We start from the raw sequence: 57,671 nt of genomic DNA, 5'->3' as shown, positions 1-57,671 counted from the left end.
TGCGGGATCAACTTCCAGCACGAGTCCCCGGTCCTCGATCCGAAGTTCAACCACATCATGCCCGTCGTCGCCGCAATGGGCGCGGGCGTCTCGATCGTCGATTTCGACGGGGACGATCTGCTCGATCTGTACGTGGTCAACAGCAAGGAGGGGAAGTCGAACCACCTGTACCGCAACCGCGGCGACGGAACGTTCGAGGACGTGGCCGGCGCGATGGGCGTGGCCGATCTGAACCGCGCCGGTACCGGGGCGTGCATGGGCGCGATCTGGGCGGACATGGACAACGACGGCTACCCGGACCTGTTCGTCTACAAGTGGGGCAAGCCCGAACTGTTCCGTAACAAGCAGGGTAAGGGGTTCGAGCGCGTCACCGACCGGGCCGGGCTACCGCGGTGGGTGAACGCGAACTCCGCGTGCTGGCTCGATTACGACCGGGACGGGTTACCGGACCTGTTCATCGCCGGGTACTGGCCCGAGAACGTCGACTTGTGGAACCTGGAAACGACCAAGGTGATGCCCGAATCGTTCGAGTACGCCAAAAACGGCGGGCGGAAGTACCTGCTGCGGAACCGCGGGGGCGGCACGTTCGAGGACGTGACGGAGAAGGTCGGCATCAAGAGCACCCGTTGGACGCTCGGCGTGGTCGCGGCCGATTTGTGCGGCACGGGGTACCCGGACCTCGTGCTCGCGAACGACTACGGCGTCTCCGAGTTCTTCGCCAACAAGGGCGGGGAGCGGTTCGAGGAAGTCGGCGAGGAAACGGGCATCGGGTTGTCCCCGAAGAGCGGGATGAACGCGAGCCTGGGAGACGTGCTCAACAAGGGCCAGCTCGCGGTCTACATCTCCAACATCACCGAGGCCGGGAATCTCGTTCAGGGTAACAACTTGTGGGTACCGGCGGGGAAGACACCCAACGGACGCCCCCGTTACCTCAATCAAGCCGGGTCGCTAAACGTCGAGCTGGGCGGCTGGAGTTGGGGCGCCAAGTTCGGCGACCTGAACAACGACGGTCGGCTCGATCTGTACTTGACCAACGGTTACATCTCATCGGCGAAGGGGAAAAGCTACTGGTACGATTACGGCAAAATCGCGGGCGGTCTGAAGGGGCTGATCCGTGAGGCCCAGTACTGGCCCCCGATCGGGGATCAGAGTCTCAGCGGGTACCAACAGAAGTGTTTGTGGATCAATCGCGGTGGCAGTTTCACGGACGTGGGCACCGCGGTCGGGGTCACGGACACGTTCGACGGCCGGGCCGTTGCACTGGGGGACTTGTTCAACCGCGGGGTCGTGGACGTCGCCGTCGCTAACCAAAGCGGTCCGCTCCTGCTTTACAAGAACACCGTCGCCCCCGGTCGCGACTGGGTCCAGTTCGCGCTCACGGGCGGCGCCCGCCCGGGGCGCGAAAAAGGGTGGAGCAACCGGAGCGCGATTGGCGCCCAGGTAAGATTGTCGTGGCGCCAGGGTACCGGGCCGCTCCAGGAACAACTTCAGGTCATTACCGCGGGCGACGGCTACGCCTCGCAGAACATGTTCCGCCTGCACTTCGGCCTCGGGACAGACGCCAAGATCGAAAAAGCCGACATCATCTGGCCCTCGGGCCGCACCCAGACGATTCATTCTCCGAAGTCCGGCATTACCCATCGCGTCGAGGAATCTGGACCATGACCCCCTCTCCCGCCCCGATCGGTCCCCTTCCGCGCGCGTCGGATCAGTCCTGGTCCGGCACAGTGTGGCGCCTCCCCGCGACCGCGGCCCTGGTCGGCGTGTTCTACGTCGCGCGCGGGGCACTGTTGGGTCAAAGCGCGGTAGCCGTCGACCCGGCGACCACCCGAGTAGCCGCGATCACGCTCCTGCTCGTCTCGCTGCTCGCCCTCTGGTGGCGGGTCGTGGCCCGCGACCCGCGTCTGCACGCGCCGATTCTGATTACGGCCATTCTCGCGCTGAGCGACGCCTCGTTCGGGCTCCTGGAGAACCACCCGGCCCCGCCGTGGCTCGTGTCACTGACGAACGGGATGGTGCTGGAATACTCACCGACGTTCGTAACGATGACCGTCACGGTGCTGTGCGAGCTGGTCATCGGCCGGTTCATGTGGGGCAAGTGGCCGAACCTCGCGAGCGCGTACATCTCCGGCATCAGCGCCGGCATCCTGGTGAAGTCGTCGCTCCTGTGGCCGTTCATCATGTGCGGGCTGATCTCGATCACCTCGAAGTACGTCCTGCGCCTGCACAACCGCCACCTGTGGAACCCCACGAACTTCGGGATGACGACGATGCTGTTCCTGGCACCGGAGCACGTCGCCAGTCTCAGCGTGCAGGCCGGGAACAACGGGTGGGCCGTGGCCACGATCTGGATCTTGGGCGGCCTCATCATGTACAACCTCGGCCGGTTCCACATGCCGTTCGCGTTCGTGCTCGCGTTCGTGCCGCTCGCGTTCCTGCGGAGCGGGGTCACCGGGCACCCGTGGCAGGCGGAACTCGCACCGATCACCAGCCCGATGTTCCAGCTCTACATCTTCTTCATGATTACCGACCCGAAGACGACCGTTCGGGGGCGGTGGAACCAGATCGCCTTCGTGATCGTCGTGGCCGCGGCCGAGACGTTCTGCCGGCTGGTGTTCAAGGACGTCCACTCGCTCTACCACGCGCTGTTCTTCGTCGGCCCGGCGGCCAATCTGGTGGAAATCTACTCCGACCGCGCCCGGAAGCGGCGCGCTACACGAGCGACCGCACTTCCGATGGAAGAAGCGCCCGAACCGGTGCCGGCTGGCGAGCCGGCGGTCCTGACGAAGACGTGATCGCAGCAAAAAGAGCTACGCGCCCGGGATGAGCGGTTCCTCGATTCCGCCGGTGAGGTGGAGCAGTTCGAGGAGCCGGGCGCGGTGTTCGAGGAACCGGCGGTCGTTGCGCTGCCGCGGGCGCGGGAGGTCGACGTCCAGAATGCGGTCGATCCGCCCCGGGCGCGGGGTCATGACCGCGATCCGGTCGCTGAGGTACAAGGCCTCGTCGATGTCGTGGGTCACGAGGAGCATCGTCGTCCCGCGCGCCTGCCACATCCGCAGAATTTCGTCCTGCATGCGCATCCGGGTGAACTGATCGAGCGCGCCGAGCGGTTCGTCGAGCAACAGCACCCGGGGATGATTAATCAGTGCCCGGGCCAGCGCCGCCCGTTGCGCCATCCCGCCAGACAATTGGTGCGGGTAGGCGTTCGCGAACCCTTCCAGCCCGACCAGCCGCAGGTATTCGTCCACCTCGTGCCGCTTGCTGCGAAGCACCCCGCGGGCCACGAGCCCGGATTCGATGTTCCGCCGAATCGTCAGCCAGGGGAACAGACTCGGGTCTTGGAAAACGACCCCGCGCTCCGCACTCGGCCCGGTAATCAACGTCGAGCCGACCCACAATTCGCCCTCGGTCGGCAGATCCAACCCCGCGACCAGGCGCAGGAGCGTGGACTTCCCGCACCCGCTCGGCCCGACCAGCGACACCAGTTCCCCGGCCCCGACGTCGAGCGCCACCCGGTCGAGCGCGACCACGCGGGTGCCCTCGGTGGTGGCGAACGTCTTACCCACCGCACGCGCGCGGAGGGCCGCCCCCTCCCCCGCCCCGACCGCGTCACTCACCACTTGATGACCCCCTTTTGCCACTTCAGAACCCGGTCGCGTGCTTGAAACAGGAGCGTCATCAGGGTGGAGAAGAACACCGCGCTGAGAACCAGCGCGCCGTACATCTTCGCGTACTCCATGTACCCCTTCTGCCAGCTCAGGTACCACCCCAGCCCGGCCGGGACACCGGCAGTTTCGGCGACGATGAGCGTCAGGAACGAGGCCCCCAGCCCCATGAATAGGCCGATGAAGATGTTCGGCATCGCGGCGGGAAGCGCGACGCGGAAGATCAGGTAGAACCGACCGGCCCCGAGCGTCCGCGCGACGTCGAGGTACGACAGGCGCACGTTGGCGATGCCCGACGACGTGAGGATGGTCATCGGGAACCAGACCGCGAACCCGATCAGCGCGACCGCGCAGGTGAACGAGTCCTTCCAGATGGTCATCACGAGCGGGATGAGCGCGGTGGCGGGAATGGGGCCGATGAACTTGAGCGCGGGCATAGCCCAGTACCGCACGCGCGGGAACCAGCCCACGGCGATGCCCGTGACCAGCCCCGCGGTGGCCCCGACTGCGTACCCGGTGAGGAGCAACTGGAGCGAGTGCCACGCGCTCTCGATCAGGATCGTGCGGTCCTCGATCATCCCCCCGAGCACCTCGTTCGGGCCGGGAAAGAACGGCTGATGGAGCCAGTTCAGCTTCGTCGTTACGAGTTCCCACACGGTCGCGACGCCGACCGCGCCGGCCACGAGCGGCGCGTTGTGGCGCACCATTCCCCGCAGCGCCGGGACCGCGACTTGCGCAAGCGCGACGAGCACGGCCGCGAGCGCGACCAGGACCAGAGCCACGGGATACGGCTGGCGCCACGCCGGTAGCGAATCCAACCACGTGAGTGGCGCGAGCTGTTCGGCGGGAAGGAACCGGTGAACCGCTAGCGCCGCGGTAGCAACGAGAACCGGGGAAAGAACCTGGAGTGTCGGGCTAATAGTACCGGTGCCGGGTCGGGGAACAACCGGCACGGCAACACCCGCCTGGGGGTCGGCGAGGTTCGAGGCCATCAAGCTATCTCCGCACAAAAAGCAGGATGAGACCGATCACTCGATGCAGCAGCGGGTGCAGCAGAGACAGTTTCCCTTGCCGCCATCGAACAGAGCCGCGAACAGATCGGGCCGGAGGCGCGCGGGGCGGGCGCCATCGATGCGCTCGACGGCTTGGGCGGTGACCCACTCGTCGGTAACCCCGTCGAGATCGGCCCACGCCCGCTTCGCCAGTGCCGCCGGGTCCGTGGACGCACTGAGCAGCTTGGCCTTCTTCATGTCCTCGGCCGCCTGCTCAACGCTCCGCTTGCCCTTCGCCACGCCCGGGACGTACTTCAGTTGCATCAGCGCCTGGGTGTTAATATCCACTTTGGCCGTGATGTACTTCTTCTCGACCCCCAGTTCGGCCGCGGCCTTCGGGTTCTCCTGCACCCACTTCGCGCCCTTCAGAATCGCCTTAGTAACCTTCGCTGCTGCCGCCGGGTACTTGCGCGAGAAATCCCCGTTCACCACCACCGCACAACAGTATTCGTCGGCGTAGGGCTGGTCCTTCGCTTGGTCGGCGATGGTCCGGACGACCTTGTTCCCTTCCAGAATCGTGCCGATCGGGTCGGACGTGGCGATCGCGTCGAGTTCGCCCTGTTGGAGCCGCGCCCCGAGTTGGACCGGGTCCATCGCGACCCAGGTGACTTCCTTCGCTTCGACCGTGGGATCGATTCCGACGGCCGCGAGGGTGCGGCTGGCGAACATGGCCGGCGGGCTGCCGATGTTCGACGGCACCCCGATCCGCTTCCCCTTCAGTTCCGCGACGCTCTTGATCGGCGAATTCGGGGGCACCTGGACCCGCAAGCAGCCGGTGTGGACGCCCGCGGTGATCTTGAAGTCGCTCCCCTTCTCGACGCCCTTGAGGATGTACATCACGAGCGTGTGGTTCGCGTGGAACTGCCCGCTGGCGAGTCCCTCGCGCAACCCGTCCCAGTCCGTCCGGACGACCTCGACGTCGACGCCCTGTTCGGCGAACATCCCCTTTTCCTGGGCGACGAAGATCGGCGCCTCGCAAGTCAACCCGAGGTACGCGACCTTGATCTTCCCGGGGTCGTCACCGGTCTGGCCGCTCTTACCGCACCCGACCGGAAGGAGAGCGAGAGCGACCGCCCCGAACAGCCCCGCGACAACGAACCGGGTGCGCGGTCGGCGGCGCGCTGACGTACTGGTCATCTGAAAGCCTCGTGTGGGCGGCCGTTGAGTTCTCGTACCATGATACCGCCCGCCGGCACGGTTCCGGCGGGCGAGAGCGGAATCACTTCTTGAGGATCTTTTCCTGGTTCGCCAGGATCGTTTCCTGGTTCGCCAACATCTTGTCGAGTTTCGCTTGATTGGCCAGGATCACCGCTTGATTGGCCTCGATTTTCGCCTGGTTGGTCAGGATCTGCTGCTGGTTCCCTAGAATCGTTCGTTGGTTCGCGAGCACTTCGTCGTTCGCCATTGCCAATCTCCTGGTGAATATGCTCTCCCGGCGGATCGGCCCGCGAACACCGCGGACCTCACCCGATCCGGGATCGGAGCCAGTACCCAACTCAGACCGTTTACGTGACCTGCGTCGCGCCGGTTCAGATTTAAATTCTCACCGCGAGCGGGAGTGCGGGCCGGTCCGCGCCGATATCGCACTCGAACGTTACTTACTCGGGGCCTCGGCCTTCGTGTCGGCCTTCGGCGCCTTCACAGGGGCGGATTCGGTGAGGCTCATCACGAGCGCCTGTTCCATTTCACCCGGTTTGAAGCCGAACGGCCCGCGCCCGCTCTTGTACGCGACCTTCCCCTTCGCGTCGATCACGTAGAGGCGCGCCGGCATCCCGCTATAGGCGTTACCGACCGGGTCGCTGATCTCGTCCACGAACACGGGCAGCCCCGGGTTGAGCTTCTTACGGAACTGGGCGCACACTTCTGCCCGCTCCGCGGTGGTCGTCGGCTGCTTCACGGCGACGCCGAACCGGGTGTTCGATTCCATCTTCCACCCGTCCGTCGGGTGAGCTTCGCGCACATAGACCATGATGAACGTGGCCTTGTCTTTGTACCGCTCGAAGAGCGCGTCCACGTCCGGGTAAAGGGCACGGAACGGCCCGCAGGTGAAGTTCCCGAACACCAACACGACCGGGCGCTTGCCGGTCTCCTTCGAGAGCTGCACCGTCTCCTTGCCGTCCACCGACTTGAGCGTGAAGTCCGGCGCTGTGACTCCGACCTTGGGGCCTTCTTGAATGGACCCGATCTCGCCCGCGTACAACCCCTTCACCAGCACCGGGATTGTCGGGCCGTCCCCCGGGGAGAACCCGGCCGGTCCACGCGGGATCATCGCACGGCGGAAATCGTCGGCGGTGAAGTGGTCCTTCCCGCCCGCCAGTCGCTTGAACACCTCATCCAGTTCCTCGCGAGTGAGGCGCCCGTCGCCGGACATATCAAACCGGCGGAACATGCGCGTGAGCATGTTAGCCTGTTGCACAAAGGGACTGCGGTCCGACCAGTCGAGGTCGGAGAGCGTGATCTTCCCGTCGCCGTCACGGTCGAGGGTGTCAAACAGCGCGGCCGACCCGCGGAACTTTTCGCGCGGCACCGCGGTCACCTTCGGATCGAGTTGGTTGTACTCGACCAACCACTTCCAGGTGTACCGCGACTCGGACGGACCGAACCAGCCGTCGGTGCCGTTCAACTGCGATCCCTTGAGGATCGCGACCAGCATCCGCACCGCTTCGGGCTGCGGCGCACCCGCGAAATGCTTCTCAACGAGTTCGACCGCGGCTGCGGCCTCCTTGGGGTCGCTGAGTTTTTCCGGGTCGAGCTTCGGCAGCACCACCGGTTTCGGCGCGTCCGCGGCCGGCCCCGGTGCAATGAGCAGCGCGGCCAGAACCGGCGCTGCGAAGAATCGAGTCCGCATGGGATGAACCTCCGGGTGATCGAGACGAACGGGCGCGGTCATTCCATCGCGCGGAACACCGTCAGTTTGGGATCGGTGCCGACGACGTAGGTAACGGTCTTGGTCGCAGTGCGCCCCTGCGCGTCGCGAACAGTGATTTGGACCTGAACGCGGAGGTTCGCGTCCTCGGGAGTTCCGTCACCCAAGAGCTTGTACTCCATGAGCTTCGCCCCGGCCATCCAGTCGAAATCCTGGGCGACGATCGGCGGATTCTCGTTCCCGAGAGACTCGATCTTCTGCCCCGCTTTCCAGGCATCGAGCGTGGTCCGAAGGGCAGCAAGCGCCTTGTCCGGTTCCACCGGTGCGGCCCGGCGCGGCCCGTCCGAACACCCGACCGTGGTCAGGCACAGCATAACGGTTCCCACGAAACGGGTCAGTTTAGAAGTCACCGAGCACCTCCCCAGTCGCCCGCGTGCCGAGCCCGCGCCACGTTTGAAGATCGATGCTGTCGCGAACGAACCGCACCCCACCGTCGCCCAAAAGCACGTTCACCCCGCCGGTGTGCCGGCTGCTCGGGGGCATGGTCGATTTGCCGACCACGAAGAACCCGCACGAGCGGCCGTTGGGAGGAGAAATGTGCTGGTAGCGGTGCTGATGGTGCATCCACGGTGCCCCCATGAACAGAGGGAACTGATTGGCGAGGTTCGCCGTGTCCACACCCAAGCACGTGGTGTGGGCCACGTCCGCGTTCGCCGGATCGCTGGGATTGAAGAACACGTCTTCGATCGGGCTGACGATCCCGTTGCTGCCGTCGGCCAGCAGCCGCTCGCTGAAGAACGCGGTGTTACTCGTTCCGTCGGTGATGTCCCCGAACCCGACGGCCGTATTCACGTAAAACACGCCGTTGTACAGTGCGGGATTGGGGATCACAAAAAACGGCATGGTGCCCGTGTTGGCCATATAGTTCGTCGCGGCCCCGGACGCGGGAATCGGGTTGTCGCGGTCCGACGGGCAGCGGAACCCGCCGATCGTCGTGTTGCGCGCGGTGGTATTCGCCGCGTCCGTCGGCGGTACGCGGAAGTCGATTAACTTGTACACATTGTCCTGCTCCATTTGCGGCAGGATCTGGGTCAGTGCAGAGAACTGCGAGCCGGACGTTGTAGTCGGTGGCAACCCGCCGCTCGGGAACTTGTTGTTGGAATCGTGGAAATTGTGTAGTGCCAACCCGATCTGCTTGAGGTTGTTCTGGCACTTCATCCGCGCAGCCGCCTCACGCACCTTCTGCACGGCCGGGAGTAACAATCCGATCAAAATCGCAATAATAGCCATAACAACGAGGAGTTCAATCAGCGTAAAGCCCGCGGAGCGGGAAGATGAACGATACATGATGAGGGCTCGGTCTTGGGAAGAATGCAAACACCGGTACCGCGAACGCGCCCAAAAGCGGGCGCACTAAATTGGCAGTGGCTCGGCACCAATAAAGGTGCCACCAACGGCTGTCAAAACGGCCACACGATTCGAGCCGGTACCAGCGTGAGCCGGTGCCAGCGCGCAATGTGGGCGTAATTGACAGGATCAGCCGAGTCGCGGAGGGTGAAAGACCGAGGGGACCCGAAGGATCGGGCGCGGAGATGACGAATCACGTTCAAAGAGCGGCTTCGTTTCACTGCCACCGGGCACGGTGAAACGTGGGATTTGGTCCTTGATCTGCGTTGGCACAGACGAAACGGGAGGGACCGGGAACGAATCTCGTAGAGGAGCGCCCGAGCAATTCGGCCCCTGACAGGGGCACGGCGCCGACTCGGAACGATCGGCCAATTGAGACCGCGGCGCGTCCGCGTTCGATTCGATGAGCGGCAAGAATCCCCCCGACGAATGCCCGCCACACCGAGCTTCTGCCCGGTTAGGAGACAAGCAGGCAACCGCGACGAGCGCGATGGCCCACCCGCAACGGCGGATGAGGGAGGGAGAGAGCATCGGATCCGCGTGTGAAATCTGAACGTCCCAAACTTACACAAGCGTCCCATCAGAAGCAACAGAAATCACCGCGCCGCGAGACGGCGTGCTACACGTTACGATCTTGGACCGGCAGATCAATCAGAGCGGTCAGTGCGGCTCGGGTCCGGCTCTCGAGCACGAATGCCAGCCCGACACCGGCCAACCCCGCCACACTCATCGCTGCGACTGCGGGCGGATTCGATGCCCCGCGCGAGGCAAAGAGGGCAACGGCGATCAGCGGCACGGCCGTCGCCGCGGCCCGGAAGTACCCGAGCGTGCGATCGACCCGCCGTAAGTTTTCACGGTCTTGTTGTTTAAGTCCGTTCTTGCCGAGGAGCGATGGGAACAGCACTGTCACGGACAGGTACGTCACCAGAAAGTACGGGTACACCGATGCCATCAATCCGCAAACGATAAGCGAAAACAGAAAATGGACATACGCCCCCTCGCCTTGCGGCGGCGGGCCAGCCAGCACGTGCAAGATGATCGGCCACAGTAGGCCAGCAACCGACCAACATACGACACAGATCGCCGCGGTTGTCGCGCCGAACCGGAGGCACCGCCCGCGAACCCGTTCGTCTGATCCGGACGAATTCCCCTGACGGATGCGACGCAAGGCGCGCGACACGGGCCGAAGTGCTAACCAGGACGCGACCATCCCGAGTGGGAAGAACACCCCATTCACGACCAGAATGACCTGATCGAACACGCGCTCCACGGCGTGCCATTGTGCGATAATCTCAGCCTGATTGTACGCAATGTTGAACGCCGACGCCAACATGTTCGGGAGCACGGACAGCAGATAGGTGGTGAGCAGCGGATACGCGCGAACGACCTCGCGCCACCCACCGGGTTCCGGTCGGACCAGTTCTCGCGCGGCGGGGCGCAGGCACAATTCGAGTTCGCGCCCCAATTCTCCGACGGTCGCGGGGCGCCGATCGGGATCGGCCTCCAGACACGAAAGTAGCACTTCGCGCAACCCCGGCACGCCCCCGATCGGGAACGCGGCCACGGCCTCCGGTGTAGGTCCGCTCCGGCGCAGCGCCACTAATCCTTTGACGGTTTCCTGCCGATCGGCCGTCACCCGCTCCGAACCGAACGGGCGGTTCCCCGTAGCCAGTTCCCAGAGCGTCACAGCAAGGCTGAACGCATCCGCCCGCCCGTCCAAAGTTTCCGGCACACGAGGGTGCGAGGGATCGAACGCTTCCAGGTGCTCCAGTGCCATGTACCCCAGGCTGCCACCGAACAGAGCAATCGCCCCAGCGCCATCGAGTTTGGAACAGCACCCGACGTTAAAGTCCGCCAAGAGCGGTTCACCGTCGGCCGTCAGCAGCACGTTCGCGGGTTTCACGTCCCGGTGTAGCACCCCGTGTCGGTGAGCGTAGTCGAGGGCCGCGGCCAGTTTCGCACCAATCGTACACACGGTCGTCGCCCAGTCCCGTTCGGCCCACTGCGCGCGGACGGGCGATGCCGCGGCCGGCACCTCTCCGCGCCGCATCAGAATCGCGTCGATCGCGTCGAGGAGCGTGCGCCCGCTGCGCTGATCGGCGGGCACCGTGCGAACGTGTGTAATCACGTCCTGGAGCGTCCCGCCCGGCAGGTACGGCATGTAAACCAACTGGAGGCCGCGTTCGCCCAGCACGCGCTGGTCGTACACCCGGACGATGTGCGGGTGGTCCAGTTGGGCCAGGGTCTGTGCCTCCATTCCGCGCGACGCCGTTACCTTCAATGCCACGAGCCGCTGCATGGTCAGTTGACGGGCCATAAACACTTTCGCGAACTGCCCCTCCCCGATCAGCGTGAGCAGGTCGAAGTCGTCGAGCCGGCTGCCCGCACGAACCGACACCGCCGCCCGCGACGCGACGATCGACGTCGAGCGGGCCACGGCGGTGCCCCCCAGGAGCCGCGCCAGTTCGTCGGCGCGGTTCGGGAACCGGTCGAAGTAGTCCCTCGGTTGGGGATCGCGCCCCGCGCGCCGGCGCAGGTGGAAGTCCTCGTACAAAAGATCCGCGGGTAAACCGGTCGATCCCAGTTCGGGAAAGTCCTTAACGTAGTCCTCAAGCGCGCGATCGAGTCCGCGCTGCAAACGCGATTCGAGATCGAACTTAATAAGCTCTACCAGAAGCAACCCGCGAACGTCGGGCGCCCCCGCGACGAGAAACGCCGCGAGTTCGGGCGGCCCACCGGCCGACTCCCATTCGTGAGCGAACGCCTCCAGGCGCTCCGTAATCACGGACCACATTTGGGTCGTTGAAGTCGGTGACGGCGGCCGGGTTGGTGACTGCATGTGTGAGCCCAGATCGGCGCCGCGGCGCGGGTGAGCGGTTACAATACACCCGATCGCCCCGGCGAGAAATGGCCGCGAACCGCCCCGGAGCTTCCGCAATGAGTGACGTGCCCCGCTCCGACGCCTCGCCCGACCCGGCCGCCTTCGCCGCTTTTCTCGAGCACCGGCGCCCGGGCCTGGTCGCGTTCATTGAAGGGCGCCTCGGCGCCACGCTGCGCGGGAAGCTGGACCCGCAAGATATTGCCCAAGAGGTCGCAATTAAGGCGCTTCGGGAACTGCCCCAAACCGATCTCGGGGACCGTGACCCGTTCGGCTGGCTGTGCCATCTGGCCGAGCAGTGCGTGATCGACGCCCACCGACACTTCACGGCGTCCAAGCGAGCGGCCGAGCGCGAACAACCTGGGAATGTTCCGGCCGGCGAGGGAAGTGCGGATCTGATCGCGCTCCTCGCCGCCAGTATCACCACCCCGACCCAAGCCGTCGTTCGCGACGAGCGCGAGGTCCGACTCCGGGAGGCAATCGCGACTCTACCCGAAGAACACCGCGAAGCACTCCGCTTGCGCTACGTCGAGGGGCTTGCAACAAAGGACGTGGCCGCTCGTTTGAATAAGTCGGACGTTGCGACACGGGTTCTGCTCACCCGTCTCGTCCACCGCTTGCAAGAGTTGCTCGGACCGGGCGAAGGAGCCTGACCATTATTCAGCAGCGTGGTTGAAACTTGAAAACACCGCAAACCCTTTCGGGCACGCGACCAACGAGTGCTCCAACGACAAAGCGGCGACCGGAATCAAATCGGGGTTGATACGCGATGAGAATTCGATGTAGCTTCTGACGGCCGGCTGGGAGGCGAGTTCAGTCGGCAGGCGCCGGTGTGGGTCGTTCCCGCCGGCGTCTTTCGTTGACGGCAGCGCCAGCCCTCCGTTCTCGATACGTAACCAACCGCCCGCAGCTACGACACGACCCGAAGGCACGGGATCAAAAGCGGGTCACGAGCTGGACTTGGCAGAGTGAGTCACCTTCGCAATACTGCCCCCACTAACCCAGGAATCGAGTAATTTGCCGAAGCGAGACGCGACAATGTTCAGGCACGGACTGCTGCTCGTGGTCGCGATCGCGTGCGAAACGATCGCCACACTGCTTCTCAAGCGCTCGGACGGCATGTCCCGGCTCTGGCCCAGTGTCGGGATGCTCGTGGGTTACGTTGCGGCACTGTTCCTATTGTCCCTCGTACTGAAGTCACTCCCGGTCGGACCTGTCTACGCTGTGTGGTCCGGCCTGGGAACCGCACTCACGGCCTTACTCGGGTACATCGCGTTCGGAGACCGGCTGCCGCCCGGGGCATGGGTCGGTGTGGCGCTTGTTTGTGCGGGGGTGGTGTTTCTGTCGGTCTACCTTCCGCGAACCGATTGAACCCGCTGTCGTTTCCTCACATCATCGAATCCGTCCCACACAATCGGCTACGTTCGATCGCGGGCCACCGGATCTCAATACTTGAACTCCAACTGTCCCGAGATGAACCGCCCCGGGGCGAGATCGGTCCGGTTCCGGCCCCGGAACGACAGTCCGCGGTTCTCGACAAAGAATCGGTCGAATGCATACCCGGCGACGAGCTGAAAGTCCAGTTGCTGGTAAATCCGGTACCCCACGCCGCCCTCCAAGCGCTTTTCGTAGAGGAACAGTTGGTCCCGGCGGTCCGCGCGTTTGGCCCGGAACCAACTCTGGTTCGCCCACTCGAACGCCGTGAACACACGCGCCTCATCGGTCACGTGATAACTGGCACGTGCCTGTAAATCGGTGAGGGCCGCGTAGATGAGTTCGAGCTGGATCTTCCGATACGGGTGGTAGTCAATCGATACAAACGGGAACCCGATGATCGTCGTGAGCCAGTCCGTGTGGTACTCGTAGGCCACACCGGGAACCGGGATGTTGCGCCCCAGTTGCCCGTTGGACGTACTGACGACGTAGAACAACCACGCATTTTGGTCGCGTGCGGGTGCCCGGAGGAACGCGAGGGCTGAAATCGTCGCTTCGGCCAAGCTGTTGAACGGGCGGTCGCTCGCGGTGCCGAAATTGAGCGTTGTGCCCCAACTCCAACCGCTCCCGAGCTGACCGACGTACCCGCCCCCGGCCTGGGCGTCCCACAGCGCGCGAGGGAACCGTACCCGGTCCGTTGGAAGGCGCGCGTTCGAGCGGAAATCGAGCGCGCGAACGGACCCGTTGCCGAACACGAGATCGTCGTCGGTGGTGTAAAACGGCACGGTGGCACCGAACTGGAAGTTCGAGAGCGCCATCCGTGCTCGCTGCCCCCGGACCGAAACACTCGGGTACCAGGAATACCCGAACCCGTCGGGCACCCCGCTACTCGCGCCGAGCGCGTCGAGCGTTGAACGTAGAGCGTCCGGGACACGCGACGCGCGCCCGCCGGTGGGCGCGGGCGCGTCGGTTTCCGGTTGGTCTTGAGCGGTCACAGCGGGCGACAGCACCAGCGCGACCGCGATCGCACAGTACAATTGTGGCCGGAACACGCGGGCATCCGTGGTGGTGGAACGGGAGAGTCACCCCCGACCGCCGGGGGCGAGCCGACGGAGTCACTTCACGCCGTTCAGCTCCAGCACCACCTTGTGCCCGTCCCACTTCATTTCCTGGCGGATCACCCGACCGTTCGCATCGAACCACCACTCGGCCGCAACATCCTTGCCAGTCAATTTGTATCGCGCGCCCTCAATGGTCTTGCCGTTGAGAGGAACACGGCACGCCCCGAGCGGTTCGACGCGGACCGCCGTCTCCGAGCCGTCCTCCGCGTCGAAGAGGACCGCGTCCCTGACCTTGTCTGCGGCCGGCACGCGGACACCGGTAGCCGTCAGCACGGTGCCGGCGGCCTTGCGGGTGTCCTTGTCGACAGTCACCACCAATCCCTGTTCGTTTGCGACGGCCTTAACCGCCCGCTTCTTGCCGTCGTCGTTCGATTTGGCTTCCAGCGAAACGAGTTGCCCCTTGCGCCACACCTCGACACTATTGAGGTGGTACGTGTACGAGAAAAGCCCGGCCTTCACTTGTACGTCCGTGGTAACAGCAACCGTCTCGGTCCCGTCCGCGGCAGTCGCGGTGGCGATCGCGCACGATCCACCCGGTTTGCCGTCTACGAGTACGGTGAATGTCCTCACCTCATCGGCCCCGGCGAGCGGCACGCCAGCGAAGCCGACCGATCCGACCGCCAAAACCGCGGGGCGCGGGGCCAGCGCGCGCCACAGGAGCCAGCTCGCAACGGCTACCGCGAGTCCGGCCCCGGCTTTCAGATTGAACACACGGACCATTGCCGCCCTACCCTTCGGTGTCGATTAGGCATGGCGACCCGGTAATACGCTGTGCCCCCGAACCCGCCAAGCCCAACCAGTCCGCCCAACCACTCGGGCTTGTAGCGCGGCAGTCTATCGGGTAAATGACGGGCATTCGCCGGTTTGGTGTTTTGAACCCATGCCCCCCGGCCGCCCGCCGGGACCGCCTTCTGCTGCCAACACCTCCCGGACCAGCTTGTGATCGCGCCGCGCACTCAACCGGTTCCGCGCCGGGCGCCGAACGTCACACGAGCCGATCCGGATTCGCCGAACGTGATCGAGGCGGTACTCGCACCGCTCCTCGACCGCGCCCGGCACCCCACCCTATTGGGCGGGGTAAAAAGGGAGTTGCACGGATGCGGTACAGTATGACGCGGTGGAGTAACGTACTCATCACCGGAGTAACGGGGCTAATAGGCGGGGAGATTTTGCGCGGGCTCGCGGCCCGCGGACACCGGGGCAAGGTATGGGCGCTCGTCCGCCCGACCGAGCAGCACACCCCAGAAGAACGGTTGCGCGAGCGCCTCCGCCGGAGCGACGACTTTTCCGAGGGCTGCGCGCGGGCGGTGGCCGGTGATATCCTGCGACCCGATTGGGGCCTGACCGGGGCCGAATACGACGAAATCACCGACTCGGTTGACGTCATCATCCACAACGCCGCGGATACCTCGTTCGCGGCCCACCGGAACACGTCAACGACGAACGTCGAAGGCGTCCGCCGGCTCATCGACTTCGCCCGCGCGTGCCGCCGGAACCCGCTGATCGCGTACATGAGCACCGCGTCTAACGTCGGGCGCGTGAGCGGCCGGTGCTTGGGCGAGGACGACGGGTGCCGCCCGTCCAACGCACACTTCAACGAATACACCCACTCCAAAGCGATCGGGGAACAAACGCTGCGCGACAGTGGGTTACCGGTGCTGACGCTCCGGCCCACCATCGTACTCAGCGCCGGGCTACCAGACCCCGTGTTCGCACGCCAGATCCTATGGTTCGCGCCGCTCACCCGCGCGTTCGCGGCTCTGCCACTCGACCCGCACGCGCGTCTGGACATCGTCGATGTTGGGTTCGTGGCCGAGGCCGCTCTCCGGTTGCTCGAACACCCCCAACGCGCGCACGACTGCTATCATCTCTCGGCCGGCGCGAACGGGTGCGTAACGATCGATGTGCTGCGCGAAATGGTGACCCGTGCTAGTAACCGGCGCACCCCGTTACGGTTGGTTCCACCTCCGGAGTGGACGCGGGCACTGCACCGCCAGTTCGTAGACACCCCGCGGCGCCGACAGGTCTTCCAGTCGCTGCGCCACTACCTGCCGTTCCTGAATATGGACGTGGTGTACGACGACGCCCGGCTCCGTGAGGTGGTGTCCACAGCCGAGTTACCGGTCCTGCCACCGGCAAAATATGTTCCCGAATTGCTCAGCTTAATCCGACCGAAAGCGGCTTTGGAAGAAGCCTGTCTGCCCTGATACGACACCGGTTCTCGTTCCGAAGTACGCGAAATCGGAACGAGAACCACGGAACCGTTTCTTGTGAACACGGCGAACACGGCTCTCGAATCGCCGCACCGCACCACCAGCGTCACCGCACGAGCGATTGGCGCCACTCCTGATTGAGTTCCTCGACCGTCTTACCGGTCAAGGTCTTCCACGCCCCTACGTTGTACTTCCCTTCGCGCATCAGCGCGTTCAACTTCGTGACCAGTTGCGAATCGTACTTGTCCGCGACGAACGCCAAGAACGCGGCCGAGGTCCGGTAGCTCGCATCGAACTTGGCCCGCTCGGGGTTCAAGCGCCCGGCCGTGCCCGGCTCGAACTTCCAGAACCGCACGTAGTCCGCGATCCCCTCGACCAGCCACCCCGGTAGCCCGCGCGCCCGGTAGTTCTGCACGCAGTGCGCGGTTTCGTGGACCATCGCCCCGACGTCTTCCGGGTGAGATTTGAAATACTTCACCGAGCCGGTGATCCGCCCGCCGCCGGCCTCGGCCACGCCGTTGTAGCTCGCCCGGAACGTCATGCGAATTTGGGTCGGCGGACGAACCCCTTCGCTCGCCAGCAGGTCGCAAATCATCGGGTACTGGCGCTCACAAACCCGGACCACCTTTTCGGCCCACTCGCGCATTTCTGGTGCGTCGGTCACGTCCAGCGTGAACTCGACCGGGTACCGGAACGTGACGACGCGCGGTTCCGTATTGATCGTGAATTCGCGAACCACAAGCGGTGCCTTCAGGTCCGCGGTCGGCCGGACGCGAACCGCTTTGACCGACCGGCCCACATCGGCGGTGGCCTTCCCCTTCTCGAAGTTGGCGGCGGACTCGAACGCGATCCCGTCGGCCGACACTTCCAGTACCCCGTCGGTGAGTACGTCGTCACCGTTCGGTCGCCCGGTCACAACTGCGACCGATTTCAGGGTAACAGGGCGGTCGAACGTCAGCGTGAGGTGATCGGTCTTGGTCGGGTTGCGATCGGACGCGAAGTACGTGGCGGGATCGGCATCGAACGCGAACTGGCGGATTCGCCCTCCCGCAGTGGGAAGCGAGGATTCAATCGCGGCTTGCACTACCGGGCGCGGTGCGGGTGCCGGAACGGGTGCGGCGAAAGTCGGCAGCGTCAGAAGCAAAGTCGCAGAAACAGAAAGCAGCGTGCGCATTCAGAACCTCGAGGCGAAGGTGCATCCCTCGTTTTTAGCCGGTTTGCGATCATTGAAAACCGGTGAGTCGCGTCTTCCCATGACTTTCTCACCAATCACAAACACCCTGCGTAGCTTTAAATAGCAGGCCCATTCTGGTTCGTGGAACTCCACGTATTTGTGCCGTTTGAAGGTCGCGGACCCAAAAAGCGAATTGGAACATGACCGATGCGAGAAATAAACATATTGCCGCAAAATATATCGATCGATTGACTAATCTTCACCAGATGCCGTGGCAATTGGCAGTTGCGGTCTTGAATGCGAGAATTGCGAGCAACTGAAGCACAACAGTTCGCGAACACAAAAAAATATCGATATTCGAAACCCAAATACCGCAATCACTTACAACGAATCTTCCGGATCGCGTAAGATCTCGGCGCGGCGGCTGCATTTACTGTCGTTCGTTACGAGCCGGTTCGTCGTGGAGAGCGAGGGGAGAGGCGTTCTATACGACCGGATCGGTCTCAAAAACGAAGCCGTCGAATCTGCCTGTATTCAGGTGATTCCACGAAAAACACCACCCGGATTTTGTGACAGTAGGGAGAGACTGTCACAAGTCCGGGTGGCGTAATTTTACGGTCCGGTGAGAGAGTTCCCGGGCCGTTCTGTTCCCGATTCCACACTCGTGTTAAAGAGGGGTCATCGAGTTAGTGGCGCTAGTTTCCCCTGCCCGTTGAGCCCTGTCAATACCCTTCGCGCGAATTCGCACAAATTTCGTCCAAGAACAACACCACCCGCGTTACCTGCGTGCCCCTATCCATTGGAAGCTCCAATAGAACCCGCTGGCAATTCCGCTCACTGTGGTCAGACAAATGGTCTATAATGCATTCTTCAGGCCCCATCTGGACCTCTCCCATGACCGAGCCCTCTCACTACCGCCAAGCGATCGACGCACTGCCTCAATTGGTCTGGGTCGCCAGTCCGGACGGGACACTGGAGTACCTCAACCGCCGGTGCGCGGAGTACTCGGGCCTTCCGATCGATGACCTCCTCGGATGGGATTGGGGGTGGGTGGTTCACCCGTCCGATCTCCCAGAAACGCTCGAAACGTGGACGGCGGCCGTGCGCGCCGGCACCCCGCACCAGATCGAGCACCGGCTCCGGCGGCACGACGGCGAGTACCGGTGGTTCCTGATCCGCGCCGAACCCGTGCGCGACTTCGACGGGCGCGTCGTCCGGTGGTTCGGCACCTGCACCGACATCGATGAATGGAAGCGCACGACGGAACAGTTCCGGAACACTCGGCAATTGTTCCGGGGCCTGGTGGAGCGCAACTCGGACGGCGAAGTTCTTGTCGGGGCCGATGGCACCGTGCGGTACGCGAACCCGGCCACCGCACGCCTGATCGGACTTACGGCCGACGAGCTTTCGGGCACGGATTTGTGGGGTTCAGTTCACCCGGACGACCGAAAAGACGTGAGCACCTGGCTGGAACGGGTTCTGGCCACGCCCGGCGAGCGCCTCTCGATCAATACTCGCTTTCTTCTTCGAGACGGGAGTTCCACCCGAATCGAGGTTCTCGCTACGAACCTGCTCCCCGACCCCGACGTGCGAGCGGTGGCGGTCCAACTCCGGCCGGTCGAAGCTCCGATTCCGAACAACCCACCCGCACACGATCAGTCGCGTGCATCCTGCTCGTAAACGAATCGCGCGGGTGGTCTTTAACCAGACGCACTCGTGCGATCGCGTTCACTTCTCGCCTCCCGTCGAGTAAGAGTTTTGCTCCGGCGCGTATATTGCTTCTCAGGGCGAATCGCTCCCGGCCGGCTGAGCCGATTCGGAAGTCACGTTCCCTGGGGGGCGGATGCAGCATTTCGCACCGACCGATCGGCACGCACTCGCGGCTCGCTATCGGGCCGTTCGTGCAGCAACCGAGAAGCTGTGTGCGCGGTTGGAGCCGGAAGATTATCAGCTCCAGTCGATGCCCGATTGTAGCCCACCCAAATGGCACCTGGCGCACACGGCGTGGTTCTTCGAGACGTTTGTTCTCGCCCCACACGTACCTAATTACCGTCCGCATCACCCGCTGTTCGGCTACCTGTTTAACTCTTACTACGACGCGGTCGGTGACCGGTGGCCGCGCCCCGCACGCGGGCTGCTCTCGCGCCCCACCGTCGCCGAAGTGTACGCCTACCGTCACGCGGTCGACGAGCACGTCCTGGCACTCATCGAGTCGGCCGAGGACCGTACTCTCACTGCGATCGCTCCGATCATGGAACTCGGGGCGAATCACGAAGAGCAGCACCAGGAACTTCTGCTCACCGATTTAAAACACGCCTTCGGGCTGAACCCGCTGCGCCCGGCCTATGCCCCGCCCGATGTGCCCCCGAAAGAGGCCGCGTGCGCGCTCGAATGGGAATCGCACTTACCGGGCGTGCGCCAGATCGGTCACATGCGAAACACATTCGCGTTCGACAACGAGGGTCCGGCTCACAACGTATTCGTGTCCGGATTCCAGATCGCGTCCCGGCCGGTTACTAACGGAGAGTTCATGGAGTTCCTGGAAGACGGTGGGTACGACCGCCCGGAATGGTGGCTCTCCGACGGCTGGTCCGCGCGCCAAAAGAACGGTTGGACCGCGCCGCTCTACTGGCACCGCGAAAGAGACTCATGGGAGCAGTTCACCCTCCGTGGCTCCCGATCACTCGATCCCAACGAACCGGTGTGCCACGTCAGTTTCTACGAGGCGGATGCGTTCGCGCGCTGGGCGGACGCGCGATTACCGACGGAAGCTGAATGGGAAGTCGCAGCGAGTTCGCATGAAGTAGACGGCATCTTCCTCGACTCGGGCCACTTGCACCCCGTGAGCGACCGCGCGATGTACGGCGGCGTGTGGGTGTGGACCGCCAGCCCGTATGTCGCGTACCCGGGGTACCGTCCCGCAACTGGGGCGCTGGGCGAGTACAACGGGAAATTCATGTGCAACCAGATAGTGCTCCGCGGCGGGTCGTGCGTCACCCCCGCGGGTCACGTTCGATCAACTTACCGCAACTTTTTCCCGCCCGACGCCCGTTGGCAGTTCTCCGGTCTCCGACTTGCGAAGGACTCTCCCACATGACGAACACCCCGTGGCTCGCGTGCCCGAACCGCCGGTTCCGGGCTGATGTGCTCGCCGGCCTGTCCCTTCCCCAGAAGCGGTTGCCGGCCAAATACTTCTACGACGCGGTCGGGTCGCGGTTGTTCGACGAGATCACCGAACTGGACGAGTATTACCCGACGCGAACCGAACTCACCATCATGACCGCGCACGCACGCGAGATGGCCGCGCGGTGCGGACCGCGGTGCCTTTTGATCGAACTCGGCGCGGGCAGCCTGACCAAAGTGCGATTGCTCCTCGATCGACTCGACCAACCGACCGCGTATGCCCCCGTCGATGTGTCCGGGGAGCACCTGCGCGGGGCCGCCACCGCTCTCGCGGTCGACTACCCCGCGCTTGACATCACTCCGGTCGTTGCAGACTTCACCACGTCTTTCGACCTGCCATCGGTACCAGCCAACCGGCGAGTTGTGTACTTCCCGGGTTCGACTATTGGCAACTTTGATCCGCACGAGGCCGACGCCCTGCTCCGCCGCGTGGCGCGAATCGTTGGCCCAGGTGGAGGACTGCTCCTCGGGGTCGATTTGCGAAAAGACGTCACCGTTCTCGAACGGGCGTACAACGACGCGGCGGGCGTGACGGCCGCTTTTAATCGCAATCTGTTGGTACGAATCAACCGTGAATTAGGGGCGAACTTCGTTCCCGACACGTTCCGGCACCTCGCGTTTTATAATCGTGACCAATCACGGATCGAAATGCACCTCGTGAGCACAATCGAGCAGCGCATGCGCGTCGGGTCGGCGACGTTCGATTTCCGCGCGGGTGAATCGATTCACACCGAGAATTCGTACAAGTACAGCGTGCCCGAACTGGCCGCCCGCGTCACTGCGTGCGGGCTGCGGTTGGACGAAACGTGGACCGACGCGCAGAACTATTTCGCCGTGCTGTACCTGACCGCACAGTAACACGCGCCCATAATCCCGGAGTCGGCACCATGAAGGCGATGTGGAACGGAACCGTACTGGCCGAATCGGACCAAACCGTTGTTGTCGAAGGGAACCACTACTTCCCGCCGGACGCGATCCATAAAGAGCACTTTGAGCCGAGCACCACGCACACCGTGTGCTCCTGGAAGGGGACCGCGAGCTACTACACCGTTGTGGCCGGCGGCCAGCGGAACCCGGACGCCGCGTGGTACTACCCGGAGCCGAAGGACGCGGCGAAAAATATTGCCGGTTACATCGCGTTCTGGAAGGGCGTAACGGTGACCGCCTGATGTTCGCGCTGAACGACGTCTCGAAGGTGTTCGCCCGGCGCGCCGCGTTGGGGCCACTTTCACTAAACGTACCCGCCGGGCAAACGACCGTGCTCATCGGCCCCAGCGGGTGCGGAAAGTCCACGCTGTTACGACTCCTGATCGGACTTTTCGCACCGGACACGGGTGCGGTCTATTTCGATGGTGAGCGCGTCACACCGGCTACAGCGCGTGCGATCCGCCTGCGGGTCGGGTACGTCATTCAAGACGGCGGGCTGTTTCCGCACCTGACCGCGCGCGGGAACGTCACGCTGATGGCCCGGCACCTGGGCCGACCGCGGGACACAATCGAAGCCCGCGTAAACGAGCTCGCCGAACTCACGCGGTTCCCGCTCGACGGCCTGGACCGTTACCCGCACCAACTCTCGGGCGGTCAGCGCCAGCGCGTCGGGCTGATGCGTGCCCTGATGCTGAACCCGGACGCGCTCTTGCTCGATGAACCCCTGGGCGCACTCGATCCGCTCGTTCGTGCCGAACTCCAAGCGGAGCTGCGAGACATCTTCCGCGCGCTCGCCAAAACCGTGGTCATGGTGACACACGACCTGGGCGAAGCGACGTTCTTTGCGGACCGCGTCGTACTCTTGCGCGACGGGCGGATCGTTCAGGAAGGCAGCCCCGCGGACTTGTGGCACCGCGCCGCGGACCCGTTCGTCACCCGGTTCGTGCAGGCCCAGCGCGGGCCGGAGGTGCCCGCGTGAAGTGCCCAAAAGCTCTCTCTCCGGCGCTCGTGTGTGCGGCGCTCGCGACCGCCATCGCTCTCGTACCGGGGTGCGCGCGACCAACACATAAACCGGTCGTGATCGGCGCGAAGAAGTTCACGGAATCGATCATCCTCGCGGAAATGGGGGCACAACTCGCGCGCCACGCAGGTTCCCAGGCGCGCCGCGACGACCTCGGGGGCACGCCCGCGCTGTGGCTCGCGCTCAAACAAGGAGACATCGACGCCTACGTCGAGTACACCGGCACCATCACGCGACAGATCCTACAAGACGATCCGCATGATCTCGCCGCGGCGCTCGCCGCACACGGGATTCGCGTCAGCCGCTCGCTCGGGTTCCGAAACAACTACGCGCTCGGTATGCGGAAGGATGTTGCCGCTGCGAAAGGCATATCGAAGATTTCGGACTTACGCGCGCATAAGGGATTGAAGGGCAGATTCATCCCCGAGTTCCTCGACCGCCCGGATGGGTGGCCCGGCGTCAAACGCCACTACAGTTTGCCGCAAACGGACGTGGCCGGCATGAACCACACGCTCGCCTACCGCGCGCTCGTAGAGAAAGCGATTGATGTGACCGAGGTGTACACCACCGACGGCGAGATCGCTCAGTATGACCTTCTGGTGCTGGAAGACGACCAACACTTTTTCCCCGCGTATGAAGCCGTGTGGCTGTACCGCGCGGACCTCGCCGAACGCGCCCCGGCCGTAGTCGATCAGCTCCGCCGGCTCGAAGGGCGCATTTCGGAACCAACGATGCAGCAGATGAACGCCGCGGTGCAAGGCGCGCAGAACAAGCGGAAAGAGGGCGCTGTTGCGAGTGAATTCTTAGAGTCCGAGTTCAACCTCAGCACCATTTCTTCGGACGGGACGCGCGCCGAACGCATACTCGTTACCACCTACGAGCACCTCAAGCTCGTCGTCCCGTCACTCTTGGCCGCGGTGCTCGTCGCGGTCCCGCTCGGTGTTCTCGCCGTGCGCTATCCGATCTTGGGGAAGGGCATCCTCGCTACTACCGGCGTACTCCAGACGATCCCCTCGCTGGCACTCTTGTTGTTCATGATCCCGGTCATGATGTGGCTCGTTGGTAAAGGAATCGGTGCGCCTCCAGCAATCGCAGCGCTGTTTCTCTACAGCCTGCTCCCGATCGTCCGCAACACGCACGCGGGACTGATCGGCATCCCGGGGCCGCTGCGCGAGTCGGCCGAAGCGCTGGGGCTCCCACCGTTCGCGATTCTGTGGCGCATCGAATTGCCGCTGGCGGCCCCGACGATCCTGGCCGGTGTGCGGACGGCCGCGGTCATCAACGTTGGAACCGCGACTCTCGGCGGGTTCATCGGGGCCGGTGGGTACGGGCGCCCGATCCTGCGCGGGATCGACAAGTTCGATATCCCACTCATGCTCGAAGGGGCGATCCCCGCTGCGCTCCTCGCGGTCGCGATCGAAATGCTGTTTGGGGTCATCGAACGAGCGGTGACGCGGCACCGGCAATGAACAGCGCTCCACGATCCTTCCGTTATTCCTTGCCGAGCACCAGATCGACGACCTCGCACCGGTGGTGGCCTTGGCAAACGAGTCGCGCGAGTAACGTGCGAGTTTCAGATGAGGTTACCAGGACGGGCCAAATGGGAGCTTCTCGGCATCGAATTACCACAATGAATCCGGGTGGGTAGCACTTTAGTTGGTGGACGTTTGTGTCAGGCGGCGGTGGATCGTCTCCAGAAGTCGGTCCACTGGCTGTGTTCACTGCGATACAGGGCGCGGACGTGGCAGAGTGCGTGTGCGCCCTCTTGGCTCCATCGCATCCCCGATCCCTTCAATCGTTGGCCCACCACCGTCTTGCACGCGCTCTCCACCGCACCCGATCCGATGTACCAGCCGTTGGCTTCGTAACTCGGATAGTCCATCCGATGCACCTGATTGCCGAAGTAACCCAGCACCTCCGCACGGACCGCCGGCAGCCCCTTGCGATTCGGCCACTCCCATTCTTCCAGCACCCTCATCATCACTTCGCCGCCTTCATCCCGTAGCACACGCGACCACGACGTCGTCTGCGCAAGCGCCGCTTCTTCGTCGGTTGGGTGCAACGCCGCCGCCAGTTTCGCCAGATACTCCGCCGCGTGATAGAAGTCCAAGATCACCGCTTCCACGCGCGGGAAGTTCAAACGGACGAAGTCCTCCAAACCCGCGCCGCCGTCGGTGATCGCCACCCACACCTCCGCGTGACCCAACCCCACTTGCGCGCCTTGGCGGCGTAACAGCGGTCCCATTTCCGCCAATGGGTACAGCCCGCTTGTGTACCGGGCACGCATCGACTCGCCCGGCTTGGGCAAGCCCTCGAACACACGCTCCCGATCCGGAAGCGGATTGAAAATCATCCCGACGTCGGCCATCCGCCCATCGGTCGCTTCGCCGTTTGGTCCCTGTTGCCGAACGCCGGTCGCGTCGATCTCGATGTAACCCACGGTCCGGCCACAGGCGTCGCGGAACCAGTCCCACGCCACTTTGCCGCCGAAGGTGCGACCCTTCTGAAGGTGTTCGGCAATTCGTTCCCCGGTCGCTTCGGTGGTCCGTTGCACCGTCGATGCACTCAGCACAACGCCGGTGGTCTCCTTCAACAGTTCGGCTCCCTTCTCGAAACTGTCGGCGACGGCCCCGCAGAGCGTGGCGAGTCGTTCCACCGCCGGCGAGAGACGCCCAGCGGTCAATCCGACTCGCCCGTCCCAAGGGCAGGAGCCTTTGGCGCAGAGCCCGCAGTAGTAATAGGCGCGGTTGCAGGTGACCGGCCCGCCGAGCGTTTCGACCGTTTTCTCGCGGTACCCGTGGAAGGGGGCGCGGTGGGAGCAGTCGATGGCGCTGGTGGTGTAGCCACTTTTTGGGGGAGGTGTTCCGCGTAAGCATCGGCGACGATGCCTTGGGCTTGGTCCCGCAACGCGAACTCCGTGTCACCAAAGAGGTCGTCATCGGTGGTCGCAACGAGCCGACGTGCCATCTCCAAGATGGCGTCGGCGGATCGAGCCTTGATGCGCGCGGCCAATTCTTGGGCTTTGGCTTCGAGTGTAGGTTCAAGCGGTTCGGACATAACGACCTCCTGCCCGGGTAAATTCCCCACGACGCTCAAAGCTACACCGAACTGAACACAGTTCCCACCAACTTCCCCGATGCCTACCCAATGAATCCGGTCCGTTCTCTCGCTCGTGGCGTGCCCGGGCACGCCGCGATACACTGTGGGAACCGTCCATTCCTTTAGTCGCGGAGGCCGCTGTGGGTCTGCCCAAGATCAAGTGCCCGGAGTGCAACGCCGGATTGAAATCGGCCGCCGGCTTCACGGTCGGACAAACGGTGTGCTGCCCCAAGTGCGAAACGTACTTCACGGTTGAGGAGCCCGAAGACGATTTCGAGGAACCCCGGCCCGCGGCAAAGAGCAAAGGCGCGCCCGCGGGGAAGAAACCGGTCCGGGCTGCGGCCGTGGACGACGATGAGGACGACGAAGACGAGAAGCCCCGGAAGAAGAAGCGGAGGCGGGTCGACGACGAAGAGGGCGACGAGCGCTCGTACAAGAACTCGCCCGTGCGGTTCGTCATTCTCGGAGTGCTCATCGTCGTCATGCTCGTGCTCGCCTACTTCCTCTACGAGAAGAAGCGGAAGGAAAGCGAGGCCGCGGCCACTCCAGGTTCCTTGAAGCCGATGGAGGTAGCGGATCGCCAGAAAGAGTTCATCGGTCCACAGGATTTTGCCCCGCAGAACGCACCCGCCCCCCAAATAGCACTCAACCCGCAGAACGGTCCGAAACGGCCCGCGCCTGTACCGGGTGCCGGAGCGGGTGCCACGAACACGTTCGGAGCACTAATTCCGGCAGCGGAAGTCCAAGCACTTACGCAGAAGCACACGACCGCGCTCCTCGGTTCGTGGACAGCAGACCTGGGTGGCGGGGTGACGGAAGAACTGACCTACAAGGCCGACGGAACATTCAGCGCGAAACAAACCGGCTCTGGTGCCAAAACCGCGACCGGGAAGTACCGGGTACAAACTGTTGTGGGTACGAAGGTTTTGAAGCTCGAACTCGACACCGACAACACCCCGCGCACGATCACGGCCGTGTTCGAGGACGGTGAGCTCTTGCACCCCAGCCTGCAACCCGGGGTGACCGCGACTTTCCGCAAGAAGTAGATGCTATTTCGCCAGCGGTGACTCTTCACCCGGCTTCACCAGAGTGATCCGGACCGTAGGGCGCTTCGCTTTGAGCGCCTTCGTGCCGAATACGACGGGCGCTCCCGCACCGAACGCGCCCTTGTCGGCGGCCGCCGAGTTCGCGCGGGTCCGCGCGGCCGCCGAGTTCGCGCGGGTCCGCGCCTCCGCCTCGGCTCTCAGCGCATCGGCTTTGGCCTTTTCCGCCTTCAATTTGATCGGATCGAGCCACGCGGTCTGGTTGACCGGTGGCTCCCCTTCCCCACCCACCGGGGGCGCCACTTCGGTTATAGCCCCCAGTGCGGGCATTTGTGCTGTTGGGGCACTTACGAACGGGTCCGTATGCAGCGCGAAGACGTCCGCGGACGGGACCGGAGTACCGGGGGCCAGAGCGTCGAAATCGAACACGTTCGCTTGCCCAACGATGTCGACCGGCGCCGGTTCTGTTTTCGGCAGCTCGGGTGGTGGTTCGGGAGGGAGAATGAACTTGGTCTCAACCGCTTCGGCGTCAATGACCTCAGCATCGACCACTTCCGCGTCGATGACCTCGGCGTCAATCACTTCCGCTTCAATAACTTCGGCCTCGATCGGTTCCGCGTCGATGACCTCGGCGGGAATCGGCTCGCGCGCGAGTTTCCACTTCGCGACGATCTGCTCCTGAAGCCGCAGGACACCGCTCACGCTCTTGATCTGGAGCTTGGAGCACTTCTGGCGCGCGCCCTGGAGTTGGGTCATAAACTTACTGACCCAACCCTTCGTGTAATCGGGGGGCGGTTCCGCCACCAACTTGTCTTCGAGGACGTAGTTCGCGAGGTCGGCGCACTCCTCGAAGTATTTCATCGCCGGTAGGTCGGTCTCGTGCGCGTCCTTGATAACCCCTTTGAGGGCCTTCCACGAGTCCCGGAGCACCCGAACCACTTCGTCGACGAACTCCGACCCGAGTTCAATTTCTTCCCGTTCGTTTTTGCCGTGAGCGACGATGAAGGCGTCCGCCTTTGCGAACGCGGCGCGCACCTTCTGGTAGAACCGCTGGAGTTCTAGGTGGAGCCGGTACCGCTCGACCAGTTCTTCCCGCAGCTTCTTGTCTACCCGGTTGGCCATTTGCACGTGGAGCAGGTACACGCGGCGGTCGAACGACTCGAACCACTCGCGGTTCTCGGCCCGCTGCTGTTCCACGGTCTCGATCTGGCGCTTCAGTTTGGGCGACGAGCGCCCGACGCTACTCGCCCGGAGTCGCTGTACCTGTTCGTACAACTCGTCGTGCTCTGTGGCGCGTTTGGCGCACCCGTCGTAGAGCTTCTCGAGTACCTTCTCCATGCGCTCGTCGGCCCACGGCGACTCGCGCGCGGTGCGGTTCAGTTCGGCCAGGTCGCCGAGTTCGAGCGCGCGGCTCCCGTAGGCGCCCTGGTACTCGTCGGGCGGGAGGTCTTCGGTTTCGCGTTCTCTCGGCATGGCGCCCCGCGGCTCGCGCCGCCCTGCGTAGGGGGAATCGGTATGTATTCTTAGACGATGGCGGGGCTGAAGGCGTCTGTCAACCCCGCGGGAATATTGTGGCGCCCGGAGTGCGGAATGAGCAACGAACGTCAGCCGGTCCCGAACGCGAGTGCGGCCCCCAATTGGGGAGCGGCCCGCGCCCAGATCATTCTCGATCCGACCGTCACGATGCTCAATACCGGCTCGTTCGGTCCGCTCCCGCGCCCGGTGTTCGACCACGCGACCGCGCTGCGGCTCCGGCTCGCGGCCGGGCCGACGGACTTCTTCGTGCGCCAGGTGCCGCCGCTGTTGTGGGAAGCACGCGAGCGCACCGCTGCGTTCCTCGGCACGAAACCGCACCGGCTCGTGTTCACCTCGAACGTGTCCGCGGCGATCAACCTGGTCGCGTCCGGGCTGAAGTTGAACGCGCCCGGCGAGATCCTGATGTCGGACCACGAGTACGGTGCGATGATCTGGTGCTGGGAGCGCGTCGCGCAGCGCCAGGGGCTCACGATCCGCACATTCCCGCTGCCCACAATGGCGACCGACCCCGGCGCGATCGTGGAAGCCGCGACGCGAGCAATGTCCCCGCGCACGCGACTCCTGTTCTTCAGCCACGTCCTGTCACCGACGGGGCTGGTGCTCCCGGCGCAAGAACTGTGTGCGGAAGCTCGTAAGCGCGGAATCATTTCGGTCGTGGACGGCGCCCACGCGCCCGTTTACATCCCGCTCAACGTTTCCGACGTGAACGCGGACTTCTACACCGCGAACCTGCACAAGTGGCTGCTCGCCCCGAGCGGCGCGGGGTTCCTCGTGATCGGCCCCGGGAACGAAGATCGGTTGCAGCCGCTCCACGTGAGCTGGGGTTACCACGCGGACAAATATCCCCTTGGAGCAGCCGTGAAGCCCGGCTCTGCGGGCGACAGGTCGCGAGACACAACGAGCGAGGTGGCCCGGTCCGATGGACCGGACGCGCGCGACAACTACGGCAGTACCCCGCGGACCCGGTTCCTGGAGTTCGAGGGCACGCGCGACATCTGCCCGTGGCTCGCAGTACCCACCGCGATCGATTTCCAAACCGAACTCGGGTTCGACGCCGTGCGCGGGCGCATCGCAGAACTGGCCGCGTACACGCGCCGGGTGATCGGCGCCACCGGGTTACCGCTCGCGACCCCGGCGCGGCCGGGCATGTGCGGGGCGATGACCGCGTTCGAGTTGCCGCCCGGCCTCAGCGCCCCAGCGCTTCGTAAAGAGTTCTGGGCGCGCCGCGTGGAAATCCCGGTGATCGAGCGCCCGAACCGGTTACTGGTCCGGGTGAGCCACCACTTCTACACGACCGAGGGCGAAATCGACCGGTTGGCCGAAGTGCTGCCCGACGTTCTGGCCGCGAGTCGCGATTGACCCGGTTTCACTCTCGGCTCAAAACCGAATCGACCACCCAACACCCGCGCACGTGCGGGCCGGCGGGATCGCGACAGTGGTTGAGAATGTCGTCGTTGTCGCACCCGGCATCCTGAAGTGCGTCCGCCAGGATCGGCAGTCGGTCGAACGCCCTCTCTGCGTAAATGCCTTGCGCGAGAAGCGTCGCGTTGGACGTGCGCCAAGCCGGATCAAATTGGATCGTGCGAAAGGGATTCCCAACAACGTCGCGCACCACGCGCGATTGATTCAACCGGTTAACGGCGGGGTTCGGGGGCAGGTCCGAAAGGTGATCGAGCGCACTGGAAACGCAGTCGTGGAGCGCTTGCAAATACCCCGGAAAGTCCGGGTCGAGGGCCACCACGAGTTCGTGAACGGCCCAGGACGCGCACCACGCCTCGCGAGTTCGGTAGCGCCGCGGGATCGCCCCCATCGTTCCGGTGGCCATGTCGCGCGCGTAGTTCGCTGCGCGGTACCCTTCGGCCATCTCAGTCGCGCTCGCGACCCGGTCGGCAATTCGATCCGCGACGGCCGCCGCGGTCCGGCACTCGGCGAGCGCGAACGGGCCGACAACGTGACAGCACCCGCACCCGATGAGCCGCAATTTGCGCTCGGTGAGCCGGCCGCGCAGGAAAGCGAGTAACTTGCGCGAGGTGCGGCACGCCAGCCACTCCGTTTCGGTCACGGTCGCTTGCTCTCGTGGGGACTATCCGCTCACTTCAGGTTAGGCCGGACGCGCCCGATGTGGAGTTCGGCGCGAGTTGAAGGGACGCGCGTCGAACCGACCGGAACCGGTCCAGTGTGGCCCGGAGGGTTGCCATATCGACGGGTTTGACGAGGTGAAAGTGGAACCCGGCCAGTGCGGTCGCGGTGCGATCCTCCCAGTCCCCCAGCGCCGTTGTTGCGACCAGGAGGAACATGTGGCGCCCGGCCAGCGCACGAGCACGGGCCGCGACCTCCAGTCCGTTCACGTCGGGCATGCTCAGGTCAAGAAGTAGAACGTCCGGTACTTCCTCCGCGAGCGCCTTTAGCGCCGCGGTACCGCCGTAGCACACGCGCGTTTCGCACCCCAGAAGTTCGGTGAGCGCGGCCAGCGCATCGGCCGCGTCCACGTTATCGTCCACCACCATCACGCGCAACAGGTCGGGCGCCCGATCGTCCGCAATGTCGAGCGCGGGCGTGGGTCCGGTCGGGGCAAATTGCGGGCGGTCGGTCCTGACCTGGAAGGCGGACCGAAACTGGTTGGTTAGCGGATCGTAGTGATCCGCGCCGAGTGGCTGATCGTCTGGGGGTAACATAGACGGACCCAGTTCCGTTGCGGGCGACGCATTTCCGTGCGATTCGATTGTAAGCGATTCGCGGGCCACACAAGTGGGATTTCGCTCCCGTGAATCCCGAGTTCTCGAACTCAACCGCCCCCTAATCGGACTAACACCTCGTTCGGAATGTTCCGAATGAGCCAGAACGGACCTCGTGCGAATGAGTAGCCGTCATATTTCACGTCTGGATATAAAAATGCGATGGTGCGCGAATTGCAACAGGTCGGCCTTCGATTGTAACCCGATCTTGAATGGAGCAAAAGCCTGATGACAGTCTCTCCCGACCCCGCGGTGTTGGTGGTGGACGATTCGTCGGCGGTTCGCGCCGCTTTGGGCGCAATGCTCGTCCACCACGGCTACAACCCGCGCCCGGCTCGCAGCGGGGCACACGGTGTCGAGATGTACCGGGCGGGCGGTGTGGTCGCGGCCATTTTGGACGTCCAGATGCCGGGCATGGACGGCCCTGCGACCCTTGATGCGTTACGCGCTCTCGATCCGGATTTGCCGTGCGTGTTTGTAAGCGGCGATACCGCACCGTACACCGAGGCCGAACTATTAGCCCGCGGAGCTATTGCCGTGTTGGGTAAGCCGGTTGATTTGCACCGACTCGGAACCATGCTTGCGGTGATCGCTCCGCGTGCAATTCCGCCCGACGGGAACACGTAAGTCGGCACTGCGCTCGGTATTTCTCAATTTTCTTCCGAGCGCGCACATCTTCCGGGGGTAATAGAACGCGGGTTGTAATATAGCGGGCCGCCGGTATCGTACTGTTCGGTCTGCTCGACGTTCTGACCGGAGGAGTTTCACATGCTGACGTGCCTAACCCTCTCCCTGGTTCTCGGCGCTCCCGTTCCACCCGCTGGCACTCCCGCCACGATGGGGCCGCTCCCGCGCCTGCTCGAAGTAAAGCCGGACACCGACGGCAAGATCACTGTCCCTGTGACCCGCGCCGAAAAGCAACAGCAACAGGGCGGGGTGATTGTGATCGGGATCAACGGGAACCCGAACGGGGGACAGGCCCAACTCGAAATTCAACAAGACGTAGCCAAGTCGGTCCCACTGACCGAAGTGAAGGAACTGAAGGTGTACACCGCCGACGGGAAAGAAGTGACCGTGGCCGACGCGACCAAGCGGCTCGCGAAGGGCGGTACCGTGGTCGTGTCGGCCGACGGGAAGAAGGTCGATCCGCGCCACCTGAAGCTGTTCCGGGACGACGTGCTGGTTTTCGTGTCCCCGGAACTGGCAGCCCCCGGTCCCAACGCGATGCCGGGCGGTAACGTCGTGTTCCCCAACCTGCAGTTCCAAGTAGTTCCGGCCCTCCCCGCCGCACCTGCGGTTCCCGCAGTTCCACCGCCCCCCGCGAAGTGAACGTCACACGCACACCAACGCGGGCCGGGGTCATTTGCCCCGGCCCGCATTATTTTCGGCACCGCCCATCGCGATCTAACATTGAGCCCGTTAAGCGCGCCCTACGAACTCACATTCACGCCGCGAGGTGCGCGGGTGGCATTCAACGACAATTAAGTGGCAAGTCTACTGAATAGGGCGTTGGAGTAGGTGGTCGCACCGACAGACGTGGAGAGGAAATCAAAAGTATACTGAAGGTGGGCAATTTTTGGGCGTTTTAAACAATCAATCTTAACGACCGAACGAGTGTCGCATAGCGTCTGCCCGCGGCAGCGTTTTGCGTACATGCGCGTCCCACTCTACTCAGCCCGACTTCGGGCGCGGAAAGTTGCTCAGGCTCGGCTTCGCGGACGGGGGCGGCGGCTTGGGAGCGGGGTGCTTGGAAACCGGTGCGGGCGCCGTTTGAGGCGCGGCCGGCTTCGGCGCACTTTCACCGGAACCACTGGGAGAAGTAATGCCGTTTGCTGCCAGCCACGCGCGGGCTAATGCCAGCGTGAGACCGTGCGGACCGTCACCGACCGCCTCGACCGTTTTCCCCTCCGCAGACAACGTACCCGCCCACGTCGCGTCCGCTTTGCGCGTCAGCGAGAACTGAGCATTGGTGGGGAGGAGCTTGAACGCCTCGCCCTTCTTCGGCACTACCGAGGCGGCCTGGCGCTGCTCCTCGTTGAGCTTCGCCACGCACTCCTCGCAGCGGGTCTTCTGGAACTTCGCCAGCCGCTGCGCCCGGTACCGGTCTACCGCGTAATGTTGGAACTCACGCAGGCACCCGCACGCGCGTGCGACCATCGGCCGCGCGACGACTTCACCCGTCGGCACACCCATCTGACAACCTCCGATCGCTGGGCACAGCGTAATCCCATCATACAGCATATCTGGGGTGCGTCAGCAAGTGGCTGCCGGCGGAAAAGCCGACTATCCGTGACCGCGTGACGGACGAATCGCTCAGACCGGTTTGATTGCAACCGCTCGACTGACACCACGGAAAACGAGAACCGAAACGACAACCCCGGGCACAAAAATTCCGGCTAAAAGCCAGGAATCGTGCCCGATCCCCGGGTGCTCACCAACCACCTTCCAAACGGCCCTCCAGACGATCCAAAACCCAATGAGGCCCGCTCCGATCCCGGCGAGAAGGGCAATCGCGGCCCGTAAAAGAAAGGGCATTAGCTCGGCACTCCGGTTCACACTTGTGAGAAAATGAACCCCAAACGTGTGAAACGTAGTACACGCGACTAACACAGCGGGTCGTGCTCGATGTGCGATCTATTCGTGCCTGCGGGCCGATAGAGGCGCGGGCGCCTCACGCGCCTGGGCGTGGCTCGCGCAAATCTCTTCGGCCTTCGCGCGGGGGAACAACTTTGCGCGCTCGTCGGCGTATTTACGAAACCACGACGATACGAGGAGTACGCTGTCCACCGCGACGTCCGACAGTACCGCGGGCGTAGGGTGATCGGCGAACGTGGCCGCGAGCAGCGCGGATACGGACTCGACCGAATCAGGTGTTGGAGGTGCAGCGACCGCCTGCACCTCGCCACGGTGGATCAGGTACCAGCGTAGGCGCCCGTCGGTACCGGTGAGCGGGTACACGAACGAATTCCGGTCGCGCGCCGTGCGTAACAGGCTGAGCCGGTCGTCGAGCCACTGGAGCGCCTGGAGTTTGTCGCGAAGGGACATCGCCCTCTCGAACTCGAACGCGGCCGCGGCCTCTTCCATCTGATTCTGGAGCGTGCGCAGGATCGACCTATTGCGCCCGTCAAGGAACGCTTTCACCGCGCGAACCCCGTCGGAGTAATCCTTCCGCGAACACGCGCCCACGCACGGACCGCGGCACGTGCCCAACTCGAACCGCAAGCACTTCGCGCCTCGATCCGGGTCGAACAGTTCTCCCTGCTCCGCGAACGATAGCGCCACCGTTTGCGGGCAATCGCGCAGTTTGAACCAATCGTTCAGCCGGCGCGCGGCGTCATCGGACCGGCCCCACTTCACGAGGGGGCCGTATGTTCCGAGTTCTTTCCCGCTCGGCGCGGAAGTGACATAAACATAGGGAGCGGGTGTGCGCCCCACGCAGATATAATGATGGCGTTGAAAGCCCGGTACCCCCAGGACGTTGTAACGCGGGCGCAGGCGCTGAATGAGTTCGAGTTCACGGAGCAGCGCTGCGAACTCGTCGCCGCACTGCTCCCACACGAGCCGCTTCGTTTGCTCGATGATCTTCCCGGCCTTCGGGTCGCGACTGTTTTCGCGGAAGTAGCAGAGTAACCGAGCGCGCAGGTTCTTCGCTTTGCCGACGTAGATGAGCCGGTCGCGTTTGTCGAGCATGCCGTACACGCCGGGCGCTTTCGGGGCGTTCTTCTTCGTCCCGCGCTTCAACCGGCTCAAGCGCTTGCCCCGAACCTCGAACACGGGAACAACTTCGTCGATCGGTCGGAACCGACTCGGCCCGAACCCGTCGAAATCGTCCGCGAAGAGCCGCGGTTGTTTGCGCCCGTCCCTGGGAGTGCGACTCATATTGAACGTTCGCGCCTTGCTCGGGGTGGTGTACGCAGGTATTCTAACACTCGATCCGCCCGCGCGCGAACTCCAAAAAAAGTCCAAAACCACCGGGAGAACAGTTTTGATGCGATCCTCCCAACTCACCGCCAGCACCCTCGTAGCACTCCTTGCACTCGCGTTCCCCGCGCGCACGGCCGACACGGGCACGATCTACGACACGCTTACTGCACGTGACGGGCACACGGTTTTGGCCGTAGCTGCGAAGGAGGCGGCCGAGGTCGCCGCACTCAAAGGCGCGACGCAGTACACCCTGTTCGCACCGCTCGATTCGGCGTTCAAAAAACTTGACGACACCACCATTGGGGAGATCGCGACCAAAAAGGACGTGGTACAACGGCTCCTCCGCTCGCACCTCGTTGCGGGACGGTACACAGCCGCGGATCTGAAGAAACTGGACGGCAAGGAACTAAAAACGGTCCACGGAAACATGCTGAAAGTGGAGGACATGAAGGACGGATTGCTCGTCGGTGGAGTGAAGATCGTGACCGCCGACATCGTGTGCAGCAACGGCGTCATTCACACAACCGATTCAACGCTTCCGCTCCCGAAGGAGTGATGCACCCACCGCTCGCACCCCTGCACGCGGGTGGAAGCGGGCAGCTATATTTCTCGCGGAAGGGTGGACCGCCCACCGAACTTGTCTGCCCACCACAGCAACCCAAACCGAAACCGACAAAGCCCACACAACTTATCTTCTGAACGGGTTGTGCACCAATCCGTGCATCAAAACTGTTCGGCTCATGAGGCGGTAGAGGTGGAGGCTGATCGCAACTCGTTGCCCAACAGCATGCTCTGCTAAGCCTCCACCTCTACCGCCTCATGAGCCGAACAGTTTTGGGCAGCGATTCCACCCAACACCCGGTACAAGTCTGCACATTTCTCTTGCCTTCCTCACACCTTCTTGTTCACTTGTCCCTCGCACTCCGGTAAAACTGCTCAGGTACCAAGGCAGATTGTCCATCCAAGGCACATCAGGTACCAAGGATGTGGCGGTTTGGGCAGGGATGTAGCTCAGGAACGGTCAGCGAACCTTAGCCAGCGTGAGAAGGTCAATTGTCATGTTCTGGTCGGCGAAGGACGGAGCCGCTGAGCATTTTGAAACAACTAACCGCGATGGAGCGACCCGCAACGCGCTTTCGGCAACTGACCATCCGAACTAGTGATCAGATAAGAACTCAAGGATCAAAGAGGAATGATCGTCCTCGGTGACATTTCAGGAATCCAACGATACCTGTTCGATGTTTCTGAAGCCAGAGGAGGACAGGCCCACCGGTTGCGAGCCCGCTCATTTCTCGTTCAGGCGCTTACCGAATGCGCGGCCCTGCGGGTTTTGGATTCGCTTCACTGGCCAACGGAAGACACCCACTTCCTTTTCAGCGGTGCTGGAAAATTCACTCTCCGAGGAACGGGAGCGCCAACCGTCATTCAAGGTGTGGCGGAAGAGTTGAACGGCATGTTGCTCCGAGACACGTTCGGCGAACTACGGCTCTCATTGGGTGCCGGATCGGGCGGATCAGAGGTCGACGACTACCGACAGGCTCAAGCCGCTTTGCAACGAGCAAAAGCAGCCCCGTGGCGCCCGACCGGTGCGTGGGAACCGAATCGGTTGATACTCCCGCCTTTGGACACGCCGTGCGCGTTGTGTCGACGCGCACCGGCGAGCGAAGACGAAGACGATCCAGACACCGGTCGCCCGAGGCGCGTGTGCCGGCACTGTTCGCAGAACTACCGACTCGGGCGATCGCTGCCCCGCGCACGTCATCTGATTCTTCGAGCGGGCACGGGCGATGCGTTCTCGTGGCTCGGCATTGCGGGTGAGTTGGTCGGGGGTGCTTCCATTAACGTGGACAGTCGCACCCGCTTGGTCATCGGTCTTGATGGGGACGTAACGGCCCCGCCCGGTTGCCCGCCTGAGCGGTACATGCCCCGGCGATTGATGGCGAGTGTTCCGTTGGACGAGAACGGCGACCCGGTGTGGTTCGTCGACCTTGCGAAGCGCGCCGTGGGCGACCACTTGTTAGCCGTCCTGAAAGCTGACGTTGATTCGCTAGGTACGCAGATCGAGCGGCGATTACAAGGGCAGGCGGAGCTAACCGAGTACCTGCAATTCGCCGATGCGCTCGACACGTTCTTCGCCAGTGAATTGCGACACGAGATCGCGCGCGACCGCCGGTGGAACTCGATCTACACCGTGTTCGCGGGCGGCGATGATTTGGTGATGATCGGCCCGTGGGACGTAATGTTCCGCTTCGCCAATCACATGCGCGAGTTGTTTCACCGGAGATTCCCCGAACTCACACTGAGTGCCGGGATATCGATGTTCAAACCGAAGCGACCGGTGAAGACGGCCATCGAACAGGCCGAGCAATTGTTGGAGCAGGCCAAAGAAGCTCCTAAAGACCAGTGTGCCGCGTTCGGCAAGGTTTGGAACTGGAAGCAGCACGAGATGATACTCCGCGAAGCGGAGCAGTTGGCCGGTTGGGTTCAATCGGGCCAGGTCCAGCGTGGCTGGTTCCATACGCTGTTGGAACTCGCCGTGGCCCGGCACGGCGACACACCCGACCTGATGGCCACGGCGCGACTGGCGTACCATGTGGATCGGAACTATCGGCGCAATACCGAGGCGCGCCGTTGGGCCGACGCTCTGGTTCACCGCTTCGATGACGCCGACCAACCCGAGATTCGCTACTTGCCCGCAATCGTCCGCCATGCGCTCACCGCTACGCGAGTGGCCGACGAAAGAGAATAAGCCATGAATCAATCGACTTGGCCCGACTGTATCAACGACGGGTACTTCGTCAACGAGTGCCTGCACCCCGGATATGTTGTTCGCGAGCGGATGGAGAATCTCGCCCACATGATGGCTAATGCGAAGCCCTCACTTACTTCACATCAAATCCGCCGCTTCTTTCAACACTGTCGAGCCATCGAAGCTCGGTTGCGCGCGAAGACATCGACCTGGGGGCGGGAACTCACCGAGTTCAAGAAACTCGACGTGGCTGTAGCTGATGCCTTTGGCAAGTCGCCGCCGAAAGTTCCAGAGATATTTCGCGATTTCATCCAGAAGAACGTCTTGGCCGTGAAAACCGAGAAGGATTTTCTTGAAGGGTTCCTCCCTCACTTTGAAGCCCTCGTCGGATTTGGCTCTGCGTACTTCCGCAGCGAAAGGAACTGACCGTGCAGAAGATCACGTACCACGAGATCACAGGAACCATCCGCTGTGTGAGCGGGCTTCGTATCGGTGGCAGTGATGACTTGCTTCAGATCGGTGGCACCGACCTGACGTGCGTTAAGCACCCGGTCACACTCAAGCCGTATCTGCCGGGGTCATCGCTCAAGGGTAAGATGCGCTCCGAACTGGAGCAGAAGTTGGGCAAGCTCATCGGCAATGAGCCGTGCGGATGCGCGACCACGGGGTGCTTGGTCTGCCGGATCTTCGGACCCCACAAGAAAGCCAAACACGAACTCGGGCCGTCGCGCATCATCGTCCGAGACGCCCAACTCCTTGAGGGCGGCGCAACCGAACTGAAGTCCGAGAACGTCATCGACCGCAAGACCGGTACGGCCCTGCACCCGCGCAAGATCGAGCGTGTCGTCGCAGACTCCACTTTCACACTCCGTATTGGCATACAAGAGTGGGATTTCGACAAAGATGCTCCTCCTTATGCCGGCAAGAAAGGGGGCGAAGCCCTCGTCTCCTTTGTTCTCGAAGGTTTAAAACTCGTTCAGCAGACTGGCCTCGGTTCGGGCGTCAGTAAGGGTTCGGGCGAAGTTCGATTTGAGCAACTTAAAGTTACCGGAAAAGACACGACGTTGGGATGATGCGATGAACCTTTACCGCTTTCACGTCGTTCCTGAATCGGCGTGGCGAACCCCCTGGCAGTCGGACACGCTCTCCGGCCTGCTCTGCGGGGCCATCGCCCGGCTTGAAGGGGGCGACACGTTACGACGGGCCGTTATTGACCCCGCTCTCGCCGCCCGGCCGCCGTTCGTGGTTTCCGATGCCTTTCCCGGCGACTGGCTCCCGATTCCCGCTCGCGTCAAACTTCTCGACTGGCCGGTCGGCGAGCGCAAGCCCGTGAAACGTGCGCGCTGGCTCAACCGCACTTCGTTCGAGCGGATGCAGCGAGGACAAGCTCCCGCGCTGCAAGACCTCATTGAGATTTCCGGTTTTCACGAAACCACGCAGCTGCACAACACGATCAACCGAGCCAGTAGTGCCACATTGGACGACGGCGGGCTCTATTCCCGCGAAGAAACGTACTTGAGCGCCGGCCAAGTTCGGTTGACGGTCTACGCTCGGCTCGAGACCGAGTTCCGCGAACTCTTCTGGCGCGCCCTATGTGAATTGGCTACGGGCGGTTACGGTGCCGACCGATCCGCCGGGAAGGGGCAGTTCCGCATTGAAGGCGAACTCGAACAAGTTCCCGCTCTCGACCGTATCGACCGACCCGACGCACTGGTGGTGCTCTCGACGTTTCAACCGGCTCCAAGCGACCCGACCGACGGGGCCTGGGATGCGTTCACCAAGTACGGCAAACTCGGACCCGAGTTCGGTTTGGAGAACGTCTTCAAACGCCCGCTCGTGCTGTTCAAGCCCGGAGCCACTTTTCGCATTCCGGACCGGCGCGAGTGGCTCGGTCGCGCCATTCCCATGCGCGAGTTCCTCGCCCCAGATGCCGCGGATGCTCTACGCGCCAGGGACATTGAAGTGATCCATTACGCATTCGGTCTCGCGGTTCCCCTGGTTTGGCCCACCCAAGATTCTGGAACTGGTGCCCTATGAGTCCGAGCGTTCTGCTTTGCACCGTTGGGACGAGCTTGTTGAACCCGGGTAACGTAGCCGGAACGCGGACGGTTAACGGGGTGACTGATTGGAACGCGGTTTCAGCCGATCTCGCTCGCGCGGAACCGACCAATCGCATCTGCGGCGCGGAAATCAATTCCGTCGCCAGCCTGATCGCTCACGGGTATGCTTCCAGCGACGCGAGCGTGTACCTTTTCCACTCCGATACGGAAGCCGGGCGCCAAATTGCTGCGACCCTATCGGAACACTTCCTGGGTCACGGCCACGCACAGGTAAGGGCGGTTGCCGTTGCGGATCTTCAGGACGCCGACCCGAAGCGGTTTCGCACGAAGGGCCTTCGGAACCTCGTGAAATCGATCTGTGCGAGCGTGTGCAATCACTCGGCTCCCGCCTGCGCCATCAACGCGACGGGCGGGTACAAAGCACAGATTGCCATCGCGGTCTTGCTCGGACAAGCTCTTGGCATTCCCGTTTACTACATGCACGAGCGGTTTAGTGAGATCATCCCGTTCCCCCCTCTGCCCGTCGCTCTGGATTTTCAAGTATGGATGAGGGCCAGCGGGCTTCTCGCCGCGCTCGAACGAGAACCGCAAGCAAAAGCACTCTTCCGAGACGAGTGGGAGGAAAAATACGACAGCCTGGTCGAGATCGAATCGATCGACGGAACCGAGTTCCTGGAGCTCTCTCCAACCGGCCAGATTTTTCAAGAGACCTTCAAGCAGCGTTTTCGGACTGAGCGAGATCAGTTTCTACCACCTCCGGCGATACGAAAACTCGCGCCCGTATTACACGAGCACGGAGTTATCAATCTGTTGCGCACCGAGCTCCTACAATACTTGAACGCCGTCACCCAGGGAGTCAAAGCGATCACTCGCTGCATTACGAACTACTGCCACCGCCAACTGAACGAGCCGACACGGTTTCGCATTAAAGGTGATGAGATTGAAGGGATCTACACCGATGGGACGCGCACGGTGAAGTTTAAGGTCGAAACCACAGCCACAACCCCTGGGCAGCGCGACGCCGTTGTTGCCGCGTTGAACGAGTGGGTTCAATCGCGCTGATGACAATCGAATCCACTCGTCCGACCGGCTGAACTGACAGGAATTACTTTGCCCTACCGTTTCACGTTGTTAAGCGTCTCCAAAGCCACCAGCAGCGCCTGCGTGCCTTTGCGCCCAAACCCTTGTGCACGAACGGCTTCGTAGAGCTGCTTCGCTAGCCCCAGCCCCGGCAGCGCGAGGTTCATCTTCTCGGCCTCGGCTAGGGCGATGCCCATGTCCTTGATGAAGTGTTCCACGCGCCGCTACGCGGCGTTCGGGTTAGCGACAAACGCTGTCGCCATAACGGTTTGCAAGCTACGGACGCCCCCTCAGCACGGACCTTCAGGAGGCGTGATTTGAGCTTACCGCAGGGCTGTTTTTAGTCAATCCGTGCACCGTTTTGTGCACCAGAAAGTGCCCAGAAAAACGCACTTTCAAAAAATGGGAAAATTCCCAGAGTGCCCTCGAAGGACTCGTCCGGGCAAGGTGTCTTATTTCGGTTGCGGATTTAACCCCACCCGGATGAGGCACCGCTGGAGAGAGTCGCAACAGCCAAGCTCAGACGATGTGCGCGATTTTGCTTCTTTTCGACTTGTCTCCGCGTCCGTTCCTCAGTCACATCATCGAGAGAATCAGGATTTATCTTCGTCACGTTTCGCTTTGGAACTCTGTGTCGAACTTCGACCGCGAGCCGGGAACAGTCGGTGAAAGGATCGCCTGATGTCATTTGCCAACTTCACCGAACTGTTCCAACAAGCAACGGGTAACCCGAACCCGTTCCCGTATCAAGCGCGATTCGCGGAAGCAGAAAACCTCCCGGAACTTGTTCACGCGCCCACAGGCGCGGGGAAAACCGCGACCGCCGTTCTTGGTTGGTTGTGGCGTCGCTTCTTCGCGAACAAGCCAACACCGCGCCGATTGGTGTACTGCCTGCCGATGCGTGTTCTCGTGGAGCAGACCCGAGACGAAGCTCGCAAGTGGTTGAAGAATCTCGGCTTTGAAGAGAAGGTGAAAGTTCATGTTCTGATGGGTGGGGAAGACGCCGAAGAGTGGGATCTCGACCCGGAGAAACCCACGGTCTTGATTGGCACACAAGACATGCTTTTGTCCCGCGCGCTGAATCGTGGGTACGGCATGGGTCGGTTCCGTTGGCCGATGCATTACGGGTTACTGAACAACGACGCCCTTTGGGTTCTCGATGAAATTCAGTTGATGGGCACCGGGTTGGCGACCTCGACGCAACTTCAAGCGTTCCGCGAAGCGCTCGGTGTGTACGGAACCGTGAAAACAATCTGGATGTCGGCGACACTCCTTCCGCGCTGGCTTGCTTCGGTCGATTATCGAAATCGGATCGAACCAGAGTTGCGGTTGACGACGCTTCAACTCGACCAGAACACGGACTACCGAGCCGATGGACTTCGGGAGCGCTGGGAAGCGAAGAAGCCGATCCAACGTGCCGCGCTGCTCCGTGCTGCCGAACAAGAAGAGAAAGCCGAACCAGTCGCGTCGACGGAAGTAGTGTTCACGGCCGATGAATCGGCGAAAGTGGCTGAATTCGTGAAGGCGAAACACTGTCCCGGTTCCCTTACGCTGGTGATTGTGAACACGGTTGATCGGTGCCGCGCGCTGTTCGAGGCAATCCGCACGCTCTATTCACCGAAGCCCAGAGGTCGGGGAAAGAACGCCACGCCAAGCGCGCCGGTGCCCGCGCCAGACTTGAAGTTGATCCATTCCCGATTCCGCCCGAAGGAGCGCGAAGAGTGGCGTTCGTGGCTCACCGCGAAGGAGCTACCGGCGCTCGGGCGCATCATCGTCTCAACCCAAGTTGTCGAGGCGGGGGTTGACCTGTCGGCCCGAACGCTGATTACCGAACTGGCACCGTGGCCGAGTCTGGTCCAGCGCTTTGGGCGGTGCAACCGGCGCGGCGAGTTCCCCGGTGAGAACGGCACCGACCCAGCCCAACTGTTCTGGATCGACGTTCCGACCCCGGCGACCGGGGCGAAGAAGAGTTTGGCACCACCGTATACCGATGAGGAACTCGACCAGTCGCGAACGCGGCTCGCCACCACCCGCGATGTTGGGTTGAAGTCGCTTACCGAGTTCTTCGACCGGTTGAACGGCGATGAGCGCAACGCACTATTCCCATTCGACCCGCCGCACGTCATCCGTCGGAAGGATTTCATCGACCTGTTCGATACGACGCCAGACCTCGCCGGAAACGACATCGACGTTTCGCGATTCATCCGCGACGGCGACGAAATCGATGTGCAAGCATTCTGGCGCGCTGCTACGCCACCGAGAGGAGAATTGCGCGCGGCACAGGCGAGCCGCATCATGCCAGCGCGGGAAGAACTCTGCACGGTGAAGATTGGTGACTTCCGGCAGTTCCTTGAAGATCACACGGCGCACCGTTGGGATTCGCTCGCTTCGGAGTGGATAGGAGCAGATGCGAGCGCGGTGTACCCCGGACAGGTGTATTGGATCGCGACCGCCGAAGGCGGCTACGACACGCAACTCGGTTGGAACCCGAGCGCGGATTGGTCGGCTGACCTCTGGATTCGCGACCCGGCCACGGAGAGCGCATCGGAGACAACCGAGGAACCTGGATACGACACGGAGTTCCTCTCCGTCTACGGGTGGCAATCGATCACCGAACACACTCGCGACGTACTCGAAGCGCTGACCACGATTCTGAAGGAACTGAACCTGAACGAAGTCCCGCGTGAGGCACTGGCGCTCGCGATTCGCTGGCATGATTGGGGTAAGGCTCATTCCGTCTTCCAGGATGCGATTCGCGACGAACCCGACGGTGTCGGGAAGCGCCCGAAACAACACACCGGGAAGCGGGACATCGCGAAGGCCGCTCCGGAAGAGGTATGGCAGCGCTACAAGCGAAAACATTTCCGGCACGAACTCGCGTCTGCGCTCGGCGTGCTGACGCTGCTCAAGAGCGAGCATCCGCCGGACGGGTGGAAGGCGCTCGACGCGCACCTGACGAATCTCGCGCTGTACCTCATCGCGGCCCACCACGGCAAGGTTCGACTGTCAATTCGCTCGATGCCCGACGAGCGTACACCCGATACGCCCGGCGCGCTGTTCGCCCGCGGCGTGTGGGAAGGAGACAAGCTACCGGCGGTCGATCTCGGTGGGGGTGTTTCTGCGCCTGCGGTGGCCGCGCTCGACCTATCGCCGATGCTGTTGGGGCAGGTGGATAGCCAACCGAGTTGGGCCGAGCGAGTGCTTCGCCTGCGTGACGACAAAGCAAAACCCGAAGACACCGCACCGCGCTTCGGCCCGCTGAAGCTCGCGTACCTGGAATCGCTGATTCGCGTCGCGGACATGCGCGCGAGCAAAGCCGCTGACGAGAAGGCGAAGAAGCCGAAAGGGGCGCAGTCGTGAACGAACCTTTGTCTCTCGACGGCTGCACTCCCGAACCGCTCATGGGCTATCTGAAGGCGCTGGGCGTGCTGCGTCTCGTCAGCGAGAAAGACCCTGAAGCGCGCGGCTCCTGGCAAGACGGCGTGTTCAAGTTGAACACGACCCTCGACCGCAACGGCTTCGCAAAGTTCTTCCGAGATGAGTACAAGCCGACACCGCTTCTCGCGCCGTGGAACGGTGGATCGGGGTTCTACGTCAAACTCGACCTCGACGGGTTCTTGGATAGTGGCGGGAAAGAAGTCACGTTCAAAGATCGTGATGTTGTGAACGCGATCAATGCAATTGAGTCGTCAAATGTTGAACGGCTCATCCACTACGGCAACCAAATCCGCGAGACAAAAAAGGCCCTCGGTACCCTTGCCGAACGAGTCGATTTCGCGGTGGCGCTCGCGGAACCGCTGAGTCGGTGGCCGGAAGCGAAGACGAAGCCCGCTCAGAAGAAGGTAAAGGAAGACGCAACGAAAATCCTGAACGCGATGATGCTGTTCCGTTCCGGCGAAGACACCTTTTCAATTGGTAAGGCTGCGAAGGATGAGTTTGTTTCCGACCTCCGCGGGAAGGTACTCACCGATGACGGGTTGTTCTGGCTCGATGCGGCACTTGCGATGCGCACAGGCCAGAAGAAGAATCGGACGGAATCGCCCACGCTCGGTAGTGGCGGGAACATCGGGAACAGTGACTTCTCGGCTCGGTTCGCACAACTGCTCCCGAAGGTAATGCCCCTGCAAAATGGGAAACTATTCCCCGCAGGTTCTGCCTCGTGGTTGGATGCCGCGCTATTCGGTGTACCCGCGCCGCATTTGGGGGATCACAGCGTTGACCAGTTCGACCCCGGCAAAGCGGGTGGAGCGAACGGAACGCAAGGTATGGAAGCCGACCCGACACTCAACCCGTGGGATTATCTCCTGATGATGGAGGGCGCGCTCGCGCTCGCCGGAAACACGTCGCGCCGGCTCGGGGCGGGCCGCGCGGCAGCGAGTTTTCCGTTCGTTGTGGAGAGTTCACCGGCGGGACACGGCTCCATCGGAAACGACAAGACGCGCGGGGAAGCGTGGTTGCCGCTTTGGTCAGCACCGGCTCTCTACGGTGAAGTGAAACTGCTTCTCAGCGAAGGGCGGGCCGAAGTCGGTCGCGTTCGCGCATGGTCTGGGTTGACCTTCGCCCAAGCCGTCGCCGGGCTTGGCGTTGATCGCGGCATCCGGTCGTTCGTGCGCTACGAGTTTCAGGAACGACTTGGGCAGAGCTACATCGCCACACCGGTCGGTCGCTTCGATGTCCCGAACGCCCCAATCAACGGTATCGAACTCGTCCGCGCGCTGAACCCGGTACTCAACTCCCTTCAGATGGGCGTCGATGACAAAGCGCCCGCGCGATTCTCAACGGCGCTGCGCCGAATCGAGTCGGCCGTATTCGACTTCTGCAAGTACGGCGGTCCGGAACGGCTCGCGAGCATCTTGGCTGCGCTGGGTAATGCGGAGCGGGAGTTAGCAGTTGGAGACATCAAGCCAGAAAAGCGCCGCACGCGCCGACCGCTCTCCGGGCTATCTACCGGCTGGCTGACGGCCGCGAACGATGGTTCGGCCGAGTTCAGTCTCGCTCGGAGCGTTGTGTTCCTACACGCCGGGGCGAAAACCGGCCCGGTTCGTCAGTACCTCGAACCGGTAGAATACAACGCCAAGTTCCGGTCGTGGGTGTGGTGCGAGCGCGGCGGGCATGTCGTTTGGGGTAGTGGCGATCTCGCCCGCAACTTGGGTGCGGTTGTCGCTCGTCGGCTGATGGATTCGGAGAAGAACGGCGAACCGCTCCCGCCATTCGGTAGCTCCTTCCCGGCCGCGCTGTCAAACGTCAGCGCGTTCCTCAACCGCGAAACCGATGACGAGAAACTCGAAGAACTCCTCTGGGGTCTTTCACTCGTAGAGCGCGGAGAAGAGAGGGAACTGCCAACAGCAGGCGGGCCGACGGGACTGCCGCGGGCCTATGCGCTCATGAAATTGACGCTGCTTCCGGGCCGCCTCCGCTGGGAGCCCGCACTCAACGGTGATGCCGTACTTCGATTGACATGTCCTAGTGCAGACGAAACACCAAGCGGAATCGCGGTGAAGCCCGAACCAGCGATTGCGGCGAAGCTCCGCGCCGGAGACGTACAGGGCGCGTGCGAAGTCGCGGCTCGTCGCCTCCGTGCGTCGAGCTTCAGTCTGATTGGTGGGTTCCTTGCGGACGGTTCCCGCCGCGACATCGATTGGGCGAGCGGTGGGACATCACCCGAGCGCTTGCTCGCCGCGCTACTGCTTCCGATTTCCGACATTACCGTGAATCAACTGGCCGATCTTGTCCTTCGCCGTCCGTCGGCGGAAACCCTCGTGTAAAGGAGAATCGCCCGTGGCCGACCCATTCGAGAAACTCAAGGACGCTCCGCGCCTCCTGATGGAAGCGCGGCTCAAGCCGCTTCAAGGTCAACGATTCCAGCCGACCGGGTTCGCCGATCTCGGCCCGGCGCGTTTCAAGGCGTACCGTGACGATAGTCCAACGGAGATGCTGCTCGTTGAATCTCCGCAGTCGGTAGCGAACCGACTCGAAACGGTTTGCTGGGATCGAGCAAACGGAAAGCTCGTCTCCGACCTCGACGGGATGCCCTACGTTCAAGTGAACCGCCCGGACAAAACACCCCTTACGAACTCGATTCTCGAATCACACCGGCTGAACTCGCCTTACATCCTCGAAGGCAAAAACGACACCGTTCTAAAGATGCTGAAAACGGATGTCGCGGGGATGGAGAAGGGACCGGTCGATATCGGCAAGCTCGCATGCACCGTGTTCAAGTACGACGCGAACGCCGTGCTGCATGGCGTGTTTCTCGCGAAGTCCGAACTCGCCGGTGGACGGCTGCGAATGCCGCGCTTGCTGTCGGGTTTCATCGAAGCATCCGATGTGCAAGACGCGGCAAGCGGTGGGGTAAAGAACGATCACGTTGACCCGTCTGGCGATACCGCGCGCGGGTTCGGCAACGTGCCGTTCCATCGATCGGAGTTCACCGCGAAGCAACTCGTTGCCTACTTCAACCTCGATCTTTCCCAGCTTCGCGGTTACGGGTTGGGCGCGAGCGCAGAGACGTTCCTTACCGCACTTGCGCTGTTCAAGATTAGGCAATTCCTAAAGTCGGGACTTCGACTTCGTACCGCGTGTGACCTCGACGTTGACGGGGAATTAAAAGTAACACGTCCCGACGGCTTCACGGTTCCCGATGAGAAGGCGCTCGCTGGGCTTCTGAAGGATTCGGTCGCGGCGTGCAAGAAAGAGAAACTGTTCGCCGAACCGCCAGTTACGACAGTGCTCTACGAAGAGAAATAGGCCCACCAAGATTCGACACACCAAAACGGCGCACTGAGGATCATTTCATGCCCGTATCTGTCGCCCTCAGCTTCCCCGGCGGGCGGTTCCATGCGACCCCGTGGGGCCACCACGTCAACGAAGCACTCCCAGAGTGGCCACCGTCGCCGTGGCGGTTCCTCCGAGCGCTCGTCGCCGTGTGGAAGCGGAAGCTCTCGAAGCGATTGAACCTCAGCGCGGTCGAACCGGTGTTGTCCGAACTGGCAAAGACGCGACCAGGGTTCTATCTGCCGCCAGCCACGCTCGGCCACACACGCCACTACATGCCGCTCAACTCGACCGACGAAAGCAAGCGAACGAAAGTGTTCGATGCGTTCGTGTCGCTTGCTCCCGATACAGAGATTGTGTTCCACTGGGCTCACGCGACCTTGACCGACGACGACAAGCAGACGCTTCGTCTGCTCCTCTCGCAACTTGGCTATTTCGGACGGGCCGAATCGTGGTGCGCGGCTCAGTTACTTGCGGATTTCGACACAACGCGCCTCAACTGCGCGCCGGAGTCTGTGCTTGGGAAAGAATCGGTGCGCGTGCTAGCTGCCGATCCCGACACTTGGAACGGGTGGAGCTTCAAGGACAAGAAGATCGTGCTCCCCGATCCGAAGTGGAATCTTCTTGCCGAGACAGCCGACCTGCACCTCGAACGGTGGAGTGATCCGCCTGGGTCGAAGTGGGTGACATACTCGCGCCCTGCCGATTGCTTCGCCCTGCGACCAACGCCACGGCCGGTTTCACCGGGTGACGCGAAGACAGGGTTCATTGTTGCGCGGTTCGTCTTGGATGTGGCCGAAGGACGCCGACCGCTGCCACTCGTGACCGAAACGCTTCCGCTGGCCGAAGAGGTTCGTCGGCAGGTTGGACGCGAATATGCGCGCGTCGTGCGCTCTCGGAACAAGGGAGTCGAGTTCGCGAAAGACGACCTCCGGTTTGTGTCGCCGATCCTCCACGGAAAGGACGAGCACGGTAACCCGGCCAATTCCCACACCTGCGCGTTCTACCTACCCACCGACGAAGATCGCGACGGACGAATAGACCACATCACCCTGTTCGCGCAGGGGCATTTTTCTCGCGACGATGTGTCAGCCCTCGACCGGTTGCGTTCGCTCTCATTCGGCAAGGAAGGCGAACCGGATGAAGAGATTGAGCCCAGCCAGCGCAGAACGACTCACCGCTTGCTGCTCGTCGGCCTCGACAGTGCGAAGCCGTCCCACACGGGCCAGTTCCGTCCGGCACGGGTGTGGGAATCGGCAACCCCGTACATCGCCTATCGACATCTGAAAAAGAGCGGCGCCAAGCGTGACCGACGGGAGTTCATTCCACCCGAAGCGATACCGGAGTTCATGGTTCACGTCCTCGCGGAGGATTGGGACCAGCGCACCGACCTCAAGTTCCCTAAGCCGGAGAAGATCGAGTTCCTTCTCGATCCACTCACGTCACTGGGTTGGCGTTACCGCAGCCTTCAATTCAAACGCGGGCGGAATCGGCGCGGCGACGATGGGTACAGCCGGCCGTTTGGTGCCTTCCGCCTGACCTTTTCTGAACCAGTCAGTGGCCCGATAAGCCTCGGCTACGCCTGTCACTTCGGGATGGGCTCTTTCCGACCAGGACCGACCGATGCGTCGCACTGATGACCGATGGCAATCAATCGCGGTCGAACGTCCCTTCTGCCCCTTCGATGGCAGGAAGTTTGTCGAACATCAGTAAGTCCGCAGGGGCAACGCCAAGCCCGCTCGCTATAAGGCAGATGTTTTCAAGGCTGACGTTCCGTTCACCGCGTTCGATGCTACCGAAGTAGCTCCGGTCCATTTTGATTTCGTGCGCAAACGCTTCCTGCGAAACACCTTTCGCTTTCCGAAGCTGGCGCACGCGCCGGCCAAACAGCACTTTCACTTCGGGGACTGCCATCAGGTGACGATGGCGATTTGCTCCTTTTCGATCCACGGCCTATAGTTCCACGGACTTTAACTCCCTTTCTGCTTCTTTGCACCTGATGTTCTCCCTGCCGCAAGCCGAGAGGTCAGTGATGGATGGCGTAGCCAAAGACCAACCGAACCACGAAACTGACAAAATTACGATAATATTAATCATATTTGGTATCGCCTTCATTGTGGTTTCATTAACTATTGTGGCGCTGCAGAAAGTCGGGGCTATCGGACAATCGAATCCCGAAAGCGCGCCGACCAACTTCGAAGATGAGAAGGCAATGGCAATCACGATGGCGCAAAACTTCGTGAAGGAGCGGCTCAAGTCTCCATCGTCCGCGTCTTTCCCGTGGGGGTCCGATGAGTACCGAGCGACGAGGGCGAGTGACGGGACTTGGAGCGTGTCCGGATGGGTTGAGGCGGTGAATAGGTTCAACGCAAAACTTCGCGTGCGCTGGTCGGTCGAAATGAAACGCGAGGGAACGTACTGGAAGTTGTTTTCGATCAATATTCAGGACTAACTCTACTTTCCGAATCGTCTCAGGCCCTGTGCCGAACGTCAACCTGCGCAGCCTTCGAGCCTGAAACGTGATTGCCAAGCGCGCGTCGGAAGCGACTTAATTCGCTTATTTCGCACAGCGGGGAGTGGACTTAGTTCTTCGATCGCGCCAGAGGCGATGCAGATGATTGATAAACATTTGTATATTGATAATAATTTAAGTAAACTGATTATCGCGTCGTCTTCACCCGCCACCCTCGCACTCGCGCGAAAAAAGAACTAGCCGCTTTGCGAATTAAGCGAATTAAGCTGCCCGACACCACGAGAGGAGTGCCGAGCGCAAGGAGTTCGTTACATCAGGAGATGTGCCAGACGTTCGCCGGCCGCCCTGCTGTCGGCTGCTTTTCCAGCCGGATGCGCCGCTGAGAAAGGAGCATTTCGAGGCACGACTTCAGTTCCGACGCTGAAAGCCTGTTGTTGAACAAGCGATGAATCTCCTTTGTCGCCATCGGTTTCTGCCGTAACGCAGTAAGGATGCGCTCGGCGTTCTGGTTCCCGAGTGCCTGCCCGAAGATCAGCACCGCCGACGCCTCGCAGTAGTCCCACACCGCGTAGGAGGCGGCCAAGTGCTCACAGCGAACTAACGGTGAACGGTCGAGCAGCGCGTACAGCATGGAGAGCCGCATCACGATCGGCTGTGCCCTCGCGATGACGCTCGCAACGCTCCCCGCGCGTCCGCTGCCAAGCGTCGAGTACCGCGAGGCCCAGAGCTTCCGCGCGTCCTCGTCTCGTACCATCCGCTCGAAGTTGGCAGCGAACTCGATGCACTCGCTGAGCCGCTTTTGCAACCCGCTCAGGTCCAGCGGTCCGCCCCCTTCCGGCAAGCTTTTGGAACGACGAGACAGCACCCAGAGGAACCGGTTCGCGAAGCCGTTGAACCCTTCGACCGACGGCCACGAACTCTTAAGTTCGTAACGGGTGATGTGGCCGATGATCGCGATGTGCGCGTTCCGCGCCCGTGCCGGCGAGTTCTTCACCATCGATTGCAGGTTGCCGGTATCCCACGCCTCGCGGATGATCGGGCTGAGCGTGTTGGCGTCCCGTTTGATGGCTGCCAGTACGGACGCGAACTCCGACTCCACCACCAACAACCGCTTGTCGGTCACGCCCTGAGTGTCCGCGGCGGTCGCGCCAGCTTTCGGTTTCGCGTCCTCTTTTCCGATCGGGTCGCGTACCTGCCAGATAAGCCCTTCGCCCGAAGAGAGGCCGGTCATCTTCCGGACCAATGGAAACCCACCCGTTGCCCCTTCGAAAACGTTCTGAACGCGACCGAAAGAAGTCCCCTTTCGCCCCTGCGCAGTTTCCCCAACGATTACGGCGAACAGGTTGCCAAAGTGTTTGGTGGCTTCCGCGAGGGAGTGCGCGACTCGGCCTATTGTACATCCGAACATTACCAAGAATTGAACGAGGATCGCGACCGGATCGGCTTCGGTCTCTGGTTCGATGGTGCGGACCACATCTCCCGCGAGCCCGTACAAAGCTTCGGGACGCAGCACCGGCCAATCTTCCTTTTGCTCGGGGTCGAAATCATCTAAGCTGTCCGCGTCCTTCTCGGACAAGTTCCCGATGATGCCCAACACTTCCTCTTCATCCATCGGAGGAGCGCATCTCAGCGCCCACGCGAGCGCGTAGGCCGTGAGGACGTGAATTGGGACACGGCGCCCGAGCGCAGACCCGATGAGTCGGCAAGCGCGGTTGTGTCGCTGACCTTCGGGCGCTCCGGGGGCGGTTCGGATGTCGAGGTCGGGAGCGAGTTCAGCGAAGGCTTCATCACTGTTCGACCGCGACGAGGACGACCGTTTCGTCCGAGTGACCAATTCGAGGAGCCATGCGGGAGCAAAGGCGATTTCGATTTCTTCCGGCGACTGCACCCAGAGGTATTTCACACCGGATCGATGATCGCTCTCTGGAACGATGACGTAACCACCATCCCCGCGAGTATCCACTTCGGGAAGCGCCCGCACCAAACTGCGGATCGAAACTCCGTCTGGAATTCGGAAGAAATAGTGCTCACCCTTGGCGGTTTTTGCGACGACAGTTTCAGGCAACTTCCCGTGTCGCTGCTCCAGTTCCGCGAGAGCGGCACACCCTTCCGGCCCGTCCACATCGAGCACCCAAACGCCGCTTACGGTGCCCGTTGCGAGGCCGATGTTCGCGTCCGGGAACGCACCCCACCATTTCCGAATCTGCTCTGGGTCGCTGCTTGCGCCCTTGCATCCGTTAGTGACCGCGGGGTGTTTTGCCGCTGAGGTGCAGTCTGCCTTACCGCAACTACAACACCCATCCCGCATAGTGTGACAGGGGAAGACCTTGCAACCCATCACCGCATAAAACTCGGCCCATTCTTTCTTCGATCGCACTGGCTCACCGATGTGGAAGCTCCCGGCTTGCGGCACCGTCGTTGGCGCAGAAAAGCAAGTCGGTTACCTCCCGGCGAACCGGATGCGAGCGGATGAGCCGGACGCCGAGTTTCGGAGGGAATGAAGTGAACCGGAATCCGGAAAAAATCCGGAGCGGATTCGCGCTAGAGGTCGCGTTGCGGAACGATACTGCGCCCTTGCGCGCGCTGTTTGCTCGCTCGGCGCTGTTTCGGGAACAGGTCAGGGACCGTCTTCGGGATCGCGCGAAGGTAGCGTTCGAACGAGCCGAACTCGGGCACTTCGTACCCTTCTTGAGAGTTGGTTTTCAACCACTTCCAAACCTGCTGTTTCGTAATCGCATCGAGAGCCGTTAGTTGAGCGAGTTCATCCACGGCAACGCGGCACGCACAATAGACTCGCCGGATTCGCTCGTCGAGTTTCTTCAACTCCCGCGGAACCGCCCCCTCTGTACTACTCAGTTGCACCGCTTGCGGTTCTGATTCTGCGATGTTGCTCGGTTGCTGCGGTGCGTGATCCTTGTTCGCGGCTTGCCATGTGTTGTTGAAGTCGATCAACGCCGTTTCGATCCGCGGCGCGTCCCATTCCTCGATAGCCGCGGAACGGGTCGCTTCTTGAACCGCGTGGCGGAACTTGAGCGCGGGAAGCGCGTCCCACTCTTCCAGCCCGTCGAGTTCGATCGAGAGGAAGTATTCACGAGCAATTCGCGTCTGCGCCAAGAAGATCGGATACCACTGGCCGCGTGTCGAATCATCGAGCTTGGCGCGAATTGCTGCTTCGAGCAACAACTTCCCGGATCGCGTCACGGCGACCAGTTCATCCCGATGTCGTGTGGATGGATTGATGAGTGAAAACATGAGGCACTTCACGGTGATCGCGCCGACTCGGTCAACCCCTCTCGGCTTACCCAGGAAACAGCCGGCGCGGAACGAGGAAAACGTCTCCGTGCCATCGTACCCGTTCCGCGTCGGCTCAAAAGGACCAACCCGCCCCGGTCACACCAGTTCACGCAAGGCATGAAGGGCACGAGCGAGCCGGGTCGTTTCGCTGGAACACTCAGGACCGGCGGATACGGTCGAGGCTGTTTTTCAAAGCACGCCCCTTTTCCGAGAGGTGCCCGTAGTGCCGGTGAATCATGGCCGTCGTCGAGTGCCCGAGCAGTTCCGCGAGGTGCGTATCCGGAACACCCGCCTCAAGCGCATCGGTTGCGAAGGTGTGTCGGTAGCCGCTCGTCAGCGGACGCCGATTCAAGCCGAGTTTCCGCTGCGCCCGTCCCATCGCCTGCTTCCATCCGGTCTTCCGCCACCGCTCGCCACGGTTGTTGCGGAACAGAGGGCCGGTTGGGTGCTTGTCGGCGAGAGTACGGCAGAGAGAAAGAACGGATTGCGGAAGGTAGATCGTCCGAACGCGCCCAGTTCGGGCGGTCTTGTGCTCGGTGAGAACCCAGCAACCCGCGTCCCAAGACACGTCTTTCGCTTCCACCCGAGCCACTTCACCCGGACGCGCACCGGTTTCGCGGACGGCTTGCAGGAAGAGACGGAACGCGGGCGAGACAACTTCGAGAATACGCGCGTGTAACTCGATATCGATGAGGACTTCGGCCCCGCGACTCTTGGCGGGGGGCTTCTTCATGCCCTTGAGCGGATTGGGCAGAACGCGCCCGAGTTTCTCCGCCCACGAGTACACGGTACACACCACCATCAGCGCATACCGCCGGGTCGCGGAAGACCACTTCCCACGACTCGCCCAGTCGATCACTTGCGGCGGAGTCAGTTCGGCCGGATCTCGGGTTCCGAAAGTTGTGGTGAACGGTTTCAGGATGGACCGGTACGCGGTCAGCGTGCCCGGTGTCACCCGTTCCGCGGCTGACTTCTCGAACTCTGTCACGAGGTCAGCGACCGTGAACCGTGCCCCCTGTTTCACGGAGTTCGGATCGTTGAGCAACTCCGAGAAGCGCGCGAACGCCTCCGACTTATTGCTCTTGCCGCGGGCTAGGAATACCTGCTTTCCATCGTGCCAGACGTACCACGAATCTTTCCCTTTGCGATACCACGGACTGCCAGTCTTTTGCATCGGCTGTGCACCAATCCGTGCACCAAAACCGCTCTTGCCTCACCGTTTGATCCCGTTGAGCGTCTCCAAAGCCACCAGCAGCGCGTGCGTGCCCTTGCGCCCAAACCCTTGTGCACGAACGGCTTCGTAGAGCTGCTTCGCCAGGCCCAGACCCGGGAGCGACAGGTTCATCTTCTCGGCTTCCGCCAGGGCGATGCCCATGTCCTTGATGAAGTGCTCGACGTAGAAACCCGGCTCGAAGTTGCGCGCCAGCATACGCGGCCCGAGCACTTCCAGCGCCTTGCTACCCGCGGCACCGACGCTCACGCTCTTGAACACCGTTTCGAGGTCGAGACCGGCCTTGTACCCGTACAGCAGTCCCTCGCATACCGCGATCATGTTCGAGGAAATGAGGATCTGGTTCACCATCTTGGTGTGCTGACCGGCCCCCGGAGCGCCCTGGTGGACGATCGTCTTCCCCATGCACTCGAACACCGGCTGCACGGCCTCAACAACGTCTTTGTCCCCGCCGATCATGATGGAAAGCGCCGCGTTCTTCGCACCGACGTCTCCCCCGCTAACCGGGGCATCGAGCGCGGCGACGCCCTTCGCCTTTGCTGCCTCGTAGATCTCTTTCGCCAGCGAGGGTTCGCTGGTCGTCATGTCCACCAGCACCGCGCCCGGTTTCGCCCCCGCAAGTGCCCCGTCAGTACCCAGGAGCACCTCGCGAACGTCCTTCGGGAACCCGACGATCGCGAACACGATGTCGGCTTGTTCCGCGACTTCCTTCGGGCTACGAGCGAGCTTCGCGCCGGCTTCCACGAGGGGTTGAGCCTTATCCGCGGACCGGTTGTACACCGTCGCCGAATAGCCCTTCGTCATGGCGTGCTGGCACATCCACCGACCCATGACACCCGTGCCGATCCAGCCGATACGGGTCTTTCCGGGTTGCGCGACGGAGATTTTCATTGCGTGGGTCTCGTTAAGGAAGTATGTGTATTCTTTACAGTTTTCGCAGTGGTTGACCGTGCCGGGACAAATTCACTTCCCTGGCAAGAAGCCAGCGACTGGCGCTCATGTTAGTGAACCCGCCTTCACGCTGACACAACCGGACGCGAACGGAATACCTTCCTGCCTTTTGCTTCTTCTTTAGAGGCAAAAGCGGGTTGTTACATTCATTGAAGGACCGCCCCGCGTGATCGCGAACGATATCCCCAAACTCAGTGCTCCCGTCGTGCTCGTTCACGGTCTGTGCGGGTATGACCGCGTGGTGGCTTTCGGGCGGACGCTCAAGGACTACTTCCCGGGCATTCGGGAGCAACTCGAAGCGGTTGGGAACCGCGTTCTTGTGCCCCGGTTGAGTTGCACACTCGGCGTGTCCGCTCGGGCAGGCGAACTGGCGCGGTACATCCAGAGACACGTTCCGACGGGTCCGGTCCACGTGATCGGGCACAGCATGGGCGGCCTCGACGCCCGCTACATGGTGAGCCAGCTCGGGATGGCCGATCGCGTCCGGTCACTCACCACGGTCGGTACCCCGCACCGCGGGAGCGCGTTCGCGGATTGGGGCGTCGGCCGGTTCGGTCGGCTCCTCGCGCCGTTCTTTCAGTTCCTCGGGCTGTCGTATCAGGCATTCATCGACCTGACTTCCGCCGCGTGCCGCCGGTTCAACGAAACGGTGCGGGACGTCCGCGGAGTGCGGTACTACTCCGTCGCGGGCGTGTGTGAGGGGCAGTGGATCGGCCCGGAATGGCGGTTCCCGCACGGTATCGTGAGCCGCGCGGAAGGTCCGAATGACGGGGTCGTATCGGTCGCATCGGCTTCGTGGGGCGAACACACCGACGTGTGGGACGGGGATCACCTGAATCTGGTCAACTGGCCGAACCGGTTGGCACGGAAGTGCGGAGTATGGGACTCGTTCGCCCCGGATTACGGCCGCATCTTGCGCCGGGTCGCGTTGAGCGACTAATGCGTTCCGCAGGAACGGGTTCGCGGGAGGAAGCCGACCGACCGCTAAATCTTACCCGCCCCGCGCGCTGTGTGGAAGCGCCCCGTGCGCTGTGACCGCGCTAACACGAGCGCCGTCGACATTTCTCCCGTCGCACTTTGACGTTTCTCAATGTTCAGCGCGTGGAACCCTCCGATGGAAAGGTAGCCGCCACGGAAAGCGGCACTCCACCTCGGAAGGGTCTCCACCAATGCGTAAACTGTTTCTCGCGGCGCTGGGTGTGTTCGCTCTCGCAAGCGCCGCGACCGCACAACAACCTCAGTACCAACCCGCGCCCCGATACCCCGCCACCGTACCCAGCGCGGCCGCAGCGACCCCGCTGCAACCGGCTTCGGGAGCGACCGTCATTCAAGGGAGCGGCGGCTGCACGAACTGCGGGACCGTTGGCCCGGTGACCCGCGGGTTCAAGATGTCCAGCATCACCGGCGGCAACTGCCAGTACGGTGCGCCGTGCCAGAACGGGTGCGGGAGCGTGAAGAGCGATCTCGCGTTCCACTTCGGCTCGTGCAAGCAGTTCTTCTCACCGTGCGGTCCGACTGGCTGTGGGATCACCCCGATGGCTCAACCCTACGGCACCGGCTTCGGCTGTCCGCGCGCCTACGACAGCTACGCGAACCACTAAAAACGGTCGCGAATCCGAGGTCGGCTTCTAACAGCCGACTCGGATTCCGCGATTATCGTGCCCGAGTCCTTGTAGGCTCGGGCAAACACCCGGCCTCACCACGTTACTCTGCTGGCGCGGGAACCAGTTGCACATCATCCAGTTCGAGTTTGCGCCCGTCCTCGGCACGCAATTCAAGCC

50 protein-coding genes and 2 pseudogenes (2 of these 52 cut by a window edge) are annotated in these 57,671 nt (G+C 62.5%); 28 read left to right on the top strand and 24 right to left on the bottom strand.

Annotation, left to right across the window (positions count from 1 at the left end):
- Positions 1–1,665, top strand: the 3' portion of a protein-coding gene (locus VT84_RS17575) for a CRTAC1 family protein (protein WP_204249785.1). The gene continues 159 nt to the left of window position 1, outside the view; only the last 1,665 of its 1,824 coding nucleotides appear in the window; its start codon lies beyond the left edge, outside the window; the stop codon is at positions 1,663–1,665.
- On the top strand, positions 1,662–2,795 hold the full coding sequence (locus VT84_RS17570) for a hypothetical protein (protein WP_052554009.1): 1,134 nt from the start codon (positions 1,662–1,664) through the stop codon (positions 2,793–2,795). Before VT84_RS17575 ends, VT84_RS17570 begins: the two co-directional genes overlap by 4 nt.
- A 15-nt stretch (positions 2,796–2,810) precedes the next feature.
- On the opposite strand, the gene VT84_RS17565 is transcribed toward VT84_RS17570, so the two are convergent.
- The 8 genes from VT84_RS17565 to VT84_RS17530 form a co-directional block, all read right to left on the bottom strand.
- Entirely contained in the window at positions 2,811–3,617 is an 807-nt protein-coding gene (locus tag VT84_RS17565) for an ABC transporter ATP-binding protein (RefSeq protein ID WP_082843335.1), read from the bottom strand.
- Entirely contained in the window at positions 3,614–4,657 is a 1,044-nt protein-coding gene (locus VT84_RS17560; RefSeq protein WP_082840433.1) for an ABC transporter permease, read from the bottom strand. Before VT84_RS17560 ends, VT84_RS17565 begins: the two co-directional genes overlap by 4 nt.
- 36 nt (positions 4,658–4,693) lie before the next feature.
- Positions 4,694–5,854 (bottom strand): ABC transporter substrate-binding protein, encoded by a 1,161-nt coding sequence (locus VT84_RS17555; RefSeq protein WP_052554006.1) that lies wholly within the window; start codon positions 5,852–5,854, stop codon positions 4,694–4,696.
- An 82-nt stretch (positions 5,855–5,936) separates the two neighbouring features.
- Positions 5,937–6,122, bottom strand: a complete 186-nt coding sequence (locus VT84_RS17550) for a hypothetical protein (protein ID WP_052554004.1) — start codon at positions 6,120–6,122, stop codon at positions 5,937–5,939.
- 189 nt (positions 6,123–6,311) lie between these two features.
- On the bottom strand, positions 6,312–7,565 hold the full coding sequence (locus VT84_RS17545) for a deiodinase family protein (protein ID WP_162271744.1): 1,254 nt from the start codon (positions 7,563–7,565) through the stop codon (positions 6,312–6,314).
- A 38-nt stretch (positions 7,566–7,603) separates the two neighbouring features.
- Complete coding sequence (locus tag VT84_RS17540) at positions 7,604–7,993, bottom strand: hypothetical protein (protein WP_157469578.1); 390 nt, start codon at positions 7,991–7,993, stop codon at positions 7,604–7,606.
- Positions 7,983–8,930, bottom strand: coding sequence for a DUF1559 domain-containing protein (locus VT84_RS17535; protein WP_052553998.1), 948 nt, complete (start codon positions 8,928–8,930; stop codon positions 7,983–7,985). Before VT84_RS17535 ends, VT84_RS17540 begins: the two co-directional genes overlap by 11 nt.
- A 679-nt stretch (positions 8,931–9,609) precedes the next feature.
- Positions 9,610–11,784, bottom strand: a complete 2,175-nt coding sequence (locus VT84_RS17530; RefSeq protein ID WP_162271743.1) for a serine/threonine-protein kinase — start codon at positions 11,782–11,784, stop codon at positions 9,610–9,612.
- A gap of 143 nt (positions 11,785–11,927) precedes the next feature.
- Between VT84_RS17530 and VT84_RS17525 the strand changes: the two genes are divergently transcribed.
- Both VT84_RS17525 and VT84_RS17520 read left to right on the top strand, forming a co-directional pair.
- On the top strand, positions 11,928–12,521 hold the full coding sequence (locus VT84_RS17525) for an RNA polymerase sigma factor (protein WP_052553995.1): 594 nt from the start codon (positions 11,928–11,930) through the stop codon (positions 12,519–12,521).
- 385 nt (positions 12,522–12,906) lie between these two features.
- Positions 12,907–13,239: a DMT family transporter gene (locus VT84_RS17520; protein WP_052553993.1), complete on the top strand. Its 333-nt coding sequence runs from the start codon at positions 12,907–12,909 to the stop codon at positions 13,237–13,239.
- 74 nt (positions 13,240–13,313) lie between these two features.
- Here the strand turns inward: VT84_RS17520 and VT84_RS17515 are convergent, their stop codons facing one another.
- Entirely contained in the window at positions 13,314–14,354 is a 1,041-nt protein-coding gene (locus tag VT84_RS17515) for a hypothetical protein (RefSeq protein ID WP_082840429.1), read from the bottom strand.
- Between the two features lie 63 nt (positions 14,355–14,417).
- The gene (locus VT84_RS17510) at positions 14,418–15,143 is read right to left on the bottom strand and encodes a DUF6134 family protein (RefSeq protein ID WP_082840428.1); all 726 of its coding nucleotides are present in this window, start codon (positions 15,141–15,143) and stop codon (positions 14,418–14,420) included.
- Between the two features lie 377 nt (positions 15,144–15,520).
- Between VT84_RS17510 and VT84_RS17505 the strand changes: the two genes are divergently transcribed.
- A complete protein-coding gene (locus tag VT84_RS17505; RefSeq protein ID WP_052553988.1) occupies positions 15,521–16,630 on the top strand; it encodes an SDR family oxidoreductase in 1,110 nt (369 codons plus the stop codon).
- A gap of 112 nt (positions 16,631–16,742) precedes the next feature.
- Here VT84_RS17505 and VT84_RS17500 read toward each other — a convergent pair whose 3' ends face one another.
- Positions 16,743–17,810, bottom strand: a complete 1,068-nt coding sequence (locus tag VT84_RS17500) for a basic secretory protein-like protein (RefSeq protein WP_052553986.1) — start codon at positions 17,808–17,810, stop codon at positions 16,743–16,745.
- 894 nt (positions 17,811–18,704) lie between these two features.
- Between VT84_RS17500 and VT84_RS17495 the strand changes: the two genes are divergently transcribed.
- From VT84_RS17495 to VT84_RS17470, 6 genes are all read left to right on the top strand, one after another.
- Positions 18,705–19,490, top strand: coding sequence for a PAS domain-containing protein (locus tag VT84_RS17495; protein ID WP_052553984.1), 786 nt, complete (start codon positions 18,705–18,707; stop codon positions 19,488–19,490).
- Positions 19,491–19,653: 163 nt separating this feature from the next.
- The gene (gene egtB / locus VT84_RS17490; RefSeq protein ID WP_082840425.1) at positions 19,654–20,907 is read left to right on the top strand and encodes an ergothioneine biosynthesis protein EgtB; all 1,254 of its coding nucleotides are present in this window, start codon (positions 19,654–19,656) and stop codon (positions 20,905–20,907) included.
- The gene (egtD, locus tag VT84_RS17485) at positions 20,904–21,851 is read left to right on the top strand and encodes an L-histidine N(alpha)-methyltransferase (protein WP_052553980.1); all 948 of its coding nucleotides are present in this window, start codon (positions 20,904–20,906) and stop codon (positions 21,849–21,851) included. The genes egtB and egtD overlap by 4 nt, the downstream gene beginning before the upstream one ends.
- A 29-nt stretch (positions 21,852–21,880) precedes the next feature.
- Positions 21,881–22,162, top strand: coding sequence for a DUF427 domain-containing protein (locus VT84_RS17480; RefSeq protein WP_052553978.1), 282 nt, complete (start codon positions 21,881–21,883; stop codon positions 22,160–22,162).
- The gene (locus VT84_RS17475) at positions 22,162–22,899 is read left to right on the top strand and encodes an ATP-binding cassette domain-containing protein (RefSeq protein ID WP_052553976.1); all 738 of its coding nucleotides are present in this window, start codon (positions 22,162–22,164) and stop codon (positions 22,897–22,899) included. The genes VT84_RS17480 and VT84_RS17475 overlap by 1 nt, the downstream gene beginning before the upstream one ends.
- The gene (locus VT84_RS17470) at positions 22,896–24,410 is read left to right on the top strand and encodes a glycine betaine ABC transporter substrate-binding protein (protein ID WP_082840424.1); all 1,515 of its coding nucleotides are present in this window, start codon (positions 22,896–22,898) and stop codon (positions 24,408–24,410) included. The genes VT84_RS17475 and VT84_RS17470 overlap by 4 nt, the downstream gene beginning before the upstream one ends.
- 203 nt (positions 24,411–24,613) lie before the next feature.
- Here the strand turns inward: VT84_RS17470 and VT84_RS17465 are convergent.
- A pseudogene (locus VT84_RS17465) lies at positions 24,614–25,998 on the bottom strand (ISKra4 family transposase).
- Positions 25,999–26,180: 182 nt separating this feature from the next.
- Between VT84_RS17465 and VT84_RS17455 the strand changes: the two are divergent.
- Positions 26,181–27,086, top strand: coding sequence for a hypothetical protein (locus VT84_RS17455; protein ID WP_052553974.1), 906 nt, complete (start codon positions 26,181–26,183; stop codon positions 27,084–27,086).
- A 3-nt stretch (positions 27,087–27,089) separates the two neighbouring features.
- Here VT84_RS17455 and VT84_RS17450 read toward each other — a convergent pair whose 3' ends face one another.
- A complete protein-coding gene (locus VT84_RS17450) occupies positions 27,090–28,556 on the bottom strand; it encodes a hypothetical protein (protein ID WP_082840421.1) in 1,467 nt (488 codons plus the stop codon).
- Positions 28,557–28,673: 117 nt separating this feature from the next.
- Here VT84_RS17450 and VT84_RS17445 point away from each other — a divergent pair, with 117 nt between their 5' ends.
- Positions 28,674–29,978, top strand: coding sequence for an aminotransferase class V-fold PLP-dependent enzyme (locus VT84_RS17445; protein ID WP_082840420.1), 1,305 nt, complete (start codon positions 28,674–28,676; stop codon positions 29,976–29,978).
- 7 nt (positions 29,979–29,985) lie between these two features.
- Here the strand turns inward: VT84_RS17445 and VT84_RS40905 are convergent, their stop codons facing one another.
- Both VT84_RS40905 and VT84_RS17435 read right to left on the bottom strand, forming a co-directional pair.
- Positions 29,986–30,681, bottom strand: a complete 696-nt coding sequence (locus tag VT84_RS40905; protein ID WP_239465879.1) for a hypothetical protein — start codon at positions 30,679–30,681, stop codon at positions 29,986–29,988.
- A gap of 34 nt (positions 30,682–30,715) precedes the next feature.
- The gene (locus tag VT84_RS17435) at positions 30,716–31,294 is read right to left on the bottom strand and encodes a response regulator (RefSeq protein ID WP_052553966.1); all 579 of its coding nucleotides are present in this window, start codon (positions 31,292–31,294) and stop codon (positions 30,716–30,718) included.
- Positions 31,295–31,582: 288 nt separating this feature from the next.
- On the opposite strand from VT84_RS17435, the gene VT84_RS17430 reads away from it, so the two are divergent.
- On the top strand, positions 31,583–31,981 hold the full coding sequence (locus VT84_RS17430; RefSeq protein WP_052553964.1) for a response regulator: 399 nt from the start codon (positions 31,583–31,585) through the stop codon (positions 31,979–31,981).
- A 141-nt stretch (positions 31,982–32,122) separates the two neighbouring features.
- Positions 32,123–32,683, top strand: a complete 561-nt coding sequence (locus VT84_RS17425) for a hypothetical protein (RefSeq protein WP_052553961.1) — start codon at positions 32,123–32,125, stop codon at positions 32,681–32,683.
- Between the two features lie 342 nt (positions 32,684–33,025).
- Here VT84_RS17425 and VT84_RS17420 read toward each other — a convergent pair whose 3' ends face one another.
- Entirely contained in the window at positions 33,026–33,547 is a 522-nt protein-coding gene (locus VT84_RS17420) for a hypothetical protein (protein WP_052553959.1), read from the bottom strand.
- Positions 33,548–33,988: 441 nt separating this feature from the next.
- Positions 33,989–35,233, bottom strand: a complete 1,245-nt coding sequence (locus tag VT84_RS17410; protein ID WP_052553954.1) for a GIY-YIG nuclease family protein — start codon at positions 35,231–35,233, stop codon at positions 33,989–33,991.
- Positions 35,234–35,342: 109 nt separating this feature from the next.
- Between VT84_RS17410 and VT84_RS39640 the strand changes: the two genes are divergently transcribed.
- The 6 genes from VT84_RS39640 to VT84_RS17380 all read left to right on the top strand — a co-directional run bounded on the left by VT84_RS39640 (position 35,343) and on the right by VT84_RS17380 (position 41,149).
- The gene (locus VT84_RS39640; protein WP_162271742.1) at positions 35,343–35,834 is read left to right on the top strand and encodes a fasciclin domain-containing protein; all 492 of its coding nucleotides are present in this window, start codon (positions 35,343–35,345) and stop codon (positions 35,832–35,834) included.
- Between the two features lie 636 nt (positions 35,835–36,470).
- Positions 36,471–38,027, top strand: a complete 1,557-nt coding sequence (gene cas10, locus VT84_RS42300; RefSeq protein WP_162271741.1) for a type III-A CRISPR-associated protein Cas10/Csm1 — start codon at positions 36,471–36,473, stop codon at positions 38,025–38,027.
- Positions 38,028–38,030: 3 nt separating this feature from the next.
- Positions 38,031–38,453, top strand: a complete 423-nt coding sequence (gene csm2, locus VT84_RS17395) for a type III-A CRISPR-associated protein Csm2 (protein ID WP_082840417.1) — start codon at positions 38,031–38,033, stop codon at positions 38,451–38,453.
- Between the two features lie 2 nt (positions 38,454–38,455).
- Positions 38,456–39,100 (top strand): type III-A CRISPR-associated RAMP protein Csm3, encoded by a 645-nt coding sequence (gene csm3, locus VT84_RS17390; protein WP_082840416.1) that lies wholly within the window; start codon positions 38,456–38,458, stop codon positions 39,098–39,100.
- Between the two features lie 4 nt (positions 39,101–39,104).
- Positions 39,105–40,064: a type III-A CRISPR-associated RAMP protein Csm4 gene (gene csm4, locus VT84_RS17385; RefSeq protein ID WP_082840415.1), complete on the top strand. Its 960-nt coding sequence runs from the start codon at positions 39,105–39,107 to the stop codon at positions 40,062–40,064.
- Positions 40,061–41,149: a putative CRISPR-associated protein gene (locus VT84_RS17380; protein ID WP_082840414.1), complete on the top strand. Its 1,089-nt coding sequence runs from the start codon at positions 40,061–40,063 to the stop codon at positions 41,147–41,149. The genes csm4 and VT84_RS17380 overlap by 4 nt, the downstream gene beginning before the upstream one ends.
- A gap of 53 nt (positions 41,150–41,202) precedes the next feature.
- On the opposite strand, the pseudogene VT84_RS17375 reads toward VT84_RS17380, so the two are convergent.
- Positions 41,203–41,385: pseudogene (locus tag VT84_RS17375) on the bottom strand (NAD-binding protein); the annotation flags it as partial.
- A gap of 463 nt (positions 41,386–41,848) precedes the next feature.
- Here VT84_RS17375 and VT84_RS17370 point away from each other — a divergent pair.
- The 4 genes from VT84_RS17370 to csb2 are packed head-to-tail and all read left to right on the top strand — an operon-like array spanning position 41,849 to position 49,578.
- Positions 41,849–44,527, top strand: a complete 2,679-nt coding sequence (locus tag VT84_RS17370; protein WP_082840413.1) for a CRISPR-associated helicase/endonuclease Cas3 — start codon at positions 41,849–41,851, stop codon at positions 44,525–44,527.
- Entirely contained in the window at positions 44,524–46,932 is a 2,409-nt protein-coding gene (csx17, locus tag VT84_RS17365; RefSeq protein WP_157469572.1) for a type I-U CRISPR-associated protein Csx17, read from the top strand. Before VT84_RS17370 ends, csx17 begins: the two co-directional genes overlap by 4 nt.
- 13 nt (positions 46,933–46,945) lie before the next feature.
- Positions 46,946–47,914, top strand: coding sequence for a type I-U CRISPR-associated RAMP protein Csb1/Cas7u (cas7u, locus tag VT84_RS17360; RefSeq protein ID WP_082840411.1), 969 nt, complete (start codon positions 46,946–46,948; stop codon positions 47,912–47,914).
- A gap of 47 nt (positions 47,915–47,961) precedes the next feature.
- Positions 47,962–49,578, top strand: a complete 1,617-nt coding sequence (csb2, locus tag VT84_RS17355) for a type I-U CRISPR-associated protein Csb2 (protein WP_082840410.1) — start codon at positions 47,962–47,964, stop codon at positions 49,576–49,578.
- Between the two features lie 13 nt (positions 49,579–49,591).
- On the opposite strand, the gene VT84_RS17350 is transcribed toward csb2, so the two are convergent.
- Entirely contained in the window at positions 49,592–49,891 is a 300-nt protein-coding gene (locus tag VT84_RS17350) for a helix-turn-helix domain-containing protein (protein WP_204249784.1), read from the bottom strand.
- 79 nt (positions 49,892–49,970) lie between these two features.
- Here VT84_RS17350 and VT84_RS17345 point away from each other — a divergent pair, with 79 nt between their 5' ends.
- Positions 49,971–50,393, top strand: a complete 423-nt coding sequence (locus VT84_RS17345) for a hypothetical protein (RefSeq protein ID WP_157469570.1) — start codon at positions 49,971–49,973, stop codon at positions 50,391–50,393.
- A gap of 334 nt (positions 50,394–50,727) precedes the next feature.
- On the opposite strand, the gene VT84_RS17340 is transcribed toward VT84_RS17345, so the two are convergent.
- From VT84_RS17340 to VT84_RS17325, 4 genes are all read right to left on the bottom strand, one after another.
- Positions 50,728–52,755, bottom strand: a complete 2,028-nt coding sequence (locus tag VT84_RS17340) for a bifunctional DNA primase/polymerase (protein WP_410000399.1) — start codon at positions 52,753–52,755, stop codon at positions 50,728–50,730.
- Positions 52,756–52,955: 200 nt separating this feature from the next.
- Positions 52,956–53,666, bottom strand: coding sequence for a hypothetical protein (locus VT84_RS17335; RefSeq protein ID WP_082840406.1), 711 nt, complete (start codon positions 53,664–53,666; stop codon positions 52,956–52,958).
- Between the two features lie 199 nt (positions 53,667–53,865).
- Positions 53,866–54,882, bottom strand: a complete 1,017-nt coding sequence (locus tag VT84_RS17330; RefSeq protein WP_082840405.1) for a tyrosine-type recombinase/integrase — start codon at positions 54,880–54,882, stop codon at positions 53,866–53,868.
- Positions 54,883–54,921: 39 nt separating this feature from the next.
- A complete protein-coding gene (locus VT84_RS17325; protein ID WP_255359569.1) occupies positions 54,922–55,902 on the bottom strand; it encodes an NAD(P)-dependent oxidoreductase in 981 nt (326 codons plus the stop codon).
- Between the two features lie 154 nt (positions 55,903–56,056).
- On the opposite strand from VT84_RS17325, the gene VT84_RS17320 reads away from it, so the two are divergent.
- Entirely contained in the window at positions 56,057–56,830 is a 774-nt protein-coding gene (locus VT84_RS17320; RefSeq protein WP_052553949.1) for an alpha/beta fold hydrolase, read from the top strand.
- 229 nt (positions 56,831–57,059) lie between these two features.
- The gene (locus VT84_RS17315) at positions 57,060–57,491 is read left to right on the top strand and encodes a hypothetical protein (RefSeq protein ID WP_052553946.1); all 432 of its coding nucleotides are present in this window, start codon (positions 57,060–57,062) and stop codon (positions 57,489–57,491) included.
- 103 nt (positions 57,492–57,594) lie between these two features.
- Here the strand turns inward: VT84_RS17315 and VT84_RS17310 are convergent, their stop codons facing one another.
- On the bottom strand, positions 57,595–57,671 hold the final stretch of the coding sequence (locus tag VT84_RS17310) for a winged helix-turn-helix transcriptional regulator (protein ID WP_052553945.1). 352 nt of this gene lie beyond the right edge of the window; 77 of the gene's 429 nt are visible here — the last part of the coding sequence; its start codon lies beyond the right edge, outside the window; its stop codon occupies positions 57,595–57,597.

This window comes from Gemmata sp. SH-PL17, assembly GCF_001610855.1.
GTDB lineage: Bacteria > Planctomycetota > Planctomycetia > Gemmatales > Gemmataceae > Gemmata > Gemmata massiliana.
Note: the sequence above shows the minus strand (reverse complement) of the source record. Positions and strands in the feature narration are given on the sequence as shown.

Excerpts from the sequence above, each read along its gene's own strand:
- VT84_RS17535 (WP_052553998.1), bottom strand. The coding sequence starts at position 8,930 with ATGTATCGTTCATCTTCCCGCTCCGCGGGCTTTACGCTGATTGAACTC.
- VT84_RS17370 (WP_082840413.1), top strand. The coding sequence starts at position 41,849 with ATGTCATTTGCCAACTTCACCGAACTGTTCCAACAAGCAACGGGTAAC.
- VT84_RS17555 (WP_052554006.1), bottom strand. The coding sequence starts at position 5,854 with ATGACCAGTACGTCAGCGCGCCGCCGACCGCGCACCCGGTTCGTTGTC.
- VT84_RS17560 (WP_082840433.1), bottom strand. The coding sequence starts at position 4,657 with ATGGCCTCGAACCTCGCCGACCCCCAGGCGGGTGTTGCCGTGCCGGTT.
- VT84_RS17520 (WP_052553993.1), top strand. The coding sequence starts at position 12,907 with ATGTTCAGGCACGGACTGCTGCTCGTGGTCGCGATCGCGTGCGAAACG.
- VT84_RS17450 (WP_082840421.1), bottom strand. The coding sequence starts at position 28,556 with ATGCCGAGAGAACGCGAAACCGAAGACCTCCCGCCCGACGAGTACCAG.
- VT84_RS17475 (WP_052553976.1), top strand. The coding sequence starts at position 22,162 with ATGTTCGCGCTGAACGACGTCTCGAAGGTGTTCGCCCGGCGCGCCGCG.
- csm2 (WP_082840417.1), top strand. The coding sequence starts at position 38,031 with ATGAATCAATCGACTTGGCCCGACTGTATCAACGACGGGTACTTCGTC.
- VT84_RS17410 (WP_052553954.1), bottom strand. The coding sequence starts at position 35,233 with ATGAGTCGCACTCCCAGGGACGGGCGCAAACAACCGCGGCTCTTCGCG.
- VT84_RS17570 (WP_052554009.1), top strand. The coding sequence starts at position 1,662 with ATGACCCCCTCTCCCGCCCCGATCGGTCCCCTTCCGCGCGCGTCGGAT.
- cas10 (WP_162271741.1), top strand. The coding sequence starts at position 36,471 with ATGATCGTCCTCGGTGACATTTCAGGAATCCAACGATACCTGTTCGAT.
- VT84_RS17430 (WP_052553964.1), top strand. The coding sequence starts at position 31,583 with ATGACAGTCTCTCCCGACCCCGCGGTGTTGGTGGTGGACGATTCGTCG.
- egtD (WP_052553980.1), top strand. The coding sequence starts at position 20,904 with ATGACGAACACCCCGTGGCTCGCGTGCCCGAACCGCCGGTTCCGGGCT.
- egtB (WP_082840425.1), top strand. The coding sequence starts at position 19,654 with ATGCAGCATTTCGCACCGACCGATCGGCACGCACTCGCGGCTCGCTAT.
- VT84_RS17335 (WP_082840406.1), bottom strand. The coding sequence starts at position 53,666 with ATGTTTTCACTCATCAATCCATCCACACGACATCGGGATGAACTGGTC.
- VT84_RS17525 (WP_052553995.1), top strand. The coding sequence starts at position 11,928 with ATGAGTGACGTGCCCCGCTCCGACGCCTCGCCCGACCCGGCCGCCTTC.
- VT84_RS17425 (WP_052553961.1), top strand. The coding sequence starts at position 32,123 with ATGCTGACGTGCCTAACCCTCTCCCTGGTTCTCGGCGCTCCCGTTCCA.
- VT84_RS17480 (WP_052553978.1), top strand. The coding sequence starts at position 21,881 with ATGAAGGCGATGTGGAACGGAACCGTACTGGCCGAATCGGACCAAACC.
- VT84_RS17500 (WP_052553986.1), bottom strand. The coding sequence starts at position 17,810 with ATGCGCACGCTGCTTTCTGTTTCTGCGACTTTGCTTCTGACGCTGCCG.
- csb2 (WP_082840410.1), top strand. The coding sequence starts at position 47,962 with ATGCCCGTATCTGTCGCCCTCAGCTTCCCCGGCGGGCGGTTCCATGCG.
- VT84_RS17330 (WP_082840405.1), bottom strand. The coding sequence starts at position 54,882 with ATGCAAAAGACTGGCAGTCCGTGGTATCGCAAAGGGAAAGATTCGTGG.
- VT84_RS17445 (WP_082840420.1), top strand. The coding sequence starts at position 28,674 with ATGAGCAACGAACGTCAGCCGGTCCCGAACGCGAGTGCGGCCCCCAAT.
- csm4 (WP_082840415.1), top strand. The coding sequence starts at position 39,105 with ATGAACCTTTACCGCTTTCACGTCGTTCCTGAATCGGCGTGGCGAACC.
- VT84_RS17550 (WP_052554004.1), bottom strand. The coding sequence starts at position 6,122 with ATGGCGAACGACGAAGTGCTCGCGAACCAACGAACGATTCTAGGGAAC.
- VT84_RS39640 (WP_162271742.1), top strand. The coding sequence starts at position 35,343 with ATGCGATCCTCCCAACTCACCGCCAGCACCCTCGTAGCACTCCTTGCA.
- VT84_RS17495 (WP_052553984.1), top strand. The coding sequence starts at position 18,705 with ATGACCGAGCCCTCTCACTACCGCCAAGCGATCGACGCACTGCCTCAA.
- VT84_RS17545 (WP_162271744.1), bottom strand. The coding sequence starts at position 7,565 with ATGCGGACTCGATTCTTCGCAGCGCCGGTTCTGGCCGCGCTGCTCATT.
- VT84_RS17435 (WP_052553966.1), bottom strand. The coding sequence starts at position 31,294 with ATGTTACCCCCAGACGATCAGCCACTCGGCGCGGATCACTACGATCCG.
- VT84_RS17530 (WP_162271743.1), bottom strand. The coding sequence starts at position 11,784 with ATGTGGTCCGTGATTACGGAGCGCCTGGAGGCGTTCGCTCACGAATGG.
- VT84_RS17315 (WP_052553946.1), top strand. The coding sequence starts at position 57,060 with ATGCGTAAACTGTTTCTCGCGGCGCTGGGTGTGTTCGCTCTCGCAAGC.
- VT84_RS17420 (WP_052553959.1), bottom strand. The coding sequence starts at position 33,547 with ATGGGTGTGCCGACGGGTGAAGTCGTCGCGCGGCCGATGGTCGCACGC.
- VT84_RS17510 (WP_082840428.1), bottom strand. The coding sequence starts at position 15,143 with ATGGTCCGTGTGTTCAATCTGAAAGCCGGGGCCGGACTCGCGGTAGCC.
- VT84_RS17380 (WP_082840414.1), top strand. The coding sequence starts at position 40,061 with ATGAGTCCGAGCGTTCTGCTTTGCACCGTTGGGACGAGCTTGTTGAAC.
- VT84_RS17505 (WP_052553988.1), top strand. The coding sequence starts at position 15,521 with ATGCGGTACAGTATGACGCGGTGGAGTAACGTACTCATCACCGGAGTA.